The sequence below is a fragment of the Pseudoalteromonas sp. SR41-4 genome (assembly GCF_014163985.1).
Classification (GTDB): Bacteria; Pseudomonadota; Gammaproteobacteria; order Enterobacterales; family Alteromonadaceae; genus Pseudoalteromonas; species Pseudoalteromonas rhizosphaerae.
This window is the reverse complement of record NZ_JACJEI010000010.1, coordinates 115,344-156,601: the sequence shown is the minus strand read 5'-3', so window position 1 is coordinate 156,601 and position 41,258 is coordinate 115,344. Positions and strand designations below refer to the sequence as shown.

Annotated in this window: 34 protein-coding genes (1 of these 34 only partly in view); 22 read left to right on the top strand and 12 right to left on the bottom strand. The window is 40.7% G+C overall.

Annotated elements, in window-relative coordinates; genetic code table 11:
• Nucleotides 1-202: 202 nt before the first annotated feature.
• The 4 genes from H5180_RS10620 to H5180_RS10605 form a co-directional block, all read right to left on the bottom strand.
• The gene (locus H5180_RS10620; RefSeq protein ID WP_182758194.1) at nt 203-349 is read right to left on the bottom strand and encodes a hypothetical protein; all 147 of its coding nucleotides are present in this window, start codon (nt 347-349) and stop codon (nt 203-205) included.
• Between the two features lie 114 nt (nt 350-463).
• Complete coding sequence (locus H5180_RS10615) at nt 464-1,651, bottom strand: VWA domain-containing protein (protein WP_182758192.1); 1,188 nt, start codon at nt 1,649-1,651, stop codon at nt 464-466.
• 1 nt (nt 1,652) lies between these two features.
• On the bottom strand, nt 1,653-2,501 hold the full coding sequence (locus tag H5180_RS10610) for a MoxR family ATPase (protein ID WP_182731547.1): 849 nt from the start codon (nt 2,499-2,501) through the stop codon (nt 1,653-1,655).
• Nucleotides 2,502-2,552: 51 nt separating this feature from the next.
• Complete coding sequence (locus tag H5180_RS10605; protein ID WP_182735494.1) at nt 2,553-2,792, bottom strand: DUF1653 domain-containing protein; 240 nt, start codon at nt 2,790-2,792, stop codon at nt 2,553-2,555.
• A gap of 60 nt (nt 2,793-2,852) precedes the next feature.
• On the opposite strand from H5180_RS10605, the gene H5180_RS10600 reads away from it, so the two are divergent.
• From H5180_RS10600 to rpoS, 11 genes are all read left to right on the top strand, one after another.
• Nucleotides 2,853-3,335 carry a DUF2947 domain-containing protein gene (locus tag H5180_RS10600; protein ID WP_145235259.1) on the top strand — a complete coding sequence of 161 codons (483 nt, stop codon included), beginning with the start codon at nt 2,853-2,855 and terminating at the stop codon, nt 3,333-3,335.
• Nucleotides 3,336-3,425: 90 nt separating this feature from the next.
• Complete coding sequence (locus H5180_RS10595) at nt 3,426-4,055, top strand: hypothetical protein (RefSeq protein ID WP_182758191.1); 630 nt, start codon at nt 3,426-3,428, stop codon at nt 4,053-4,055.
• 61 nt (nt 4,056-4,116) lie between these two features.
• A complete protein-coding gene (gene ftsB / locus H5180_RS10590) occupies nt 4,117-4,407 on the top strand; it encodes a cell division protein FtsB (RefSeq protein ID WP_145235264.1) in 291 nt (96 codons plus the stop codon).
• Nucleotides 4,397-5,098 carry a 2-C-methyl-D-erythritol 4-phosphate cytidylyltransferase gene (ispD, locus tag H5180_RS10585; protein WP_182731533.1) on the top strand — a complete coding sequence of 234 codons (702 nt, stop codon included), beginning with the start codon at nt 4,397-4,399 and terminating at the stop codon, nt 5,096-5,098. Before ftsB ends, ispD begins: the two co-directional genes overlap by 11 nt.
• Complete coding sequence (gene ispF / locus H5180_RS10580) at nt 5,095-5,577, top strand: 2-C-methyl-D-erythritol 2,4-cyclodiphosphate synthase (RefSeq protein WP_182735495.1); 483 nt, start codon at nt 5,095-5,097, stop codon at nt 5,575-5,577. Before ispD ends, ispF begins: the two co-directional genes overlap by 4 nt.
• Complete coding sequence (gene truD / locus H5180_RS10575; protein WP_145235270.1) at nt 5,574-6,623, top strand: tRNA pseudouridine(13) synthase TruD; 1,050 nt, start codon at nt 5,574-5,576, stop codon at nt 6,621-6,623. The genes ispF and truD overlap by 4 nt, the downstream gene beginning before the upstream one ends.
• On the top strand, nt 6,604-7,368 hold the full coding sequence (gene surE, locus H5180_RS10570) for a 5'/3'-nucleotidase SurE (RefSeq protein WP_145235272.1): 765 nt from the start codon (nt 6,604-6,606) through the stop codon (nt 7,366-7,368). The genes truD and surE overlap by 20 nt, the downstream gene beginning before the upstream one ends.
• Nucleotides 7,358-7,996, top strand: coding sequence for a protein-L-isoaspartate(D-aspartate) O-methyltransferase (locus tag H5180_RS10565; protein ID WP_145235274.1), 639 nt, complete (start codon nt 7,358-7,360; stop codon nt 7,994-7,996). Before surE ends, H5180_RS10565 begins: the two co-directional genes overlap by 11 nt.
• Nucleotides 7,997-8,005: 9 nt before the next feature.
• Nucleotides 8,006-8,584, top strand: a complete 579-nt coding sequence (locus H5180_RS10560; protein ID WP_145235276.1) for a YqaA family protein — start codon at nt 8,006-8,008, stop codon at nt 8,582-8,584.
• A 40-nt stretch (nt 8,585-8,624) separates the two neighbouring features.
• Nucleotides 8,625-9,449, top strand: a complete 825-nt coding sequence (locus tag H5180_RS10555; protein WP_182758190.1) for a peptidoglycan DD-metalloendopeptidase family protein — start codon at nt 8,625-8,627, stop codon at nt 9,447-9,449.
• 59 nt (nt 9,450-9,508) lie between these two features.
• Nucleotides 9,509-10,504: an RNA polymerase sigma factor RpoS gene (gene rpoS, locus H5180_RS10550; RefSeq protein ID WP_145235280.1), complete on the top strand. Its 996-nt coding sequence runs from the start codon at nt 9,509-9,511 to the stop codon at nt 10,502-10,504.
• A 104-nt stretch (nt 10,505-10,608) separates the two neighbouring features.
• Here rpoS and mutS read toward each other — a convergent pair whose 3' ends face one another.
• The gene (gene mutS, locus H5180_RS10545) at nt 10,609-13,179 is read right to left on the bottom strand and encodes a DNA mismatch repair protein MutS (protein ID WP_182731529.1); all 2,571 of its coding nucleotides are present in this window, start codon (nt 13,177-13,179) and stop codon (nt 10,609-10,611) included.
• 21 nt (nt 13,180-13,200) lie between these two features.
• On the opposite strand from mutS, the gene H5180_RS10540 reads away from it, so the two are divergent.
• Both H5180_RS10540 and recA read left to right on the top strand, forming a co-directional pair.
• Entirely contained in the window at nt 13,201-13,689 is a 489-nt protein-coding gene (locus H5180_RS10540) for a CinA family protein (protein ID WP_145235284.1), read from the top strand.
• 68 nt (nt 13,690-13,757) lie between these two features.
• Nucleotides 13,758-14,804: a recombinase RecA gene (gene recA, locus H5180_RS10535; protein ID WP_145235287.1), complete on the top strand. Its 1,047-nt coding sequence runs from the start codon at nt 13,758-13,760 to the stop codon at nt 14,802-14,804.
• 97 nt (nt 14,805-14,901) lie between these two features.
• Here the strand turns inward: recA and H5180_RS10530 are convergent, their stop codons facing one another.
• The gene (locus H5180_RS10530) at nt 14,902-17,022 is read right to left on the bottom strand and encodes a TonB-dependent siderophore receptor (protein WP_182758189.1); all 2,121 of its coding nucleotides are present in this window, start codon (nt 17,020-17,022) and stop codon (nt 14,902-14,904) included.
• Nucleotides 17,023-17,179: 157 nt separating this feature from the next.
• Nucleotides 17,180-18,343, bottom strand: coding sequence for a DcaP family trimeric outer membrane transporter (locus H5180_RS10525; protein WP_145235291.1), 1,164 nt, complete (start codon nt 18,341-18,343; stop codon nt 17,180-17,182).
• Nucleotides 18,344-18,650: 307 nt separating this feature from the next.
• On the opposite strand from H5180_RS10525, the gene acs reads away from it, so the two are divergent.
• Both acs and H5180_RS10515 read left to right on the top strand, forming a co-directional pair.
• The gene (acs, locus tag H5180_RS10520) at nt 18,651-20,591 is read left to right on the top strand and encodes an acetate--CoA ligase (protein ID WP_182731527.1); all 1,941 of its coding nucleotides are present in this window, start codon (nt 18,651-18,653) and stop codon (nt 20,589-20,591) included.
• A gap of 97 nt (nt 20,592-20,688) precedes the next feature.
• On the top strand, nt 20,689-21,342 hold the full coding sequence (locus tag H5180_RS10515) for a response regulator transcription factor (RefSeq protein ID WP_145235295.1): 654 nt from the start codon (nt 20,689-20,691) through the stop codon (nt 21,340-21,342).
• A 75-nt stretch (nt 21,343-21,417) separates the two neighbouring features.
• Here H5180_RS10515 and purU read toward each other — a convergent pair whose 3' ends face one another.
• Nucleotides 21,418-22,248, bottom strand: coding sequence for a formyltetrahydrofolate deformylase (gene purU, locus H5180_RS10510; protein ID WP_145235297.1), 831 nt, complete (start codon nt 22,246-22,248; stop codon nt 21,418-21,420).
• A 229-nt stretch (nt 22,249-22,477) separates the two neighbouring features.
• Here purU and H5180_RS10505 point away from each other — a divergent pair, with 229 nt between their 5' ends.
• From H5180_RS10505 to H5180_RS23600, 3 genes are all read left to right on the top strand, one after another.
• Nucleotides 22,478-25,375 carry a PKD domain-containing protein gene (locus H5180_RS10505; protein WP_182758188.1) on the top strand — a complete coding sequence of 966 codons (2,898 nt, stop codon included), beginning with the start codon at nt 22,478-22,480 and terminating at the stop codon, nt 25,373-25,375.
• A 207-nt stretch (nt 25,376-25,582) separates the two neighbouring features.
• Complete coding sequence (locus H5180_RS10500) at nt 25,583-25,852, top strand: hypothetical protein (protein ID WP_145235301.1); 270 nt, start codon at nt 25,583-25,585, stop codon at nt 25,850-25,852.
• A 148-nt stretch (nt 25,853-26,000) separates the two neighbouring features.
• Nucleotides 26,001-27,353, top strand: a complete 1,353-nt coding sequence (locus tag H5180_RS23600; RefSeq protein WP_259399564.1) for a PQQ-binding-like beta-propeller repeat protein — start codon at nt 26,001-26,003, stop codon at nt 27,351-27,353.
• 47 nt (nt 27,354-27,400) lie between these two features.
• On the opposite strand, the gene H5180_RS10490 is transcribed toward H5180_RS23600, so the two are convergent.
• The 4 genes from H5180_RS10490 to H5180_RS10475 all read right to left on the bottom strand — a co-directional run bounded on the left by H5180_RS10490 (nt 27,401) and on the right by H5180_RS10475 (nt 33,214).
• Nucleotides 27,401-30,625, bottom strand: a complete 3,225-nt coding sequence (locus H5180_RS10490) for a serine/threonine-protein kinase (RefSeq protein WP_182758187.1) — start codon at nt 30,623-30,625, stop codon at nt 27,401-27,403.
• An 8-nt stretch (nt 30,626-30,633) separates the two neighbouring features.
• A complete protein-coding gene (locus H5180_RS10485) occupies nt 30,634-31,203 on the bottom strand; it encodes a sigma-70 family RNA polymerase sigma factor (protein ID WP_145235307.1) in 570 nt (189 codons plus the stop codon).
• A gap of 68 nt (nt 31,204-31,271) precedes the next feature.
• Nucleotides 31,272-32,297, bottom strand: a complete 1,026-nt coding sequence (locus H5180_RS23775) for an AraC family transcriptional regulator (RefSeq protein WP_182731522.1) — start codon at nt 32,295-32,297, stop codon at nt 31,272-31,274.
• Nucleotides 32,294-33,214 (bottom strand): GGDEF domain-containing protein, encoded by a 921-nt coding sequence (locus H5180_RS10475; protein WP_182731521.1) that lies wholly within the window; start codon nt 33,212-33,214, stop codon nt 32,294-32,296. The genes H5180_RS23775 and H5180_RS10475 overlap by 4 nt, the downstream gene beginning before the upstream one ends.
• Nucleotides 33,215-33,549: 335 nt before the next feature.
• Here H5180_RS10475 and H5180_RS10470 point away from each other — a divergent pair, with 335 nt between their 5' ends.
• The 4 genes from H5180_RS10470 to H5180_RS10455 all read left to right on the top strand — a co-directional run.
• Nucleotides 33,550-36,321: a TonB-dependent receptor gene (locus tag H5180_RS10470; RefSeq protein WP_182717183.1), complete on the top strand. Its 2,772-nt coding sequence runs from the start codon at nt 33,550-33,552 to the stop codon at nt 36,319-36,321.
• Between the two features lie 48 nt (nt 36,322-36,369).
• A complete protein-coding gene (locus H5180_RS10465) occupies nt 36,370-37,692 on the top strand; it encodes a metallophosphoesterase (RefSeq protein WP_182739748.1) in 1,323 nt (440 codons plus the stop codon).
• 203 nt (nt 37,693-37,895) lie between these two features.
• Nucleotides 37,896-39,260 (top strand): hypothetical protein, encoded by a 1,365-nt coding sequence (locus tag H5180_RS10460; RefSeq protein ID WP_182758186.1) that lies wholly within the window; start codon nt 37,896-37,898, stop codon nt 39,258-39,260.
• 106 nt (nt 39,261-39,366) lie between these two features.
• Nucleotides 39,367-41,258 carry the 5' portion of a DUF2339 domain-containing protein gene (locus H5180_RS10455; protein WP_182758185.1) on the top strand. Its footprint extends 760 nt past the window's final position, so the window shows 1,892 of its 2,652 coding nt (coding positions 1-1,892); the start codon lies at nt 39,367-39,369; the stop codon falls past the right edge of the window.

The window sequence follows — 41,258 nt, the reverse complement described above, 5'->3', positions numbered from 1 at the left end:
CGAAAACATCAAAGTGGCCGAGGTAGCGCCTCATTAGAGCCCGTATATAAGCACGCAATCACATCATTTTAATGTAAAAAGGCTTGTGCAATAGGAGGAGTCCATATAAGCGATTTTATATCGCGTCATAGTGTTAATTTGATAAGTGTACGTAATTTGCGTACATTTAAGCGCATGCACAAGGCAAGCTAACCTTACTCACTTATGCTATGAATGATGCAAATAAGCCCGCCATTTCATCCGATGAAATAATCAATATTCGCGAAGCGTTTAATATGTCGCGCTGAGTATTTGCAAACTTATTACGTACCTCAGCAAGAATGTTTGAAAAATGGGAATAAGGGCGCATTGCTCCTAATGGGCAAGCAATTACTTTACTAAAACTGGTGCAGCGTTATCCAGAAACATTGAATCATATAGCTGAGTTGTAGAGTTAGTTTTCCTAGCCCCTATAATCTAGCACCTATGTTAGCTCTTTTATCGCATTACTTATGCCATCTAGACTCAGTGGGTACATGCGGTTATTCATTAGCTGCTTGATAAAATCAATTGATTGGTAGTAACGCCAGTGTTCAACCGGTTGTGGGTTGAGCCAGGCGACTTTATCAAAGTGATTGGTAATGCGGGTCAGCCATGCGCTGCCGGGCTCTTCGTTGTAGTGTTCAACAGAGCCGCCGGGGTAGGCGATTTCATACGGGCCCATAGTGGCGTCGCCAACAAAGATCACTTTATAGTCACTGGTGAACTTGTTGATCAGTGTCATGGTGTCGATGACGTTAGAGTGGCGGCGTTGATTATCTTGCCATACGTGTTCGTATAAACAGTTATGAAAGTAGTAAAACTCTAAATGCTTAAACTCGCTATGCGCGGCGCTAAATAATTCTTCACAGGTGTGGATGTAATCATCCATTGAGCCGCCAATATCAAACAGCATCAATACTTTTACCGCGTTGTGGCGCTCTGGTGCCATTTTTACATCCAGCATGCCGCCTTGCTTGGCGGTAGCGCGAATGGTCTCGTTTAAATCGAGGGTGTCACTGGCGCCAGTGCGAGCAAACTTGCGCAGTTTTTTAAGGGCGAGCTTAATAGTGCGTGAGCCAATTTCACGATCGGAATCTAGGTTACGGTATTCGCGTTTATCCCATACTTTTACTGCTTGGCGATTGCGGTTGCCGTCTTGACCAATGCGCACGCCCTCAGGGTTATAGCCATACGCGCCAAATGGCGATGTACCACCCGTGCCCACCCATTTATTGCCACCAGCGTGGCGTTTTTGTTGTTCTTCTAGGCGCTCTTTGAGGGTTTTCATTAGCTCATCAAGGCCGCCCATGGCTTTAAGCTGGGCTTTTTCTTCATCACTTAAGTGTTTTTCAAACTCTTTGCGCAGCCAATCTTCAGGTAAGTTGTGCTGCTGTTTTAAGCTTTCGAGTAAGTCGAGAGCGGCAATGCCGCTAAAGTAATCAGCAAACGCTTTATCAAACCTGTCAAAGTGGGTTTCGTCTTTAACCATTATGGTACGGGCTAAATAATAAAATCCGTCAATATCGGCAAATACCGCGCCTTTTTTTAGCGCGTTGATCAAATCAAGCAGCTCGCGCAAACTAACAGGTAAACGGTATTCACGCAGTTTGAAGAAAAACGCAACCAACATCTTAACGGCGACTCATAAAGGCAAGTTTTTCAATTAAGCTGATATCTTGCTCATTTTTAAGTAGTGCGCCAAACATTGGCATTAAACCGCCTTTTTGAGTTTTGTCATGCAGAGTTTTTGCATCGATGTCTTCAGCCATAAGCAGTTTTAACCAATCAAGTAACTCGCTGGTGGAAGGCTTTTTCTTAATGCCGTTGACTTCACGTAGATTAAAAAATACTTCTAGCGCTTGGCGAACTAAATCTTGTTTTACGTGTGGGTGGTGAACATCGATAATTTGCTGCATTTCATCACTAGATGGAAAATCAATGTAATGGAAAAAACAACGGCGTAAAAAGGCATCGGGCAATTCTTTTTCGTTGTTTGAGGTGATGATCACAATAGGGCGTTGTTTTGCGATTACACGCTCACCGGTTTCATAAACATGAAATTCCATTTTATCGAGTTCTAATAGTAAGTCGTTCGGGAATTCGATGTCGGCTTTGTCTATTTCATCAATTAATAATACCGGGCGTTTGTTATGTTCTTCACCATAGGTAAATGCCTGCCACAACTTGCCTTTAATAATATAGTTGCCAATGTCGTTTACCCGGGCATCACCTAATTGGCTGTCGCGTAGGCGTGATACTGCATCGTATTCATATAAGCCTTGCTGCGCTTTAGTGGTCGATTTGATATGCCATTGGATAAGTGTGGTGTCTAAGCTTTTAGCCAACTCCTCAGCCAGCATGGTTTTACCAGTGCCGGGCTCGCCTTTGATCAAAAGTGGCTTTTCCAGCAAAATAGCCGCATTAACCGCTTGTTTTAACGCTGAACTTGCGATGTAGTTATCAGTAGAATTAAATTGCACGTAAATACCTATCTGGTCTGAGCAGTAAACAATATGCCTATCATGCCATAGTTAATCGGCTTCACCAAGGTAGCTAAAGCGTGGAATAATTTTGCTGTCTTTTTCAATCGTTTCGCTAAACATACTAAGCGGTCTTGCCCAAATGCCAAACTCACCATACAAGGCTTGGTAAATAACTAATTGTTCGTCTGTTTCACTGTGAGTGGCGACGTACAGAACTTTGTACTTTGGGCCTTTGTAGTGTTGGTATATGCCTGATTTTAGGGTATGTGGTTTTATTGCTGTAGTCATGTTTTGATCTCTTGTATAATTTGTCTTTGCACTTTTAATGCTAACTAATTTGCCAATACTATGAACTATATTTCGTTAGATGATTACAAAAAAGCGTGGGTTTTTCGTCATAAAGATGCGCCAGTAACAGAACAAGACCTTGCCTTAATTAAACCTATGAGCCATGAGCGTGCCGCTGTTTTATGGAGCACCATGGTGAGCCGTGAACATGACCATCCTGATTTTTTTGAAAAAACAGACTGGTGTGGTAACGAAGACAATTTCTCGCAAACTATTCACTGGGAAGCTGCATGGGAAGCCGGCGCTGAGCAACTGCCAGCTGAGATCCTTGCGCACTTAGGTTGGCAAGCTAATACCACAGTGTATTTTTGTATCGCCCGCGATAATATTATCGAAACCAGCTTTGATGTGTTTAAACGCAATTGGCAAAATTTTATGTTTTTAGCTGATGGTAGTCTGTTATTAGGTAAGAAACGTGATGAAGTAGTGCAGTTTTTAGAAACTGGCGATGCTAAATTAGGTATAAAGTCACAAGTTAAGTAACCTGAGCTTTGCTTTTGTAAAGAGCAGAGCTTAAAAAGCAGTCAATACTGTGCTATAAAACAAGCAACTAGATGTTTTAGAGTATGATCGTTGGCTGCAAGCGACCCCTTTCAACAAGTCGATATTTGGCAATCAGATACACAACGTGTGCTATATGCACAGTTGTGCAATGCTTTTTATGCGCGGGAAATAGGTCAATTAGTTGTTGAAGTTAATGAACAGAGTTTACGCAAGCGATTAAAAAGTCTTCCTTATTATATAGAACGCGCAGCAACGGCCGTGGTAAATGGTCAAGTTCCTTTTCAGTTAGATCCGCACAATGGCTGTTGGCTTGATAAGCAAAAAGCTCAGCCTCCCAACGCAAAAAATAATGATGATTTTTATCAAACACATAAAAATGTAGGTTTAATTGTTCCGCTTTTACTCAATAGCGCAAATCAAACCCGTGTTGCAATAGACAGCATCGACCAAGTAAGCGACAATAAACTTCATTGTAATGAGCATGGTTGGTTTGACTGCCAAGGTCAGCCGCTTGAAGGGCAGTCGGTGGTGTTATTAAAGCCCACAAAGGCAACAATGGCCGCTGCTTGTTGTGGCCATCAGTGGTCTTTTGATAAACGCACGACACCGCGAACGTTATCACTGAGAGAAATGCTGCTAGCAGGCAATATCAATTGGCGTAATTTAAAACGTCCCCATGTTCGAGTTAAAAAAATATAATACCAGTAGCCTTAATCGCATTATAAATTTGTACTGGTAGAGTAAAATCAAGGAGTGTTTAATGCGACTGTTTCAATTCACGCTGCTGTGCTTAGCGTTATTTGTACAATATCGATTATGGTTTGGCCACAACGGTGTACAAGATTATAGTCGTTTAAAAGCTGCTGTTACTTCACATCACGATACTAATGCTCAATTGATCAAACGTAATAAAGTGCTTAAAGCCGATATTGAAGATTTAAAGCTTGGTCAAGAAGGTGTGGAAGAGCGCGCTCGAAATGAATTAGGGATGATCAAACCCGGCGAAACATTTATTCGTGTTTTACCTGGGCAGCAACAAAATGACAACTAATTATACCCTTGCAGCCATAGTCCCAGCCGCTGGCGTGGGAAGCCGTATGCAACATAGCGCACCGAAGCAATACATTCGCTTGGCTGGTAAAACAATTCTTGAACATACACTTGCTAAACTAGCGCAACTCAAACAATTAACGACTATTGTGGTGGCCGTCAGCGATGATGATCCTTATTTTGCTACACTGGAGTTTATTGATCAGCGCATTGTCCGTGCAAGTGGCGGCAAAGAGCGAGCCGACTCGGTACTTAATGGCTTATTAGCGCTTGCAGATAACCCGCCTGATTGGGTGTTAGTGCATGATGCGGCAAGGCCGCTGGTTACCTTGGCTGATATTGAGCGCTTACTTAGTGAGTGTATTAACGCTGACGAGGGCGGTATATTAGCAAGCAAAGTGAAAGATACCATTAAGCGCGGTGCAACTCATAGCCAACAAACAGTGCCACGGGATGACTTATGGCAGGCGTTGACCCCGCAATTATTTAAGTACCACGATTTAATGCAGGCATTGCAAACTGCGCTTGCTCAGCAGGTTACGATCACCGACGAAGCATCGGCAATAGAATGGGCGAATAAGCCCGTAAAGCTAGTGGCTGGGCGTAGCGATAATATTAAAATAACCACTCCAGAAGATTTAGATTTAGCCAACTTTTTACTCCAAAAACAACATAGTGAGAATGCATCATGATTCGTATAGGCCATGGCTTCGATGTCCATAAATTTGGTGGCGAAGGCCCGTTAACTATTTGTGGTGAAAAGATTGCTTACCCACAAGGCTTTTTAGCGCACTCTGATGGTGATGTTGCGATTCATGCACTATGCGATGCTATTTTAGGCTCATTAGCAATGGGCGATATTGGCAAGCACTTTCCTGATACCGCCAGTGAATATGAGAATATAGATAGCCGTATTTTATTACGCCATGTTGTTGATTTAGCTAAGCAGCAAGGCTATGTACTGGGTAATGCGGATGTAACGATAGTAGCGCAAGCGCCAAAAATGCTGCCGCATATTCAAGCCATGCGTAAAAATTTAGCCGCCGATTTAAATGCTGAACTGGGCCAGGTAAATGTCAAAGCAACAACCACTGAAAAGCTCGGTTTTGAAGGGCGAAAAGAAGGTATTTCAAGTCATGCAGTGGTTATCATGAGCAAGCAATCACTATGAGCGAGTTAAATTATTTATACGGTGCACCATTATCTAAAGCAGATTTTAAAACCACTGCTGAAGATTTTATGGTTGATGAGGATTTAGGCATAGAGTTTACAGGCAGTGGTGAACACGTCTGTTTACAGGTCGTTAAAAAAGGCGAAAATACCCAATACGTTGCTAAATTACTTGCCCAAAAAGCGGGGATTTCGCCACGTGATGTCAGCTTCGCTGGTATGAAAGATCGCCACGGAGTATGTAGTCAGTGGTTTAGTGTGCCAGTACCCATTAAAAAAGACATTGATTTTACTGAGCTAAACAGTGAATCACTGTTTATCATTGCTCAGCAACGGCATAATCGTAAGCTGCGGACTGGCTGCCACAAAGGTAATAAATTCAGCATTATTCTACGTAATGTAACTCAGCCGTTAGACATTCTTTGTCGTATCAACGCGGTACGCGCCGGGGTGCCTAACTATTTTGGCGAACAACGCTTTGGTCACGATGGTCATAATTTAGTGATGGCTAAAAAGATGTTTGCCGGTGAGCGCATTCGTGACAAAAAACTACGTGGTTTAATTATCTCTGCTGCACGTTCTTATGTGTTTAATCAAATAGTGAATTTGCGTGTTGCTGAGCACGGCTTAGCTAAAACCATGCACCGTGAAGTGTTTATGCTCAGTGGTAGCAATGCATTTTTTGAAGATGCCATTAGCGATGAAAATATCGCTCGTCTTGCCTCTGGCGATATTATGATGTCTGCGCCATTGGTCGGCACTAGCGAAAAAGGCCTCACCGAACAAGAAAAAATATGGCTAGAGCCGTATCAAGATTGGTGTGAAGGGCTTGGTAAGTTAGGGCTGAAAAATGAGCGCAGAATGTTGCGTTTGATCCCACAAGATTTAACCGTTGCAACGATTGATGAAACTACCATTAAATTGAGCTTTGGTTTACCCAAAGGCACCTTTGCCACGGCATTGTTACGTGAGCTGGTGGATTACACAGATGCAAGCCCACGAGTACATAAAGAACAGGACGCTGAAAATGAAAATTCTTCTAAGTAACGATGATGGTGTTAATGCAAAAGGTATTGCAGTGTTGTATCAGGCATTGACGCAAATTGCAGACGTAACGTTAGTTGCACCTGATCGCAATTGCAGTGGCGCAAGTAACTCACTGACGCTACTTAATCCACTGCGTGCTACCACGCTAGATAACGGGTTTATTTCGGTCAATGGTACGCCCACTGATTGTGTACATTTGGGCGTGAATGAATTACTTAATGAAAAGCCCGATCTAGTCGTTGCCGGTATTAACCACGGTGCAAATTTAGGTGACGATACTTTGTACTCAGGGACTGTTGCAGCAGCAACCGAAGGACGTCATTTAGGCTTGCCCGCAGTGGCGGTGTCTTTGTGCTCAAAAGAAGGCAATCATTTTGAAACGGCAGCAGCGGTGACTGTCAGCATAATTAAAGAGCTGGCGTCACATCCATTGCCAAAAGATCAAATCATCAATATTAATGTGCCAGATATTCCGTTATCTGAGCTAAAAGGCGTGCAAGTAACGCGTTTAGGTGCGCGTCATAAAGCAGAAACCATGACTAAACAACAAGATCCATGGGGACGAGACATTTATTGGTATGGGGTTTTAGGTGCCGAAAGTGATGCCGGAGAAGGTACAGACTTTTATGCTATCAATAATGGCTATGCATCGGTTACGCCACTAAGTGTTGATATGACAGCGAAAGATAGCTTGGCTGCAGTTGGTGAGTGGCTTAAAACGATGGAGATCAACGGTGCTGGCTAATTATACTCGAAGTGCCCGTGCGCTCGCTGACCTATTACAGCGTGAAGGTGTTGAAGATAAATTGGTACTCAGCGCTATTGCTGATATTCCACGTCATGTATTTGTTGATGATGTACTTAAGCATAAAGCGTATCAAAATACGGCGTTGCCAATAGGTCAAGGACAAACAATTTCACAGCCATATATTGTTGCCCGTATGACCGAGTTACTGCGTTTGGCTGGCGTGCGCGATAAAGTACTTGAGATAGGCACGGGTTCAGGCTATCAAACAGCGGTACTGGCGAAAACCTTTTCAAAAGTATTTTCGGTAGAGCGAATTAAAGCGTTACAATGGCAGGCTAAGCGCCGTTTACATAACCTAGACTTATACAACGTTTCCATGAAACATGGCGATGGTTGGCAAGGCTGGCAGTCACAAGCGCCGTTTGATGGCATCATTGTAACCGCCGCTGCATCGCAAGTCCCGCAGGCATTACTTGATCAACTCAGTGATGGTGGGGTGATGATTGCGCCAATCGGTAATGAAGATCAACAACTGGTTATGGTTGTGCGCGAAGGCGAAAAATTTACTCAACATGTTATTGCGCCAGTTAGATTTGTACCTTTAGTCCCTGGCGACATTGAATAGGAAGTCACTTTGAAATTGTTTACTAAGTTATACGATATGGCATTAGTGTGGGCAAAACATCGCCACGCAGAGCGTTATTTAGCTGGGATGAGTTTTGCTGAATCGGTTATTTTTCCTATTCCACCCGATGTAATGCTTGCGCCGATGTCGCTTGCACAACCGAGCAAAGCATGGCGCTATGCTACTTTTGCTACAGTTGCTTCGGTGCTTGGCGGTATTTTAGGTTATTTGCTCGGGTTTTGGTTGTTTGAACCTGTAGTAGAGCCATTAATAGCGCAAATGGGTTGGCAAGAAAAGTTTAATACCGCTTTAAGCTGGTTTAAAGATTATGGCGTATGGGTGGTGTTTTTAGCCGGTTTTTCGCCAATACCCTATAAAGTATTTACTATTGGTGCAGGGCTTTTGCACATGGCGTTTTTACCTTTTTTATTAGCTTCTGCTGTCGGGCGTGGTGCGCGGTTCTTTTTAGTTTCAGCGCTAATGAAGTGGGGCGGAGTAAAAATGGAGCAAAAATTACGTCAATATGTTGAGGTACTTGGCTGGGGGGTAGTGATTTTAGTGGTGGTTGCATACTTTTTATTACGTTAAGCATCTAAATAACTACTTTTAGCACAAGGAGCAAAACACCATGAATAAACAGTACGTCTTCTATGTTACTTTATTTACAAGTGTTTTGCTCAGTGCCTGCTCATCTCGACATGCCCCTGCTCCGGTCAGTAGTTTAAATACCAGTGTTAAACCTTATACTAGTAAAGTAAATATTAATGGTGACCGCTACACGGTTAAAAAAGGTGATACGTTATATTCGATAGCCTTTAGCGCCCAGCAAGATTTCCGCACGTTGGCAAAAAATAATGGCATACCAGCCCCTTACATAATCCAACCGGGGCAAACAATTTCTTTTAATAATGTACCTGAAAAAATAAAAAGGCATAAAAAATATACGAAACCGAGTAAAAAGTCTACAAGTGACATACAAAAAAATAACAAAAAATTAAAGAAAGAGCTTGATCAGCCAAAACAACGAGAGTATGTTCAAAAACAAGCCAATAGGAAAATTAGTAAAAATAACATTTTGTCCTCGACCCAAGTTAAGTGGTCGTGGCCAGCTAAAGGAACAGTAACTCAGCGTTTTTCAACCAAGGAAAGCGGTTATAAAGGGTTACAAATTACTAATAAAAAAGGTGTCGCTGTTTTTGCCGCAGCACAAGGGACTGTTGTTTATGCGGGTAATGCACTTAGAGGATACGGTAATTTAATTATTTTGAAACATAATGATGATTATCTTAGTGCCTATGCACATAACTCTAAGTTGCTAGTTAAAGAAAAACAGGATGTGAAAGCTGGGCAAAAAATAGCCGAGATTGGCAGTTCAGACTCTGAAGTGACGGCATTGCGTTTTGAAATCCGTTACCGAGGACAAGCTGTTAATCCTGAGAAGTATTTGCCTTAGCTATCGGTCGGGTATTGATCATAGTGATTAAGATCACTTGTTTGCTTGAGGGTACGCTCATGGGTAACACAGCAAAAATAGAAAAAACGAAAGATGCGATTGATGATAAATTTGATGATATAGCTGTCGCTGATACAGACTCTGAATTATTAGATGACGTCGATAAAGATGATGACAAAGAAGATGAAATATTTGCCAAAGAGGAAATCACTAAGAATTTAGATGCGACTCAGCTGTATTTAGGTGAAATTGGTTTTTCGCCATTATTAAGTGCTGAAGAAGAAGTCTTTTTTGCCCGCAAAGCATTAAAAGGCTGTAGCGCTTCTCGTAAACGAATGATTGAAAGTAATTTACGTTTAGTTGTTAAAATCGCCCGCCGTTATAACAATCGTGGCCTTGCGTTACTTGATTTAATTGAAGAAGGTAATCTTGGTTTGATCCGCGCCGTTGAAAAATTTGATCCTGAACGTGGTTTTAGATTTTCGACCTATGCGACTTGGTGGATCCGTCAAACAATTGAACGCGCCATCATGAATCAAACCCGCACAATTCGCTTACCAATCCATGTAGTGAAAGAACTTAACGTTTATTTACGCACCGCACGTGAACTAACGCAAAAGCTGGATCATGAGCCCACTGCCGAAGAAATTGCAGCGTGTTTAGACCGACCAGTTGAAGACGTAACTAAAATGCTGCGTTTAAACGAGAAAATCACCTCTGTAGATACACCTATTGGTGGTGAAAACGATAAAGCATTGTTAGATATTATTGCCGATGAAAAAGGCTTTGGCCCGGAAGGCGAAGTACAAAATAATGATATCAATAAGCACATTGTAGACTGGTTAGGTGAGCTTAATCCTAAGCAACGTGAAGTGCTTGCACGTCGTTTTGGTTTGTTAGGTTATGAGCCATCAACGCTTGAAGATGTGGGTCGTGAAATCGGTTTAACGCGTGAACGAGTAAGACAAATTCAAGTAGAAGCACTGCGCCGCTTAAAAGATATTTTGCAGCATGAAGGATTAAGCACTGATAGCTTGTTTGATCAGTTTTCATAACACTGATTGATACAGCAATAGACGCAGCAACACAAACACACACAGAAAATAATTATTAAAAGCTGAAGAGCTAACTCTTCAGCTTTTTTTGTGCTTAAAGCATGCTACAGCAGCGATTTTAGCTTATATAGTAAATCTTGAGCTTGGCGTGGGCTTAAGTTATCTAGGTCAACCTCAGCGAGTTGTGCTTCTACCTGTGATGGTTCAGCTGCAAACAATGATGGCTGTACTGCATTGATATCAGCAGTGACTGGCTGATGATTCTCCAGCATTTTAAGCTTTTGTTTTGCCTGCTTTATAACTGCTTTTGGCACCCCAGCTAAGGCCGCTACTTGCAAGCCAAAACTTTTACTTGCGGCACCATCAAGTACGGTATGCATAAAGGCGATTGTGTCGTTGTGCTCTATCGCATCTAAGTGAACATTCACCAGTCCCGCTTGTTGCTCGGCTAGTTCGGTAAGTTCAAAATAATGGGTTGCGAATAAAGTTTTAGCGGATATTTTTGATGCTAAATGATCCGCTGTTGCATAAGCTAATGATAGACCATCGTAGGTACTCGTCCCTCTGCCAATTTCATCCATTAACACCAGTGACTGCGCGGTAGCATTGTTTAAAATGGTGGCTGTTTCGGTCATTTCTACCATGAAGGTTGAGCGACCTGATGCTAAGTCATCACTGGCGCCAATACGTGTAAATATACGGTCGATATTACCAATCTTAGCGCTGTCTGCTGGCACAAAGCTACCAATGTGTGCCATTAACACAATCAGTGCAGTTTGGCGCATATAGGTTGATTTACCTCCCATATTTGGTCCCGTAATGATCAGCATTTTACGCTGAGCATTAAGCTCTACAGGATTGGCAATGAAAGGGTCTTTCATTACTTGTTCAACAACTGGGTGGCGACCTTGCTTAATACTAATGTCATCGTTATCGCACAGTAGCGGTTTTGCATAGTTCAATGCAATTGCACGCTCGGCAAGGTTATTTAGCACATCTAAATCTGCCAGTGCTGCCGCCATTATTTGTAGCTGTTCAATGTGCGGGGCAATAAATTCAAACAGTTGTTCGTAAAGTTGCTTTTCAAGCGCCAGAGCTTTTGATTGGCTACCTAACACTTTATCTTCATGCTCTTTAAGCTCTGGAATTATATAACGTTCGTTATTTTTAAGCGTTTGGCGACGAATATAATCAGCGGGCACTAAATGTGCGTTGGCACGACTTACTTCAATAAAAAAGCCATGCACACGGTTATAACCGATTTTAAGGGTGCTAATACCGGTGCGTTCACGCTCGCGCTGTTCGAGTTGTTCAAGAATGTCGGTAGCGCCTTGGCTGAGTGAACGCCATTCATCGAGTTCACTGTTGTAACCCGGTGCAATTACGCCACCATCACGAATAAGTACCGGTGGGTTTTCAATCACTGCTTGCTCAAGTAATTGCTGTAAATCAGGTAATTCAGGAGATTGCGCGATGATCTGACTAATGCGAGGATCGCTGGCATCGGTTAATAGCTCGTGCAGTGGAGCTAGGGCTTGTAGTGCGCTACGCAGACGGGTTAAATCGCGCGGACGAGCGGTCCACAATGCTAAACGAGCAATAACCCGCTCAATATCACCTATTTGTTTTAACGACTCATGTAGCTCACCACACAGCTGTACATCGATAATGGCACTAATCGCATTAAGGCGAGCGTTAAGCTCAGGTTTAGAACGTATTGGTGTATGAATACGACGCTTTAATAGCCGTGAGCCCATCGCTGTTGCTGTTTTATCAAGTACTTGTGCTAAGGTGTTTTCAAAGCCACCAGAGAGGTTAACGGTCAACTCTAAATTTTTACGAGTGGCAGCATCTAAGATTACTGCATGTTCGTTATGTTCTAATGTGATGGCGCGAATATGGGGTAGAGCAATACGTTGCGTGTCTTTCACATATTGCATAAGGCAACCGGCGGCAACTAATGCAGCAGTTGCTTTATCAACCCCAAAACCGACTAAATCTTTGGTGCCAAACTGCTCGCATAACAAATGTTGTGCAGTGTCTAAGTCAAACTCCCATTCAGGACGACGGCGAATACCTTTGATATGCTCAATCAAATGAAAGTTGGCAAAGTCTTCGCTATAGAGTAACTCTGCTGGTGCTAAGCGTTGTAAAGTTGAACTAAATGCTTCTTCAGTATTTACTTCAACAATATTAAAACGGCCTGAGTTAATATCTAAGTAAGCAATGCCATACACGCCTTTTTTACTTTGCCAAACACTGGTCAGTAAATTATCTTGGCGCTCTTGTAATAGTGCTTCATCAGAAATGGTGCCAGGGGTAACAATGCGTACAACTTTGCGCTCAACAGGCCCTTTGCTGGTTGCAGGATCGCCTATTTGCTCACAAATAGCGACGGATTCACCCATTTGTACCAAACGAGCTAAATAGTTCTCTACCGCATGATAAGGGACGCCTGCCATAGGAATAGGATCGCCGCCGGCTTTACCACGGTGAGTTTGTGAAATATCAAGCAGTTGTGCTGCACGTTTTGCATCATCAAAAAATAGCTCGTAAAAATCGCCCATGCGATAAAACAGTAAAATATCACGATGCTCAGATTTTATTTTTAGATACTGCTGCATCATCGGAGTTTGTTGACTTATATTGTGCGGTGCATAAAGATCGAACGACATGTATTTACCCAAAGGCTGAATATGGAATTACATCAAGAGATTAAAACACTTGCTGCGCAGTTAGGCGCTATTTTAACGGATAAACGCTTATGGATCACTAGTGCTGAATCATGTACTGGTGGTGGAGTGAGTTATGCGTTAACAGATACCCCTGGCAGCTCGGCTTATATTGACCGTGCATTTGTAACATACAGTAATCAAGCTAAGCAGGATTTACTAGGGGTTACAGAGCAAACCTTAACTTTATACGGCGCAGTGAGTGAGCAAACTGTTTTGCAAATGGCCGCGGGTGCGTGTAAGGCCGCAGGGGCAGATATTTCGGTTGCAGTATCGGGGATTGCAGGTCCAGGTGGTGGCAGTACAGAAAAACCAGTAGGTTTAGTATGGTTTTGTATTCAAATTGGCGAGAAACAGTATCCGAGCCAACAGATATTCGCAGGCGATAGAGCGCAAGTTAGGTTGCAAGCTATTGTTTACTCATTAAAAACCATTATAGAAAAGATAAATTAATAAAATTAGCTTGATACTGTGATTTCATACAGTATACTTGTCTGCATTAGCCGGATTTGGAGAGTAAAATGAACGATAACAAACAAAAAGCGTTGGACGCTGCTTTATCTCAAATTGAACGTCAATTTGGTAAAGGCTCAATAATGAAATTGGGTGACAATAAAGCGTTAGATATTGATGCTATATCAACAGGCTCTCTGGGCATTGATATCGCATTAGGCATAGGTGGTTTACCTATGGGGCGTATTGTTGAGATTTATGGCCCTGAATCATCAGGTAAAACAACGCTAACATTACAAGTTATTGCTGAAGCACAAAAAGAAGGTAAAACCTGTGCTTTCGTTGATGCTGAGCATGCACTTGATCCAATTTATGCCCAAAAATTGGGTGTAAATATTGATGAGTTATTAGTTTCACAACCTGATACAGGTGAACAAGCACTTGAAATTTGTGACATGTTAGTACGCTCAAGCGCTGTTGATGTGGTTGTTGTCGATTCGGTTGCGGCATTAACACCGAAAGCTGAAATTGAAGGCGACATGGGTGATTCACACATGGGCCTACAAGCACGTTTAATGTCACAAGCATTACGTAAGCTAACTGGTAATATCAAACGTTCAAACACTTTATGTATTTTCATTAACCAAATCCGTATGAAAATTGGTGTTATGTTTGGTAACCCTGAAACCACTACTGGTGGTAACGCACTTAAATTTTACGCGTCAGTACGTTTAGATATTCGTCGTATCGGTTCTGTTAAAGAGGGCGACGAAGTGGTGGGTAACGAAACCCGCGTTAAAGTGGTGAAAAACAAAGTTGCTCCTCCGTTTAAGCAAGCTGAATTTATCATCATGTATGGTGAAGGCATCTCTAAGCATGGCGAGTTAATTGACTTAGGTGTTAAGCATAAGCTGGTTGAAAAAGCAGGTGCTTGGTATAGCTACAATGGTAGTAAAGTTGGTCAAGGTAAATCAAACTCAATTAAGTTCTTGAAAGAGAACCCTGAGATTTCTAACGAGATTGAAGGTAAGTTACGTGATATGTTGCTATTAAAAGCAACAATTAAGCCTGACGATGTTGAAGATACAGTGTTAGCAGATGATGCTGAGCTTTAAAAGTATTTAATAAGCGCGATTTGACCCGCACTTAACATTAAAAAAGCCGCTAAATAATATTTAGCGGCTTTTTTGTATTTGTATTTTTGTTAGCGAGTTATAACTGCCAATTCACTGAGACAGTGAAGTTACGTGGTGCACCATAGTAGCCTTGCTCCCAATACAGGCTGTGGATGTATTTTTCATTGGTTACATTATTAATATTGAACGATAAACCGACATTATCCGTAATATCGTAAGTAGTCATAAGGTTTAAGATACCGAATGCATCTTGTTTGGTAACTGGAGTAACACCCAGTGCTGTAATTGGCTGAATGCGTTTAGTGTCATCTTGCCAGCGGTAATTTAAGCCAAATGTTAGCCCTTCAATCTCAGTCACTTTATGAGTGATGGCAAGTTTATACTGGTTTTTAGGGGTGTAATTCTTAACAAGCTCATCACCATCAATATTGATGGTGCTATAACTAAAACTAGTACTGAGGGTTTCAGTAATTTTACCGCTAAGCTCCACTTCAAAACCATCACTGTTAATACCATCAGCACCATAGTAACGGGTGTCATCAGGTTTTGAGCCTGGAATTGCAACCGCAAGGCCAACTTGCTTAGCATCAAAATAAGCAAGGGTAACAAACAGGTTACTGTCTAATAACTGTGCTTTTACGCCTATTTCACTGCTTTTACCTGTGATTGGATCGAGGTAATCACCATTGAACTCACGCTCAGTTTGCGGCACAAATGTTTCTGTGTAGCTGGCATACGCTGCTAGATCGTCGTTAATATCGTACACAGTGCCAAAATAAGGAATGGTTTTATCCGCTTTTTTATCTTTGGCAACACCATACGACATACCTTTAGATTGCCAGTTAACTTGGCTAACACCGGCTAAAAAGCTGAGTGAGTCGGTAGCACGAATACGCGTAGAAATATAAGCAGAACGTTGTCTGTTAGTAACATCACCACCGGTCAAACCATCCGTAAGCGTGGCCACTGGCGCTGCGCCATCCCAGCCACCAAGCTCTGGCATTGGAGGATAACCATTGCCTGTCGTGTTGTCATAAAGTGACTTATCATAATTATCCATATCAGCCTGGTTTACACCAAATGATAAATCATGCGCCATGCCGAATAAATCGAACTTACCCGCAACGTATAAATCAAAAATGTCGTGCTTGTCTTTATGGTCATACTCACTTGCATAACCCGTTAAGCCAAGGCCGGTTTCACGATCGGGAGTACCAAAAACGTAAAATAGCTCAGAATCTTGCTCATTTACTAAATGCGCGTAATTTGCTTTTAAAAACCAAGTATTAGTAATGTTTTGTTCAACTGAGACGAAAAGTTGCTCAGTAGAGTTATTCCAATATGACCAATCTGACGCTGTACTTGTCGATACATCAAAATTTGTTGCACTACCATCGCTATAATAAAGCGGTAATGCTCCCCAAAGCGGGCTGTCGGCATCTTTTTGTTGATTGACATAGTTTACCGATAAAGTCGTACTGTTGGTAAGCTGGCCTTCATAGGCAAGGTAATAAATGGTTTTGTCTTGTTCGTAGCGATCTAGGTATGAATCTGTTTTTTGTTTTGTAAACGCAACACGTACGGCCTGATTTTCAGTTAACGCCGTTGAGGCGTCGAGTTCCAAGCGTTTGTTACTCCATGAACCAAACGATGCAGAAGCGCTTACTTTTGTTTGATAAGTTGGCTTTTTAAGTACCATGTTAACGGTAGCTGACGGGTTACCTGCACCAGTCATCAAACCATTTGCGCCGCGAACAACTTCTACGCTTTCAAAAATAGAGGTATCAAGTGTACCTTGAATCGAGCCGTTATCTTGCGGGGTACCCATGCCATTTACTTGGAAGTTAGTAATTTCAAAACCACGGGCTTTAAAATATGTGCGATCTGTTTCTATTTGTTCAACAGTTACGCCTGGCGTGCTTTCTAGTACGGCATTAATATCATCGAGAGAGAAGTCGTCCATTAAGGCGCGCGATATAACAGAGATCGACTGCGGTGTTTCTTTAATTGTTAAGCCCAATTTGGTTGCTGACTGCGCATCTTCCGTAATGTAATTTTTATGGTGTTGTCCATACACAGCTATTTTTTCAAGGGATTCATGATTGTTATTTTCTTCGGTTGCGTGAACAACACCACTTATAGCTAGCGAAGTAAAAGCTGCTAATTTAGATAAACGTAAAAACTGCGGGGCAGACATGTGACATCCCATAAATTAAAAAGAAGTACGCAATTTAATCTAAATGCCAACGATTTGCAATTGCATTGTTGTGTTTTATTCGATAAAGAGTTTGATTTTGGAGTAATAAAAAAGCGGCCAAAGCCGCTTAAGGAAGTAATATAATTTTAGTTTTAGCTTAGAACGCGTATTTAACTGAGAACTGTAGGCGATCTAAATCACCATCAACGCCACTTTCTGTTTCGCGTTCTGCATGCTTTAACTCAGCACCAAACGTTAAACGTTTAACTGGTGAGTATAAAATATTAGCGCTATAGCTTTGGCTAGATTCAGTTGGGTCACCGGTAATCGTAAGCAAATCAGTGTTATTGTCTGCTGAGAAGAACGAGTAAAGGAATGTTGAGCGCCATTGGTTATTCCAATTGTGCTGGTAAGCAATAAACCCTGATGTAGAGTCAATTGCATCTAGCTCATCACCATTAAGCACTGCACCATGCGCAACATTTAAGCCAACGTAACGACCTAAGCCTTTACCTTGGGTAAGCATAAATTTAACGTTGTCTTGGCCAACTTTAAACATACCTGATGCACTAATGCCAATTGATGTTTCATCAGCGTCAAGGCCGCCCACTTTATAAGTAAGTTGACGAGCAAGCGCTGCAACCACTAAGTTACCCCAATCAGCAGTATGTGTGTAACGTGCTGTGAAATCCGGTAATGATGCATCATCGGTTACAGCCATACCATTTGAAGTTGTAATTGTACTTTCAGGGTTTTCTAGCGAGAAAGACCATGCGCCAGTTGTGTATTTAACTTGTGCTTGGCGAACAAATACCGTGCCTTCAGCTGGACCTACAAAATCAAGAGTTTCAGGCAGTGCACCAACATTTTGGAAGTTTGACCATGTTTGACCAAACAACCAGCCGTCGTAAGAAATAAATGCGTGGCGAATACGTGGCGCGTATGAGTTAGATACGCGCTCATTACCGCCAGCAGCAGATGCTAAAAAGTCTATTTCGATTTTACTACTTATAGTTTTGCCGTTGTCTAGGAGTGTTGATGTGCCAAAATTAAAACGAGACTGACGTGCGTGCATATCAAATACAGCATCAGAGTTGTTGTCGGCACCGACTGTTAATGTACTTGGTACATAAAAGTCACGCCCTACATTTGTTCCTGCAGGCGCGCCAGCTGAATAATCACTCCACATTGCATCGAGTTTTATATAACCACCATAAGTAACATCAGTGCCACCAATGGTTGCGGCTTGTGCTGTAGCTGAGAGCGCGCACAATACGGCAGTGGCAGTAAGTGTTTTTAATACTGTTGATTTTGTTGTCATAGTCAAAGTCCTATTCGGGGCTGCTTGTTGCATCATGATACTTGTGTTGTGATACCACTTTTGATTAAGTATGCTTTTTACTCAATTACCTATTGGTCTATTAGACTAAGGTGGCAAGCTTGCTACCCTAGTTTAAACATATCATTAACATTTTGTATTAATAGCGTAAAATGATGAAATTTTAAAACAATTAGAGCGTTCAGTGAAATAAATCAAAGATAATACAACTAAGGTCTAATACTTTCGCCCGCTATGCTGGGTGATCCTTAAGATAGGCCTTAGGCAAGTAATTAAAATGGAGACGACTATGTCACAAAGTATCTATCCAGTTCCTGCACATATCAAGAATGCAGCCTTAGTTGATAACGATAAATATAATACACTTTACAAGCAATCTATTGATGATCCAGAAGGTTTTTGGGCAGAGCACGGTAAACGTCTCGATTGGTCAACACCTTTTACTAAAGTAAAAAATACCTCTTTTGATAAAGGCCATATCAGTATTAAATGGTATGAAGATGGCGAACTTAATGCTTCGTATAACTGTATTGACCGCCATCTGGCAACTAAAGCAGATAAAACGGCATTGATCTGGGAAGGCGACGATCCATCGCAAAGTGAACATATTTCTTATCAACAGCTGCATGACGAAGTGGCAAAATTTGCCAATGGTTTGAAAAAACTCGGTGTTAAAAAAGGCGATCGTATTGCTATTTACATGCCTATGTCACCGCAAGCTGTTTATGCAATGCAAGCATGTGCGCGTTTAGGTGCAATTCACTCGGTAGTCTTTGGTGGTTTCTCACCATCAGCAATTGCTGATCGTATTAAAGATTCTGGTGCTAAAATTGTTATTACTTCTGATGAAGGGCGTCGTGCAGGCAATACAGTGCCGCTTAAAGCAAATGTTGATGAAGCCGTTGCACAACAGTCGGTCACTACCATCGAACACGTTGTTGTACATCAGTTAACGGGTGGCGAGGTACAATGGCATGAACATGATGTATGGTGGCATGATTTAGTTGCTGATCAAGCCCCAGACTGTGCACCAGAGCCGATGAATGCAGAAGATCCACTCTTTATTCTTTACACTTCAGGTTCAACAGGTCAGCCTAAAGGGGTGGTTCATACGACTGGTGGTTATTTAGTATATGCATCGATGACTCACGAATATGTGTTTGATCTAAAAGAAGATGATATTTTTTGGTGTAGCGCCGATGTGGGCTGGATCACAGGTCACAGTTACATTGCTTACGGCCCATTAGTTAATGGTTGTACGCAAGTCTTATTTGAAGGTGTACCCACTTACCCAACCGCAGGACGTATGGGTGAAGTAGTCGATAAGCATAATGTTACAATTTTATACACAGCGCCAACGGCAATTCGTGCACTGATGGCCAAAGGCGATGAACCAACAGCGACCTCAAACCGCGATAGCCTACGTATTTTGGGCTCGGTGGGTGAGCCAATCAACCCAGAAGCATGGACTTGGTATTACGAAAACATGGGTAAAGGTAACTGCCCAATTGTTGATACTTGGTGGCAAACTGAAACTGGTGGCATCATGATCACACCTTTACCAGGTGCAATTGATATGAAACCAGGTTCTGCAACCCGTCCATTCTTTGGTATTGCGCCAGCATTATTTGATGCTGAAGGTAATGCTCTGGAAGGCGCAGTTGATGGTAACTTAGTTATTCTTGATAGCTGGCCATCACAAGCTCGAACAGTTTATGGCGATCATGAACGTTTTGAACAAACTTACTTCTCTGCTTATCCGGGTGTGTACTTTACTGGAGACGGTTGTCGCCGTGATGAAGATGGTTACTACTGGATCACCGGCCGTGTTGATGATGTATTAAACGTATCAGGACATCGCTTAGGTACTGCCGAGATTGAGAGTGCACTGGTTGCTCACCCTGCGGTTGCTGAAGCTGCTGTAGTAGGTTACCCGCACGATATTAAAGGCCAAGGTATTTATGTTTACCTAACGCCAAACGAGGGTGTAACGGTCAGTGACGAATTAACCAAAGAGGTACGTAATTGGGTTCGTAAAGAGCTTAGCCCAATTGCATCGCCAGATATGATCCAATGGTCACCAGGTTTACCTAAAACCCGCTCAGGTAAGATCATGCGTCGTATTTTACGTAAGATCGCTGCAAATGAGCACGAGCAATTAGGTGATACCTCAACACTTGCAGACCCTGGTGTGGTTGATGAATTAATCGAGAACCGATTAAATCGTTAAATATGCGTTAAAAACTTGATTAGAAGTTGATTCTAAACGTAGTATATCGGCTGTCAGCTATTTGATAGATGGCAGCCGAATTCATTAGGAGTGAACCATGAGTCAGTTTTTAATAGCGGATGACCACCCGTTATTTCGCGAAGCACTAAAAGGGGCATTAACGGCAAAGTTTGATGGTTTAGAGGTTTTTGAATCTGAAAATTTTGAAACTACATTGCAAGTGCTTAGTGAACAAGAAGATTTAGATATCTTACTACTAGACCTACATATGCCCGGCAGTGGCGATTTATATGGCCTAATTCGCATTCGTGAAGATTATCCAAGCTTGCCAATTGCTGTTGTCTCTGGCAGTGAAGATATCAATATTGTTTCAAAAGTTATGAGCTACGGGGCGATGGGATTCATTCCTAAGTCATCATCATCAGATGATATTGCCGGAGCAATTAATCAAATACTCGATGGCGATGTATGGCTACCACCTGAGCTTAAAGACAAAGTAGCGAGCGTTACCAATGAAGATAAAGAAATCGCCGCTCAAGTAGCCTCCCTTACCCCACAGCAATATAAAGTGCTGCAGTACTTGCACGAAGGTTTGTTGAATAAACAGATCGCTTATGAACTACATATTTCAGAAGCAACGATCAAAGCGCACATCACCGCGATATTCCGTAAGCTTGGAGTGTATAACCGCACGCAAGCGGTGTTGATAGCTGCAAAATTACAACTCGAACCTATCGAGCAAACACATTAAGTACAGTATAAAAGTGTCAATAATAATAAAAATAAAGAGGCGTTGCGCCTCTTCATTCTACTCTATTTCTAGAGCCTAGCTAAATACGACGGTTCTATTACCATTAATAAATAGCTTATGTTCTGATGCTAATTGCAGTGCCTTACAAAACACTGTTTTCTCTACATCTTTGCCCATTTTAGCCATCATTTCGGCAGTGTTTGCGTGGTTTACATGGGTGACGTCTTGCATAATAATCGGCCCTTCATCGAGCTCATTATTAACAAAATGCGCTGTTGCACCAATGATCTTAACTCCTCGTTCAAATGCCTGATGATATGGTTTTGCACCGATAAAAGCAGGTAAAAATGAATGATGAATATTGATAATTTTACCATCAAAGCGGCCTACAAATTCAGGGCTTAAAATCCGCATATATTTGGCAAGGCCAATGATATCGGGATTGTAGCTGGCAATTAAGTCACCCACTTGCAGGTCGTGTTCAGCGCGTGATAGACCTTCATGGCTGACCACATGAAACGGCACATCAAAGCCCTTCGCCAATGGCGCTAAGTCAGGATAATTAGCAATCACAGCCAATACTTCAATATTCAGTGCTTGCTCAAATTGCTTTAGCAATACGCCCCCTAAGCAGTGGGCTTCTTTAGTCGCTAGTAACACCACTTTAGTTTTCTCGTCAGTGTGCAGTGCTAATTGCGCGCCATCGGGTAACAAAGCTTGTAATTGATTTAAAAAATCTGGATCTGGTTGGCCCGTTAGTTCAGTGCGCATAAAAAAGCGCTGAGCATCTTTATCTACAAATTCATTATTGCGGGTAATATTTAAATTATGCTGATGACAAAGTCCGGTGATTTTCGCTATTAAGCCGACATCATCGGCACATTGCGTGGTTAGTATCGTGTTCATTTTTCCTCATTCTAATCCCGTGAACAGTGGCTCCATTATTTGTTAATTTGTCACAATAGCAAGGGCTTTATTGAGAAATTCAGTATTACCTAAATTGCTATAAGTGGAAAATAAAAAAATATTTTAATTTTGTGAGAAATTATTATACAGATTTCGTTATGGGTTATTTATTGTTCATTATCTTATTATCGTCAGGTAGACAAAATATAACAACGAAAGGGATAATTTTATGAATCTAATTAAATCAATGCTTGCGGCATCTATTTCGCTGGCTTTATTGTCTGGCTGTGAATCTGATTTTGTTGATCACCCTGATGAGACTATAAATACCGCACCAGTTATTAGCGTAAGCGATACAGCAGTAGTTGAAAAACAAGCTATTTCAATCAGTGCCACAGTGCAAGATGAAGGCCCCGTTACTTATCTTTGGAGCCAAAATGCAGGGTTGTCAGTTGCATTAGAGAACACCAATACAGGGACTGTTAGCTTTATTGCGCCAAGTGTTAGCGAAGATAAAAAAATATCTTTAAATTTAACTGTTACAGACAGTGAAGGTTTAACGAGTGAAAAAAATGTTGTAGTTGATATTCAACAGCAGCTGGTTAAATTATCACTGGAAGGCATAGCAACAGATTCCCCCTTAATTGACGCGGCTATAAAAGCCAAAATAGGATCGCAAGAGTTCACGACAACGACAAATAGCGATGGTTATTATAGCTTAGAGTTAGCACTTGACGATGATGCTGATATGAGTCAATTGGTGACAATTGAAGCACAGGGTAAAGAGCAACAACAAGCCGCTTTGTTGCAGTCACGACTAATGAGCTTTGCAAGCTTGAAAACGAAAGCGGGCGATGACGCTGTACTTACTAATGACGAAGACTTTTCGGTAAATATTACTAATCTAACCACAGCAAAGTCGGCGCTTTTGGCGCGAGAAAATTTATTCGTAGACATTAAAAGCGAGCAAGACTTGAAACGCTTGTCGAATGAGATTAGTGCTGATGAGCTCGTTAAGGTTGCTACGGCTATAAAAGTTATTTTGGACAAATCAACGAGCAATGAATTATTTGCTTTACCCGAGGGAGTAAATAATGTTTTAGAGCTGGCTTTAGATAATGAAAAAATGACTCAGTATATTAAAAAAGTGGAGCAAACGCCCGAGTTTAGCCAGGCCCAAGAAGAAATGCTAGCTGATGAGAAGGTTGTTCAGTCTACAAAGAGTAATAACATTAAAATTTTTTACTATAATCGTGGCAATTTATCTATTAATCAAGTTATTGAATTAGATAACGACGGCACTGGTCGTTACCTTCTTCAAAATTATGATGGTCGCTTCGACTGGATATATCAAAACGATGTGTATACTTTAAATAATCCTGAAGGTTTTTATGCTTATCAGACTACTGCTGATATTGAAATTGATGGTGAAACAAAGCGGGTTCGCCAAGAGGTTACTACTTATAAAGCAGAGCTAAAGTTAATTGCGGCAACTGAAAATGGTTTTTTAGTCAAAGAAACTGAGTATAAAAATGTAGAGTACCCAGATGGTGAGTTAGAAAATTATCAACTCACTAACGAGTCTATCCTTAAAGTATTCACTCAAAATGAGCAAGTTGATTTTACCTTCGCGCAAACTCAAAACCCTATTGCATTGCCTGCACCGCATATTTTCGTTGATCAAGTATCTCTTGGTGCGATTACGTTAATGTTAAATGACGATGGAACAGGTGCTGTTTCAGAGCTTGGAAATACGCCTATTACTTGGCGAATGATAGAAGATAATAACAAACAGTCATTACATATCACACTGAGTGATTACGATAATGAAACAATACTATTTAGGCAATTAACAAGTGATGGTGATATTGCAACGTTTGCTGCATTTAGTGAATTTGACGGAATTAAAAATGCGAGTGTAGGTACTGGCAGCATTATCGACGAATCAGAGACATTCAATATTGCAACAATCCCTGGAATATATAGCTACAACTTTGATGGTAAGAGTTTAGATGAGTTTTGGTTTGAGCTTTGGCCTGATGGCAAAGCTATTTCGATGAGTGTGTACGACAGCAATGAGGATGGGCAATTATCAGTTGCTGAAAGTCGAATTTATGCTGGTAACTGGCATCTTGATGATGACATTCTTACAATAACGCGAAACCTAAATGGACGAGATGATTGTTACTACGTTGAGCAAGATCCTAATTGCTGGTTGTGGAATACTCGGCAATGGAAGCTAATTGAACAGATCGAAGATACTATTTATGTAAATAACATGCATCAATTTACCTATAGCCAAGGTGAGGAACCAAGAGAGAAAACGTTCGATAATCGCAAGTTTAATCGAGCAACTGAGCGGCCTATTTCGTCGCCACTACCTGATGAAATTTTACAACAGATAGGCTATCAGCCCCCTGTTTCTTTGACTGGCCTAATTAGCCCTAATAACTACTTGGGTAAGCGTTTGTATTTTACAGATCATGATTATAAAGTGGAAGGCGAGCTTGGTTATTTTCAATTTGATGACAATAACTCATTTCAATATTATCAAGATAACAACCTATCAACAGGGACTTACCAGATATTTTCTGATAATCAATTAATATTACGCGATGGTTCATCATTAATGTATGGGGCTAATTATAGTTTATTAATTGGCTCGAGTAATGTGGTAATTGCTACTTTTAAAGAGCATATTTGGCCGCATTTTACTAGCGAAAACGATGCCAAAGAATACATGAGTATTGTTGCCGACAATAAACCAGTAAGTAACGTCGAACATTTAATCGGGCGCGATATATATATGGTCGACCGAGATCGAGATGATCAGTGGGTGGTTAGTTATTTGAAGTTTGATGAAGATAAAATCACAATTTATAGTGATGAAAGTTTCACAACCATTAATACAGAGCTTGATTACAGTGTTGATGACACAGGCATGATTAGCTTCCCTGATGATCAAAATACAATGTACTTATCGTTAGTGACTGATGAGTTTAATATTATTATTACTAATGATGTAGGAAATAGCAGTAAAGATTTTAACTATTTCTTATTTGATCAGCAAAAAGCAAAAGATTTTGTTAACAACACAAATGCATTAAGAGAAAGCGCACAGCGTTAACTCCACTTACAATCTTTTAGTTTTAACAAAAATAAAGCGCGATAATTTTTATCGCGCTTTTATTCGTTTTAGTGGCCTGCAAAATTACCGTCGCAGAGATTTTATATCACGTAAAATGTGTAAATGTTAGGTTATAAGGCCGACGCGGGGTAAACCCTTAAAAGAACGGGGGTAAACCCGCTGTTATGGTGTTGTATGGAGGTGATTGTGGCTCGTTTAATTTTTTGTTGTTTGATGGTTGGTGTTTTACCAGGGTGCGCGATGAGTGACCCATCTGCAGAGATTGATGAAAATCAGTATGTATATCCTTATAAATGTACACATAAAGGAGAGGTTGAATATCATTCAATCACGGCACGTGAGCCTTTAAGTAAAGCGTTTTTAGCTAAAATGCAAAATGCATTGCACGAGGGCTTTGAGCTAGACCCTAATAGTTGCGTGCCTGTAGAGGCAATACCAGACGCTAAGAATAAGTAATTCGTCTCAACGATTTAGTAACGCCATTAAGACAGATAAAAATATTTTAAATTTATGAGAAAAATTTAACTGCTATTCGTGTCTGTCATTGTTGTGATTTCTTCGTAAAATTTATTTAGCTATAAATAATAACTATCTAAGGAATTACATGAAGTTACAGTTTGAATCACCTAAAGTTAAAACATCAATTTTATTCACGTTCAGTCTTCTTCTATCTGCTTGTGGAGGTGGTAGCGATGACTCACAAACTACAAAATCTGATGCAGATAAACAGCCAGATAAAGTAGAAGCGTCGCGCTTAGTGTGGGAAAAATTATTACCAACAACAAGCTTTGCTTATTACTCGTCACCGGCACTTAGTGCTGATGAGCAAACAATTTATATAGGCACAGCTAAGAATGTACGCAATGACCCCGCAGGCAGTGATTTGATGGTAGCTTATAACCGCAATGGCAGTGAAAAGTGGCGTTACACTTTGCCTAATGGTGAAGAAGTGCGTTCAAGCCCTGTTGTACATAATGAAAATATTTATTTCACTGTTGATAAGCGAGTAGGTGAGTTTGATAAAGCATATCGCGATTTAGTAGCTCTAAATAGTAGCGGCGAGCAAATGTGGCGTCAACGCGTATCTGATTATGGCTTTCAAACAGGTTCTGGTTTAACCAAGGTTGCGGCTTTTGAAGGCCAAGTTATATATACCGGTTTAGATATCCGCGCTTTTAATGCGCAAACGGGTGAGAGCTTGTTTGAGCGTTTATGTAACTGTGCAGAGCGACAAGACCGATTTGTAAATGGAGCGGTAAATCACAATGGAGAATTGGTATTTTATGATGAAGGGCGCGTACTTAAGCTTGATTTAAATAGTTATGAGTTAGTTGGCGAATTCAAAGATATAGACACCTTTGAAGGTGACTTGGTTTACTCTACTCCAGCTATTGATTCTAACAATAATATTTACTTTGGGTCTGAAGCCGGAGTTTTATACAGCTTTGATGATAATTTGGATCTTCGTTGGCAGTTTGAGTTACCAAACCCGCAGGTGTTCGAGGCGCCATACATTCGCTCATCGGTAGCGATAGATGAGTCGCGTAGTACGATTTATTTTGGTACAAAAAATAATGATGATAGTGAGTTTTACGCACTCGATATCAATGATAAAAGTATAAAATGGCAAGTGGCAATTACCGGTGATGTTTATGTGTCTCCTACCATTGGCGATAATGGTAATGTGTACTTTTCTTCAGAAAGTAATTTACTTTATACATATAAACCAGATGGCACGCTTGCATGGCAATATGATTTAAAAGCAAATGTAACTTGGTCTTCTCCAGCTATCGATAGTCAGGGGGTTTTATACATAGGTACTTTATCTGAAAGTAATGTATCGGCCGCAAGTGCAACAGGTAAGCTTGTGGCTATTCAAACCGACAGCACAGGTTTAATGCCTAATACTTGGTCTAAAATTCACCGGGATAATCAAAATAGTGGCGTGGTTAAGTAAAGTTAAAGTAAAGCAGTCGCACTAGTGTGCGATTGCTTTAACTAAAATTACAACGGGTTTACCACTGAGAACCGTTTATCAGAAACACTCCAGTAACCCAGATCAGAGACGATTAAAATTTTATAATTGTTACCTCGGCCATTAAATAGTGCAGGGTCTAAGTTAAACTCTCCTGTATTTGGCAGTTCTTCAGCGAACTGGTACCAGCGCCTATTATTCACGATATTTAAATCCACTTGTTGCTTATCGCCAATTCCGCGAGAGTCATCATGCAGAACATACATAGCAACGGTTTGTCCGTAGAGTTTATTGGCGTTCCAGGTTATCGTTTTTTGCTGACCTACAGGGTAAATATCAAGGGCTTTAGGTGTGATAATAGTTGTAACCAATTTGTCTTTTAGTAAAAAGTGCTCTAAACCGTTATCAACAGTTTTACCTGAAGCAATACTAAAGAAACCATCAGATAGGCTCCAATAGCCTAAATCGCTGATGAGCATAAGTTTAAAGCGATTTGTGCCATTGGCCATAAAATGATAAGGGTCAATTTGGGCTGTTCCCGTGTTTTTTAAATTAGTTGCCGCGGGGTGCCAATCAATTTTCTTCAAATTATTAAAATCATCAAAGCTGTTAACTTTATAGTTGACGGTATGATTGACTAATACACTTATCGTATTGCCAATTAATCGTTTGCTATCCCATTCAATCGTAAATTCAGAGCCTATTTTTAGTTGGCTTGCATGTTTAGGGGCCGTGATCGAGCTAACTCGCTTTGTTTCACTTATCGCGTTGATATCTCTGGCAGGGCTAAATTGGTTCTTTGTGGAGTGTGATATATGGTTTTGCTTTTCGAGTTGTGCTAACCACTGTGTGTGTGGATTATTGTTTAGCTTATTAATAGTCGCTATTAATTCAAATGCCAAGGGAGAGTTTGATTTAGCATAAACAATGAGCTGCTGCATTTGCTGTGAAGTTAAAGTATTAAACATATTTGTTTTTATCACAAGCTCTAACCATTGAACTTGCTGTTGCTTGCTTAGTTGTGTTAGGTCAATATCAAATAATGCTGTTTTATTCAGTGTATTTTGTTCATATTGCGCCGTGTATTTTGCTAAGGTGATATCGTAATATTGGCTTGATTGTTGTGTACCATTGGCAAGCCATAGCTCTGCATTCTTTAAGGTTTGTGAGTACTTACGCAAACTTAAACCTAGCATGGTACTTTCATAACGCGCCTTCATGCATTTTTGATCACTTGTCGAACAATGTAGTAGCTGTTTATTTAAAAAGTTATTTGCTTGCAAATAATCACGTTCTTTTAAGTAATATTGATATTGCTCATATAGTACAGTACTAAGTTCATGTTCAAAGTTTGGGAGTAGCTGTTGATAGATAAACATGGCTTTATTCAGGGCTTGTTCTTGCGCAAGTTGTGCACCTGCTTGAGCATATAAATTTGCCGCAAAATGGTTTAATTTTGCGAGCTCACAATGTAGTGGGTGGTAGTTATTCGCAGCATTTTTTAATGTTGAGTCTAGTAACTTAATTGCTTGGTCTATTTGATTATCTTCTATCAGTAGGCTGCTTTTCATTAACGATTGCCATGCTTTTTGCGAGGCAGACGTTGCTGTCGTATTTTCATTATCGAGAATTAATTGGCGGCTGAGTATAGGGTGATTATCACGATGAGTAAAAATATGTATTAATAATTCCAGTTTTAGTTCGGATGCATCGCTATTTTGAAAAGCTATTTTGATCTGCTTTATGTCACCAGCTAAATAGCTATCTTTAGTAAGCCAACCAAGCAATTTAATGTTGCTGTTTTGAGGGTTTTGCTGCGATAGTTTTTGCCAAAGAATTCGTGCTTTTTGTTGTTGATTTAATTTAATTAAACTTTTAATTTTTAATATTTGCATGTCAATCGAACTATCGCACAACGCCAATATATCTAAAGCTGCTGTAAAATTTCCATGCAAGTATAAGCTTTGGGCAACGGTTAAGAGTACGCTTTGTTGGTTTTTTGGGCTTAATTGACTCTGCATTACTTGTTCAACACCAGCAAGTAACAAGGCCGATACCGACAGTTTTGCACCTTGCGGCGCTAGCGGTGTGCTACTAATTAGTAAGTTTTGATAAAAGTTGAGCAGTTCATACTGTTGCTTTGCGGCTTGCTTTTGTTCATCTTGATAAAGAAATAAGCTAATACAGGCGACACCCAAAAAAGCGATAGTTGAGGTTATTAGAGCAGCAGTAAGAGGGGAGCGTCTTATAAACTTACCTAATATATATGTTTTTGAGTGTTTAAACCAAAGTAATGGACGATGCGCCAGATAAGCGGCGATATTTTGTTTTAATGTATCTGCTGATGCAAAGCGTTGCTGTGGTAGTGGCGCCAGTGATTTATTGATGATTTCTTGAAGCTCTGTACTAATAGGTTGTATAAGTAGTTTTTCTAAAATACGCCCAAGGCTATAGATATCAGCTTGGGTTGTTAAGCTTTCACCAGCCAGTTGCTCTGGGCTTGCAAACTCGTGACTAAGCGCTTTTATATATGCGTTATGTAATGGTATTTCATGATTCATGGAACTGGAACGCGCAACCCCAAAATCAACAAGTTTAGGTTCACCATTGTTATCTACTAGGATATTTGAAGGCTTTAAATCTGCATGGATCACCCTATTTTGGTGAGCATACTCAACGGCATCACATACTTTTTGAAATACCTCTAACCTTGCTTTTTGCGAAAGGTTTTTTGCGTAGTTAATTAATATATCACCGGCTATATATTGAATGATGATGTAAGTGCCAATACTGCATTTACCGACATCTAATACGCTAGCTATATTGGGATGTGATAATTTGGCAAGATATTGCGCTTCTTGTAAAACATGTTTTTGTCCATGTAATTGTACAATGGATGGATAAAATAACTTAATCGCTACCTTTTGATTTAACTGGCCATCATTTCTAGTCGCCAAGTAAACTGCACCCATTCCCCCATAGCCAATTAATTGCTCTAACCTAAAGTGACTTATTTCGCCGCCTTGCAGTTGTAAAAGCTGATGATCATTAGTAAGTAAATTTAATTGGCCATGTAATAAGTCATTAAACAATGAGCTTTGATCATTACTTGTATGTGCATTTATTAATTGCTTCACTTCAATGATGAATTGTTCATCAGATAGTTGTAATTGCAGCAATCCTGAGGTTAAGTTGTTGGCATGGTGTGTAAGTAAGTGTTCAAAACACGAAAGCGCGTCTTTAAATTGATTCATTAATTATCTTAATTTGTTTGAATACGCACTTTTATAAACGCTTTAGCAGCATCTAATTCGCGATAAATAGTAGCAAGTGAGACCTTGAATTGTTTAGCTAGCACTTTAGTATCTAGGCCCAAAAAGTAATGTTGAGAGAATATTTGAGCTTTTTGCGGATGATTTTTTTCTAGATGATTTAGGGCGCTATCTAATGCTAAAAAATCCTCTTGGTGTTTTAGTTGATCGTTTTGTTGCTGGATTTTTTCTGCGTTAGGAGTGCGTTTGAGAGTTTGAAACTTGCGAATTTCATCGCGTAAAATATTACGGATAAATACACTTAAATAAGTATTAAATTGTGTTTGGTGATTAATGCTTTGTTGTGGCGGAATTAACTCAATAAGTGATTGATGTAGTAGCGATCCAGTATGCGGTAAGTGCTGCAATACATAGGTTGAATCGATTTCATTACGGTAACCTTCTAAATGTACATGACAAACTTGTTTCAGGTGGTAGTAAAGCCGAGCTTTAAGTTCATCAGCACTTTGCGGGCAACCATTTTGCCAGCCATTGATTAGATCTTCTAATGATGCCTGCATCGATCTTCCTTATTTCGATATTTCAATTAATAAGGTACATTTGCGGGACTTTAATTACAAGTGTTAACTTAATGTTCGTTAATCAATTCTCTCAGCTGTGAGGGAGTCGTCCCTGTCCAGCGTTTAAATGCGCGGCGAAAGTTAGTTAAGTCGCTAAAGTTAAGTTCGCCTGCTAGGGTTTCGTTACTTTGCGCTAAAGTGGCGATATTAAACACCGCGGTTTGGCGATTGATACAATCTTGCAAGGCGCTAAAACGAGTATGATGTTGTTTTAGTTTTCGCTTAAAAGTGGCGGGGCTCATAGCGAAATGCTGGGCAACTGTTTCGAGGTTTTGTTGTGGTTGAGCACTAATATGATTGCGCACTAATTGCAGCCAAGGCGCAGCGGGTAAAGGGTGCTGCTTTATGGTTGCTAATGATTGCTGCAGCAGGCTCGGACAGCTATCTATTAAGTGTTTGTTATAAAGTTCATCACTAATACTGACCATAAATAATTGTTGTGAAAACTTGCAGTTGGCTTGTAGGTTAGTTTGATATTGCTCTATGTGTGAGGGCTGCGCATAGGGAAACGAAAAACATAAATCACTGTTATTACCTATTCGCCATTTACATGTTGCAGCGATAAAACTGGCAAATAATTCGCAGCAAAATTGTTCTACGGCTGCATTTATTGCCCCGAAGCTGAGGTTGATAATGAAGTAATGTCGGCCTTGATGGTATTTATGTTCGGCATTAAATAAGTTAAAGCCATGCAAAGGAGTGCGTGTGAGTAGTTTTTGCAGTGTGCGTAAACTTTCTGCTTGAGAAAATGCGCTATATAACGGATTGTGATTAAGTAGTTTTCGCCCTAGTAAAAAACTGAGTTGGTGTTGATTATCAAATTGACGACAGTTTTCTTGTAATCGATAAAATTGCTCAACACTGATCGAAGCCGTTCCAGCTGCAAAATCTTGATAAAATAATCGAGTTCCTTTGAGTAACTTATCAGGGTGTACCCCTCGGTGTTTGGCTAAATCAACTAATTGCGCTGCCCATGACTGTAAACCTTGATAAGGAGAGTCGATATAACTGCTGTTACTAAGGCTTGCACTCACGCAGTATGTCCATGTAAGTTTTTGTTCGTTAGTAATTTTTGATGCAATTGACTGAGTAAACCAGAGGTCGAATCACGGTGCGTTGCGGCTACTAAACTGGTGTGTACTTTTTGTTTGTAGCTCACTGCTTTGTCGCTGCTATTAAACGAAAACGCTTCTAAAGCACTGACTAACGATACGCTTAGCTGCTCTGCGACAGCGAGTTCGGTATTGGGCAACATGACAATAAAGCAATCACTGGCGTAACGGCAGACTAAATCTTGTTCACGTACATTCAAGGTGATCACTTGAGCAAACTCTTGTAACAGCTTATCGCCTTCTGCATCACCAAATTGACGATTAAACCGATCAAACTGAGCAATATCTAACATCAGTAATGAAAATCCATGCAGGCTATGGTGGAGCAAATTTAGCTCGCGGCTGATCTGGCTTTTCATATAATCGGCGCTAGCTAGTCCGCTGATAGCATCACTGAGTTGATGCTCTCGATAAAAGCGCTCGCGATTACGTAATTGTTGATTAATGGTCATTTGCTCTTGGTGCCAATGATACAAAGCCATGGTCATTAAAATCATCCCAAATGGTGCAGGAATGGATTCAATAGTACTGAGCCATGCTTGTTCATTGCTGTAATATACAAATTCATCAATAAAATCGAGGGTCATCGATAGATTCATAATCGCAAGGCCTGAGAATAATAAGTTAGTTACTCGTCCCTTTGGCCTACTTAATAGAATAAAAAAGATCCACAGCAGGGTCATGGCAGTAATACCGCCTTCGCCACCTACATCAAACCAATCGATCTGGCTATGGCCTTTATAGTGACCGTAGCTAAGTGTCAGGGTTAATACGCTGGTTAACATCACCACTAAGATAAGCAGTAATGAGCGATGTAATTTTAAAAACGATAAATTCATTGTCAGCTCAATAGGTATATTTGATAGGCAGAATAAGCAAACAGCTTAAACACCACTAGGGTCAGATTAGCTCACAGTGATGACATATTTTTTACGTTGGCAACTTTTCAAACGGATTATTGTTGATTTTTGAATTAAAAAACCATAAAAACAGGGGGTCAAATCAGCTCATTTTGCCGTATTTAACTACTTAAAATGCCCTTACAATGGCTAATTATCAAGGACGTAACGGGTACTGACATATTTCTTTCATGATTGCCCCTTAGGGTGTTGCTGCGAGCCAAGCATGGCCAAGTAAACAATCAAAATCATTAGCAGCAACCAAGAGAACAATTATGAACCCTTTTATCAAATCGAGTATTGCATTAGCGTGTTGTGGTATTTTATATGCGACCCCAGCCTTAGCGGATGGTCGTGTGCAAGGTCGCATCACTGATGCCAGCCAAAGTGTGTATTTTGGCGGCGCGAAAGTATCGGTTAAAGAGTTAAACTTAAATACGGTAAGTAACCGCGATGGTTCTTTTTCATTTAATAAGTTGCCAGCGGGTGATTACACCCTAGTGGTTGATTACATTGGTGCCCCCTCGGTAGAACAAAAAATTACGGTGGTTGATTCACAAGTTTTTACACAACAAATTATAATTGGTGAGCAACAAGAAGCCATCGACAATATCATTGTTTATGGCCAAAGTGCTGGCCAAGCAGGCGCAATTAACCGCCAAAAAAACGCAACTAATTTAAAATCGGTAGTCAGTGCAGACTCGATTGGCCAGTTCCCTGATCAAAACGCAGCAGAAGCATTACAGCGTTTACCGGGTATTTTTATCGCTCGCGACCAAGGTGAAGGGCGATTTGTTGGTATTCGCGGTATTGATCCAAATTTAAACAACGTTACGGTTAATGGCTTAAATGTGCCGTCGCCTGAGGCCGGTGTTCGCTCTGTGGCGATGGATGTATTGCCAAGTGAACTAATTCAAAGTTTAGAAGTAAGTAAAACTGTTACCCCAGACATGGATGCCAGTGCTATTGGTGGCTCTATCGAAGTAAAAAGCTTAAGTGCCTTTGATAAAGCAGGTGAAAGCTATAGTTTTACTGCACAGGGCTCATATAACGAATTAGAGTCAAAAACTAGCCCGAAGCTTTCAGGTAGTTACACTAATGTTTATGAGCTTGATGGTGGTCTTGATCTAGGTGTAGCAACAGCTATTTCGTGGTTTAAGCGTGATTTTGGTTCACGTAATATGGAGACCGACGGTGGTTGGAGTGAATTTGATGTTGAAGATGCAGCAACTGGCGACAAGGTCTCATTATTTGGCGCTGAAGAAATTGAGCAACGCCAGTATCAAATTACCCGTGAGCGTTTAGGTGCAGCACTTAATTTAGATTTACACAGCGGCGCCACTGATAAATATTATTTACGCACACTATATAGTGACTTTTCTGATGATGAGTATCGCCAACGTAATGAGTATAAGTTTAGCGATGGCAAACTATTAGATAGCAACGAGAGCGGTGCAAACTTTAGTGGTGCAGAAATGGACCGCGATACCAAAGACCGTTATGAAGAACAAAGTATTCTTTCACTGGTACTTGGTGGTGAAAATCAATTAGATAATTGGTTTGTTGAATATAATGTTGGTTATTCTAAATCAGAAGAAAAAGAGCCAAACCGCTTAGATGTGACCTTTGCTGGTAAAGATATTGATATGGGCTACATTGCGCGCGTTGATACTCCATTATTAAGCCAATCGACTAATGCCCACGATTTAAGCCTGTTTGAGATGGATAAAATTGAAGCGGCCAATAACCTTAGTGAAGACGAAGAGCTTAGCTTTAAACTCGACTTCAGCCGTGATTTTGTGTGGCAAAATAATAATGGTGAATTTAAGTTTGGTTTCAAACATCAAAATCGCGAAAAGCGTAATGATGTAAAGGTTGCTATTTATGATGGCGACTTTTTAGATGCTCTTGGTAGCGACTTTGTCGCGCCTGCACCTGACTTTGATTTGGGAAGTTTTGGACCGGGCCTTGATCGCGGCGCGATTCAAGCCTTTGTGAGAAAAAATAAAGAGGCGTTTGCTTTCAATATTAATGAGTCACAAGTTGAATCTGATGGTCAAAGTTATGTAAGTAATGAAGATATTACCGCCGCTTATGCGATGGTTAGTATGGATATTGATAAGTTACATGTTGTCGCGGGCGTGCGTTATGAAGGTACTAAGTTTGAAACGCAAGGTAACCAAGTTGACTTAGTAGTCGATAAAGTAAGTGATACAGAAACGGTTACCACAACGCCTTGGCAAGTAAGTAAAGATTATGACTACTTTTTACCAAGCTTAAATTTACGCTATAACATCAGCGATAAACTAGTGACCCGTTTTGCTTATACCAATACTATCGCGCGGCCAACCTTTAGCGATTCGGCCGCTTACCAATTAATTGAAACTGAAACAGTTGAAGATGAAGGCGTAATGGTTACAGAGCGTAAAGCTGAAGTCGGTAATCCAGCTCTTGACCCTTATGAATCAATGAACTTAGACGCATCAATCGAATATTACCCAGGTTCCATTGGGGTGTTATCTGCTGGTGTTTTCTATAAAGACATCGACAACTTTATTATTCAACAAGAAGTACAAGATAACGGTGATTGGGATGGTTTTGACGAAGTAGTGCAAATGGTTAATGGCGGTAAAGCGTCATTAACGGGGATCGAGCTAAACTGGAACAAAACCTTTAAATCAGGATTTGTGCTTGGTGCAAACGGAACCTTTATTGATGCGGATGAAAAATTACCAAATCAAGCAGACACAGTGGCAAATATCATTGTTGGCTTTGAAAATCATGCTATTAGCACTCGTTTAAGCGCATCATATAAGAGTGAGAGTTTCCAGTTTGATGATGCTGATATGGCGGTTTATGAAGATAGCCACATGCAATTGGATTTCAGCAGTAAATATTACTTAAACGATAATATGAACGTGTATTTCAATGCTACCAACCTAACAGATGAGCCAATGTACTTGTACCACGGCGAAAAACGTTACAACTACCAGTACGAATCTTACGGTCGTACATTTGAGCTAGGTTTTACGTTTTCTTCTTTGTAAGGTGAACATATGAGCCTGCTTAACAGTAGGCTCATTGTTGAGGGTATTATGATTAATAAAACTATTTTGTATATTGCACTAACCGCATGTTTAGCAACGGTTGGTTGCACAGCTCAAAGTAACAAACAAAGCAGTACTGACGTCGCAAGTACCAGTAAAAAAGCCTCCGACAAGATTGAGTTTTTAGCTTTTGGTGATGGTGGTTATCATGTTGACTATCCAAAAACTAAACACATAACCAACCCTAAAAACAAGCAACAGTTTATAGCCGCAGAGCTTGCTGATTGGTTAGAAGATTATCGCCCTCGCGATGAATTTGACCATGCACCAATATATATTTATCCAGGCACTGAGATTGCTACAGAGCAAGGGGGCGCTCAGGCTGTGGGGATCGCAATGGCAAAATTGTGTGAAACAAAAGCGTGCCAATTTGCTATTCAGCTCGGTGATAACGTATACCCTGATGGTGCCGATGCTAATGATGGTAAAGACGACCAAAAACGTTTACACGACTTAGTGTATGCGCCGCTTGAGCCATTATTTAAAGCTGAGCCTAATTTAGTGGTGTATTCCGCATTAGGTAATCATGATTGGAAAAGCTCGCGCAAAGGCGTAGCGGTACAAACGCAATGGATGGCAGAGCAAGCGAACTTTCACCTAGACGAAAAAGGCTACTATAGCTACAAAATGGGTGAGCCGGGTAACGATGTAGAGTTTTTTGTACTCGATACCAATATGTTACTGGCAGGGCAAAGTTATTATGATGTGCCGCTAAACCCAGATGGCAGCGAAGCAGATGAGCAACAAGCAATACGTGATGGCCGCGCAGATCTTGAAGTACATGACCCCCATGAAGGGCCACAAAATGATGAAGACCTAGCTCAGCTTATATGGCTTAAACAAGGCATTGCAAACTCGACTGCTAAATGGAAACTGGTTTATGGGCATCATATTTTATGGTCAATTGGGGGCACTAAATATAGTGAAGGCCACGTACTGCGTAAATTACTAATGCCAACTCTTTGCAAATATGCAGATGGTTATATTGCCGGCCACGAGCATGACTTAGAGTTACTAACCGATGATTGCTCAAAGTTTGATACCGGTAATAGCGTTGGCAAATTGCCGCTGATCATTTCTGGCGCTGCGTCTAAAATGCGTGGTAAACATACCCCGTTTGCACAGTTTCAAGAACGCCAATATCCTGAATATGATTTGCTTTGGTCAAAAAGCTTTGTATGGGGGTTTAGTCATATCAGTTTGGATAATCAAGCCAATAAGCTTGATGTGAGCTTTTATACCACGCCACGAGATTTAACGGGCAGTATTATTGATGAAGGTAGTTTTAGTTTTTCTAAACGCACTCGATAAACTTATATTTTGCATAAAAGCCAGTGTAACTACGCTGGTTTTTTGTTGTTTTAATGTGTAAAACTGTGCATTTTATTGCATATTTGTACATTTATTTACGGTTACGTAAATATTTGTAAGTTGAGGTAATGCTTTGTAAATCATGGAATTATTGCTTTTGTTAATGGTCAAATTTAAACTATTAACAATAAGGAATTGATTACATGCGTGGCCCGTTATTTAAAACTGCACTAACAACCTCTTTACTTGCAACCCTTACTGCGTGCTCTGGCGATGACTCAAGCTCGAGTAAAAGTGGTTATATCCAATTATACAATGGCTCTTATAATAGCCCGTACACCCGTTTATTTATCGAAGATGCTGAGCGCTCAGGCACTGATTTTGGTGGCGTTACCACTCGTCATAATTACAGTACTAATAACTATGATGTGAGCTTTAAGTACCTTGATGCAAACGACAGCTATATAACGATCAGTGAAAAAGCAGCTTCGGTAAAAGACGACATGACCCAATTATGGGTGATGAATGGCGATTTTTCAGAGCCAACATTCAGTGAGTTAAGTGTACCAACCGGCAGTGATGAAGGGGCTATTAATTTAGGCTTCTTTAATATTGCCGGAGAAGACATTAGTTTTGATGTGTATTTAGCAAATGATGATGGCTTATTTGAAACCGCTGAGTTAATTGCATCACCACGGTATTTAAACGAACTGGCACTGCAAAGCTTTGATGAAGGATATTACACACTGTATTTAACTCAAAGCGGCAGTACTGATGTGCTATTTGAGTCTGCTTCGATTTACCTAAATGATGATGCCAGTTATGTTGCGATGATCAGATCAAGTTACGCCACTGAAGAACATGGTATTACGCTAGATCTCGTTACTTCAAGCAATACCGTAACCACGCTCAAACATCAAAATGCCCAAGGGCAATTGCGTTTTATCAATACTATTGATGATTACCCGCAAACTAGCTTTAGTGCAACGCGGGGGAGCGCAAGCAGCACTTCGCAAGTAACCGCTAATGACAGCTACTCAAACTACATTGAGCTTGCTCCAAACAGTTACAGTATTGCTATGTTAGATGAGCAAGGAAATGCAATTGTTGATAACTTTTTACTAACCCTTGAGCGCGAGCAAAGTAATGTTGGTGTTTTTTATAAAGATAAAGATTACGGCCCGCGAATGATGACAGTAAAAGAAACCTTAACGCCAAGTAGCTACAGTCATAAGGTAACAGTCGTTAACTTAATTGATAGTTACGCAGGGCAAAATATTACTGACGTTGATGTGGTATTTACCCTCAATGGTGAAACTGTAGATGATGCTAAAAATATTATTGATGGCATCGATCAGTATGATCAAGAAGATCAGGTTGTCGATAATGAAATTTACACCACTTATGTGCTTTATGAAGATAATGGCCAGCAAATTGTACTCATGCAACAAGGCGATATGGACTTTAGCCAAGAAGGTAACTACATATTAATTCTTGAGCATGATGAAACAACCAGCACTGGCTATAAAATGACGCTAGAGCGAACGGTTACTGATTCGGTAGAGTAATCTTACTTTAATTTCAGCCTCGTAATAGCGAGGCTGAGATTTTTGGGTATATTTTCAATACACTTTACGTTATAAGGGAATATTAAAAGCAGTCAAGGATTGAAAAATGGACGATGTTTTAGGGCTCATAGTCATTTTATCGTTAGTTGTAGTCGCAGGCTCTATTGCCGGTTTTATTGCTTTAACGCAAATAAGTACGTTAAAGCAAGATATTGCGATGTTAAAAAAACAACTGCGTGGAGTCATGGTAGACAATACCGGGCAGCATCAAGTGTCGCTAGACATTGCTGCTAATATAACTGAGCCGCAAGTAGATTATCCGTTTACGCTAGAACAATCATCCCAAGCTGAGGCAACTTTACATCAGCAACCATCGGTAAAAAAATACGTAAACACCGCACCGACTATAATAACAACTTCTCGCCAGAAACAAGCTTCGCCCTCAGTTATTGATATTTTCTTTAGTAAATTAAAAACACAGTTCCAAGAAAATTGGATGACCTGGATTGGCGGCGTCGCGCTGGCCTTTGGTGGTATATTTTTAGCAAAATACAGTCTTGAAGCCGGCTTATTATCACCAAGCTTACGACTCACCTTAGGGGGCTTATTTGGTGTCGCATTAATTGCCGGTGCCGAGTATTTACATAGAAAAGGTATTGTCTTCGAAGGCTTTAATAATTACGTGCCTGCAGCACTTGCAGGTGGCGGGTTTATTAGCTGCTTTGCATTAACGTTATTAGCTTATTCAAGCTATGCCATGTTAAGCCCAACCGTGGCGTTTGTGATGCTGGCATTAATTGCACTGGCCGCAAGCTCTATGGCGCTGCGTTTAGGGCCTTTATTGGCCGTGCTTGGCATAGTTGGCGCTTACAGCGTGCCGATTTGGGTTAATACTGGCAGTGGTAATTTAGCTGCTTTACTGATGTACATTGGCTTTATCACTTTTGCTGCGGTATTAGTGGCGCAAAAGGTAAAACGTAATTGGCTGTGGTATTTACTATGGGCTGGGCATATTGGCTGGTATTGGGTGGCACTGAGTGTAATCAATACGCAGCAATATTGGATTGTTGGTGGTTTTGCACTGCTCTCTATTATTGGTTTAATTGCCATAGCTCGATTAGGTTTAACTTTGCGTTTATTAGAATATCGCCCACATAGTTTACAGCGATTATTAAAATTACAGCCGGATCATCCGTTATTGTTAGCGATAGTAATTCCTTTATTGCTGGCGATAATGACAGAGGCGGTGAGCTTACAATGGCAAATAGTGATGGTGTGTTTAATCGTCATGCTGTTATTTTTAGTGCTGCAAAATAGTCGTTGGGATCTTTGGCAAGGTGTGGCGTTAGTGGTTGCGATGTTATTAGTCTTTAGCCAACAACGTTATAGTGTCGATAGCAATGATCATTTGTTTGTATTTAGGGAAATGTATGGCGTAGGGTTATTACTCGCGGTTGGGCTTTGTCTATACGGGCTTTATTTTGGCGCGCGTTACTATAAACGTTTAACGTTTCATTTAGTGGCTGCGTTTAGTGTGTTTACCTTGATTGCAACGCTCTATACCATAATACCCGAGCAAGGCTTAGGCGTTGCGTATCCGCTATGGACTATATTTTTGCTAGTTACGAGTGGTGTATTAATTAAACGCGCACAAACAGCTCACACTCAATGGCAGCAGTTTAGTTATTGGGTTGGCGCTAATGCTAATATAACTCTTTGTTTAACTATGTTATTAGCCGATAGCGGGTTAACCCTCGCACTGGCTGCTCAAGTGTTGGTTATTAGCTATCTGGTGAAACGCCATGATGTGCCTATGCCGCATTGGCCTATTAAAGTGCTGGTGGCTGTGGTGCTGGCAAGGCTAACCTTTGCACCGTGGACGGCACATTATTTTGATCTAACCATATTTTCAATGCATTGGAGCGCAATTGTGTATCCATCAGCGGTTGGGTTATTTTGGTTTGCCGCAAAACAGTGGCAACAAACAGATATGAAAAT

Coding starts and splice junctions, on each gene's coding strand:
- H5180_RS10620 (WP_182758194.1), bottom strand. CDS start 349: ATGCGCCCTTATTCCCATTTTTCAAACATTCTTGCTGAGGTACGTAAT.
- H5180_RS10615 (WP_182758192.1), bottom strand. CDS start 1,651: ATGTTGGTTGCGTTTTTCTTCAAACTGCGTGAATACCGTTTACCTGTT.
- H5180_RS10605 (WP_182735494.1), bottom strand. CDS start 2,792: ATGACTACAGCAATAAAACCACATACCCTAAAATCAGGCATATACCAA.
- H5180_RS10600 (WP_145235259.1), top strand. CDS start 2,853: ATGAACTATATTTCGTTAGATGATTACAAAAAAGCGTGGGTTTTTCGT.
- ftsB (WP_145235264.1), top strand. CDS start 4,117: ATGCGACTGTTTCAATTCACGCTGCTGTGCTTAGCGTTATTTGTACAA.
- ispD (WP_182731533.1), top strand. CDS start 4,397: ATGACAACTAATTATACCCTTGCAGCCATAGTCCCAGCCGCTGGCGTG.
- ispF (WP_182735495.1), top strand. CDS start 5,095: ATGATTCGTATAGGCCATGGCTTCGATGTCCATAAATTTGGTGGCGAA.
- truD (WP_145235270.1), top strand. CDS start 5,574: ATGAGCGAGTTAAATTATTTATACGGTGCACCATTATCTAAAGCAGAT.
- surE (WP_145235272.1), top strand. CDS start 6,604: ATGAAAATTCTTCTAAGTAACGATGATGGTGTTAATGCAAAAGGTATT.
- H5180_RS10555 (WP_182758190.1), top strand. CDS start 8,625: ATGAATAAACAGTACGTCTTCTATGTTACTTTATTTACAAGTGTTTTG.
- rpoS (WP_145235280.1), top strand. CDS start 9,509: ATGGGTAACACAGCAAAAATAGAAAAAACGAAAGATGCGATTGATGAT.
- mutS (WP_182731529.1), bottom strand. CDS start 13,179: ATGTCGTTCGATCTTTATGCACCGCACAATATAAGTCAACAAACTCCG.
- H5180_RS10540 (WP_145235284.1), top strand. CDS start 13,201: ATGGAATTACATCAAGAGATTAAAACACTTGCTGCGCAGTTAGGCGCT.
- recA (WP_145235287.1), top strand. CDS start 13,758: ATGAACGATAACAAACAAAAAGCGTTGGACGCTGCTTTATCTCAAATT.
- H5180_RS10530 (WP_182758189.1), bottom strand. CDS start 17,022: ATGTCTGCCCCGCAGTTTTTACGTTTATCTAAATTAGCAGCTTTTACT.
- H5180_RS10525 (WP_145235291.1), bottom strand. CDS start 18,343: ATGACAACAAAATCAACAGTATTAAAAACACTTACTGCCACTGCCGTA.
- acs (WP_182731527.1), top strand. CDS start 18,651: ATGTCACAAAGTATCTATCCAGTTCCTGCACATATCAAGAATGCAGCC.
- H5180_RS10515 (WP_145235295.1), top strand. CDS start 20,689: ATGAGTCAGTTTTTAATAGCGGATGACCACCCGTTATTTCGCGAAGCA.
- purU (WP_145235297.1), bottom strand. CDS start 22,248: ATGAACACGATACTAACCACGCAATGTGCCGATGATGTCGGCTTAATA.
- H5180_RS10505 (WP_182758188.1), top strand. CDS start 22,478: ATGAATCTAATTAAATCAATGCTTGCGGCATCTATTTCGCTGGCTTTA.
- H5180_RS23600 (WP_259399564.1), top strand. CDS start 26,001: ATGAAGTTACAGTTTGAATCACCTAAAGTTAAAACATCAATTTTATTC.
- H5180_RS10490 (WP_182758187.1), bottom strand. CDS start 30,625: ATGAATCAATTTAAAGACGCGCTTTCGTGTTTTGAACACTTACTTACA.
- H5180_RS10485 (WP_145235307.1), bottom strand. CDS start 31,203: ATGCAGGCATCATTAGAAGATCTAATCAATGGCTGGCAAAATGGTTGC.
- H5180_RS10475 (WP_182731521.1), bottom strand. CDS start 33,214: ATGAATTTATCGTTTTTAAAATTACATCGCTCATTACTGCTTATCTTA.
- H5180_RS10470 (WP_182717183.1), top strand. CDS start 33,550: ATGAACCCTTTTATCAAATCGAGTATTGCATTAGCGTGTTGTGGTATT.
- H5180_RS10465 (WP_182739748.1), top strand. CDS start 36,370: ATGATTAATAAAACTATTTTGTATATTGCACTAACCGCATGTTTAGCA.
- H5180_RS10460 (WP_182758186.1), top strand. CDS start 37,896: ATGCGTGGCCCGTTATTTAAAACTGCACTAACAACCTCTTTACTTGCA.